The following is a 57,671-nucleotide window of genomic DNA, read 5'->3' as shown; positions in this document are numbered from 1 at the left end:
GATCTCGTCGACCACGACGCGGCACGCATCATCGAGACGTCCGACTGCCGCGGCATCATCGCCCTGTCCGAGGTGGACATGCTCCGCGCGGCCCAGCTGCGCACCCACTACGGCATACCGGGGCTGAAATACCCGACGGCCCTCCGGTTCCGCGACAAGGCCGCCATGAAGGAACACCTGCGCGCGGCCGGCCACCAGGTCCCCTCCCACCTCGTGGTCGACAGCGGCCTCGACCTGAAGAAGGCCGCCGACACCTTCGGCTACCCCTTCGTCCTCAAGCCCCGGATGGGCGGCGGATCGATCGGGGCCCAGATCGTGCGCGACGCCTCCCAGCTGCGCGAGGTGCTCGCCAAGGGGCTGCGCACCAACTTCTACACCCCCGCCCACCTGGAGGCGGAGGAGTTCGTCGAAGGCGACCTCTACCACGTGGACGGACTCGTCCTGGACGGTGCCGTGTGCCTGCTCACCGTCAGCCGCTACCGGTCGGACATCCTGGAGTTCTCCACGGTGGTCTCCACCCGGATGGTCGACCAGAACACCCCGCGCGCCCGGGAGATGAAAGTGTTCACCACCGGTGTGCTCGCCGGGCTCGGACTGCTGGAGCGGGGCACCCACAGCTACTTCCACTGCGAGGCGTTCGCCACACCGGGCGGGCCCGTGCTGTGCGAAGTCGCCGCACGGCCCGGCGGGCTGGGCATCGTCGACCAGGTGGACACCTACACCGGCCTCAGCACCTTCGAGCTGCTGCTGGCCGCCACCTTCGGCGACAAGGTCCCCGAACCCTTCGCCGACACCAGCGGCCCCCTGGTCGGATGGGTCGGTGTGCCCAAGGGCTGCGATCCCGAGGTGGTCCGCCGGGGCGTGCCCGCCGCCCACCTGGCAGGCGGGCGGATACACAACACCGCCGCGTCCGGGCAGCAGATCTCGTCCGTGGACCTCGACGGATTCGTGCTCATGCGCAGCCACGACGAGCAGGAACTCGACGCCCTGCTGGGCGCCGCGGTGGCCCGCGTGGCACAGGAGGCGCGCCGTGCCGCCTGAGAACCCCGCAACCCCGAGCGCCGACGCCGGCCGGAAGGACGCCGCATGACCCTCACATCGCACCAGGCGGAAACGGCCGCGCGACCGCGGGTCCGTGCCCTCGCCGCCTACTACGCCGCCGCGCTGGCCATCCGGGTCTCCGACGCGGGCATGCCGGTGGCCGTCGTACTGGTGACCCTCGACGGGCTCGGCCGCGGCGGTGCCGCCTTCGCGGGCCTGCTGGCGGCCTGCCTGACGTTTCCGCACATGCTGGGCCCGCTGTCGGCGCGGGCGGTCTCGCTGCTGCCCTCGGCCCGCAGCGGCCTGGTCACGGCGTTCGCCCTGTTCGCCGTGTCCTTCCTGGCCGCCGGAGTGTTCCTGCACCAGGGCAACCCGCTGCCGGCCGCGGCGGCCCTCCTGGTGACGGGGTTCTGCGGGCCGATCGCCACCGGAGCGCTCAGCAGCCATCTCGGCGCACTGCTGCCCGACGAACAGCGCGCCCAGCGGCGCGCGCAGTCCGCCGACTCGCTCACGTACGCCGTCAGCAACAGCGTCGGCAACTCGCTGGTCGGCGCGGTCGCGGCCCTGCTGTGGCCGCTGGCGACCGTGTTCGTGCTCGCGTCCCTGGCGGCACTCGCCTCGCTGCTCGTCTCCTTCATGCCCCTGGAGGAGACCGGACGCATCGCGCGGGGACAGGCGTCCATGAAGAACGTTCTGCTGGCCACGGTACGGATCCGGCAGCTGCGGGCCATCAGCATCATCACCTACGGCAACTTCATCGGCTACGCCGCCCTGGTCGTGCTGTCCACCAGCTTCGCCCGTGAACGCGGCCTGCCCGCTTCGACGGGCCCGCTGCTGCTCTCGGTCATGGGCGCGGGTTCCCTGCTCGTCGCCGGATGGTTCGTGGTGCGGCCGCTCGACTTCGACGTGGTCAGGACGGCGAAGTGGTGTGCCATGGGCGGCGGCGCCGCCATGGTCGTACCCGCCTTCGGCGACGTCTGGGTGACCGCGGCGGCCTTCCTGGTGGTCGGCGGATGCCAGGCACTGCTCAACACCGCGGCGCTCGCCGTGCGCCGGGAGGCCTCACCGCCCGAACTGCGCGAGTCGGTCTTCGTCACCATGGCCGGGATCAAGATCGGCATGGGCACGCTGGGCCTGGCCCTGGCCGGACTGCTCCCCTCCCACGCGATGAGCTACGGCTTCGTCGCCGCCGGGGTGCTCACCATCGTGGCGGGCGCCGTGCCCCGGAGCGCGAAGTGAACCTGATCCGCGTCAACGGAGCCGAACCCCAAAACGGCCTGGTCCCCGCCGACACCCTGGAAGGCATCGGCGCCCGGATCGTCAGCCAGCTCTTCACCGGCCTGTACGAATACGGCGCCGACGGCGAGATCCACCCGGCCATGCTCGACCGCCTGGACAGCGCGGACGACCGTCACTACACCGTCAGGCTCCAGCCCGGCTGGACCTTCACCGACGCCACCGCCGTCACCGCGCACAGCTACGTCGACGCGTGGAACTACGCGGCCCTGTCCACCAACCACCAGGGGCAGCGCAGCTTCTTCGCACCCGTCCAGGGCTACGAGGACGTGGCCGCGGACCCGCCACGGGCCACCACCCTGTCCGGACTGACCGTCCTGGACGACCTGACGTTCACCATCACCCTGCGCGCCCCGGACCGCGACTTCCCCCGCAGTCTGGGATGCCTGCCAGCCCGCCCCCTGCCCCGGGCCTTCTTCGAACGCGGCAGCCACGCCTTCGGACAGAGCCCCATCGGCAACGGCCGCTACATGCTGGCCGGCCCGGACGCCTGGCACCACGGCCAGCACCTCACCGCCGTGGCCAACCCGGACTACCGGGGCCCCTTCCGCCCCCGCAACGACGGCCTGGTCTTCGTCTTCTACGACAGCCTCGTCACCGCCCACGACGACCTGCGCTCCGGTCACCTCGACGTCCTCGACAGCATCCCGGACAGCCTGCTGAGCACCCGTCCGGGACACCGCGGCCGGCAGACCGTCACCACCCCCGTCGCCCTCAACTGCCATCTGGCCATCCCCTGCGCCCTGCCCGGCTTCACCGGGGAGGAGGGCAGGCTGCGCCGGGCCGCCCTGTCGCAGGCCATCGACCGCCCCCACCTGACCAGCCACGTGCTGCACGGCGCCCGTTCACCGGCCCGCGACTTCGTCGGCCCCGCGGTACCCGGCGGCGGGGTCGAACTCGCGGGAAGCGGCGTCCTGCGGTTCGACCCGGCCGCGGCCCGGGCGCTGTGGGCCGAGGCGGAACGCCACGCGCCCCTGCGGGAGACCTTCACCGTCGCGTACCACAGCAGCGGCGGATACGACCGGTGGGTCACGGCCCTGTGCCGCCAGGTGCGCGACGTGCTCGGGATCGACGTCGGAACCGAGGTCCATCCGACCTTCAAGAGCATCCGCGACCGGATCGCCCGCGGGGACATGCGGTCGGCCTTCCGCACCGGCTGGCGGGGCGACTATCCCTCACAGATCAACTTCCTGGATCCGCTGTTCACCGCCGGAGCCCCGGGCAACGAGGTCGGCTACGCCTCCGAACGCTTCGAGACCGCGCTCGGCAGGGCCAAAGCGGCCCGGAACCCCGGGGAGTTCACCTCCTGGGCCCGCCGGGCGCAGGAGATCCTGCTCGAGGACCTGCCGGTGATCCCCCTGTGGGACCACCGCCACACCGGCGGGCTCGGCGAGGGGGTCTCGGCCGCCTTCACCTGGAACGGCATGCCCGACTACCCCCACATCACCAAGCGGGCACCCCGCCCGTCCACGATCATGCAAAACGCATAAACGCGGGTGCGGAACAACCATTCCGTGACGCGACTGCCGGAGATTAGTGTCGGAATCGTTCCGCAGAACGTTGTGTCACTTCGATTCCAGAATCCTTCTCATTCGTACATCGGAGGTGCGGAATGAGTGCCGAAGCAGATATTCCGGAGTCCAGAACGGTGCATTCATCCGCTCTGGAGACCTATGAAACCGCCTCGCCGAGTCCCCGGTTCCGCGGTGCCGAACAGTCCGGTCCGGACAACGACGTCTGGGGTGCCGGCGATCCGGTGAAGCTGGGGCTGTAACCGGCAACAGGCAATACCTGAACTCTGCATCTACACACAAGGAGAGTAGACGTGACGATCGAAACCATGTCCCCGGCGGTAACCATGCGGGAGACCGCTGTTGCGCTCGTGGCCCGCGGAAACGTACCCGGGCCCTACGTGGACAGGGATGAAGTCGCCCGTATCGACCGCATGATCGCGCACCACCGGCTGAACATCGACGAGAGCATGAAGACCGCCAAGCGGCAGTACTCGGCGGAGCACTACGTCCGCACCACCGCCCTGCTGCCCAACGAGCTCGTCGCCGAGCTGCGCGGCGAGGCGAGGCGGCTCGCCGAACTCAACACCCGCCGCATCGACATCACCGTCCCGGTCACCGGGAACACCCCGCGCAAGCTGGGCAGCCTGCCCAACTCGCTCTTCCAGGAGCACAGCAAGCTGTTCACCGCGCTCTACAACTCCTCGGAGTTCCGCTCCGTGCTCTCGGACGCGGTGGGCAGCCCGGTCCTCGACGCGACCTTTGAGGACGAGAAGATCACCGGAACGCACCAGAACCGGGCGGGCGACACGCACGGCTGGCACTGGGGCGACCACGAGTTCGCCTTCATCTTCATCGCGGAGGCCCCGTCGATCGAGCACGGCGGCATGCTGCAGTCCGTGCCGCACACCATCTGGGACAAGGAGAACCCGGCCGTCCACGAGCACCTGGAGGCCGGAAACATCCGCACCTACTACCACGGCGCAGGCGAGTCGTACTTCTTCAAGACGGACACCAGCCTGCACCGGACCGTCCCGATCCAGAGCGAGGGCGTGGAGCGGATCATCATCAACCTGACCTTCGCCAGCGTCAAGGACTGGCTGGAGGAGAAGTCCTACGAGACCACTCAAGCCGTCTACACGGACTGAGAGACCAGAGATGACGAAGATCCTCTTCGCCGGGGAGAGCGACTGCGAGGAGAACCCGGGAGGGCACGATCTGCGGGCCACTCTGGTTCCCCAGGACGTCCGGCGCTACGTCGAGTGCGGGTTCGAGGTCGTCATCCAGCAGGGCCTGGGCGAGGGCATCGGCTACCTGGACCGCCACTACGAGCTGGAAGGCGCGCGGGTCGAACCGTACCCCTCCTGCTACGGCGGCAAGGACCTCGTGGTGAAGCTCAAGGGACCGTCCGCGGCCGAGATCGCGCAACTGTCCCACGGCACCACGCTGTTCTCCATGGGACACCTCTACTGCTTCCCCGAGCGGGAGCGGCTCCTGAGGCAGAAGGGCGTCCGCCTCATCGGGATGGAGACGGTGACCGACCAGCAGGAGCCCTCGGCGGCCTACCTGGCCGGCATCGCCGCCGGATCGGCGGTCGACCCGTCCGCGCTCGGTCCCCGGCCCGAGGTCGTGCTCGACCCGTCGGCATCGCAGGAGTACGTCAACGGACTGCTGCGGGGCCTGATGCGCTACGGACGCAAGCCCCTCAAGGTCCGCTGCGCCGACACCGCCGCCCCCGGCGACCCCACGACGGCCGCACCCGCGTCGGCTGTGCTGACCGTCGACCACACGGGAACCGCGATCGTCTCGCCCCGGGGCGACACGGCCCGGCTCGGCGAAGAGGATCTGCCCTTCGGCCGCGAAGGCCTGCTGGCAGAGGAACGCGACAAGCCCGTCCGCGCCATCGGCCAGATCCGCGAGGTCGGAATCGGAGGCACCAAATACGGCCTGGACCTGTACCGCTCCCGCAACGGCGGCCAGGACCCGGAGGTCCTGGTCCTCGGATACGGCAACTGCTCCATGGGAGCGTTTGAGCATCTGCGCGCCGAACGCGTCGACTTCACCGTCCTTGGTCGGCCGCAGACGGCACAGGAGGAACTGCCCGGCCGCCTGGCATCGGCCCGGCTGGTCGTCAACGGGGCCGAGACACCCGGGCAGAAGGAATTCATCCTCACCCGCCGCAACGCCGAACAGGACACCCCCGCCGGAGCCGTCGTCATCGACCTCATCGGCGGCTCCCCGGCGCTGCGCTCGCCCGTGGAGTCGTTCGAGTGGACGACCTTCCTGCCGGACATCCATTTCGAGAGGAACGGCCGGTTCTTCGCAGGGCTCTGGGGCTGGGACATGTACTACTCGATGCACGCAACGGCCCTGGAGTACAGCAGACGCATAGCCAAGGTGCTCGCTTCCGGTGAGTGCTACGCGAAATCCCTCGACGACTTCGCAGCCGACTATGCTTACGCCCTTCAGCTGGAGGGCAGTTCCGCGGAATGAGAGCGGCCGAAGGCCCGTAGGAATGCTTCCTGCCTTCCCCGCGGACGGGCACGACGAGGAGTCGAAGAGGAATGCAGGCACTGGACAGAACCCAGCTCGTGAAGGAATTCCAGGAGCTGGGCCTGCGGGACGGCATGACAGTCATCGTCCACGCGTCGTTGTCCTCGTTCGGACAGGTGGAGGGCGGCGCACCGGCCGTGGTGGCCGCACTGAGAGCGGCGCTGGGCCCGGAAGGCACCGTCGCGGTACCGGCGTTCACCCCGTCGGTGCGCGACCCCTTCCCCGAGGTGGCGGGCCCCGGTGACGAACTGGTGAGCCGGGGCCGCGACCAGGTACCCGCGTTCCACCCCGGCATGCCGACCGAAATGGGCGCGATTCCCAACGCCGTCCTGGCCGTCCCGGGCTGTCTGCGCAGCAGCCACCCGCAGGTGTCCGTCGCGGCCGTGGGACCACACGCGCGGCGGATCACGGCGCAGCAGAGCCTCGGCTACGCGGTGGGGGAGCGGTCCCCGTTCGGCACGCTCCGGGAACTCGGCGCCAGCATCCTGCTGCTCGGAGTGGGACACAACAGGAACTCGTTCCTCCACCACGCCGAGGGGATGGCCGCCGCCCACCGCCGCAAGCGCCGCCGCTTTCCGTATCTCCTGGGCGGAGAGCGGGTCTGGGTGGAGACCGGGGACGTCGGTGACGACAACGGCATGTTCTTCCCCACCGTCGGAGCCGAGTACGAGGACCTGCACCAGGACACCGGCCTGCGGACACGCACCATCGGAGAGGCCCCGTGCAGGCTGATGCCGAGCGTTGCGTTCGTGGACTTCGCGCACCGCCGCCTCGCCGAGCTGCTCGCGCAGTCACCGCGTCCCACGCCGGCACCGTCCGCGATCTGATCGCGGCAGTCATGCGATGAATACGCAAGGGAGTGACGGCGATCGTGAACATCGAGAACGAGCACGGGCTGCGGATCCTGCAGGTGGGGGCCGAGGAAGCGCTGGAGCGCGACTGGCACGAGGAGCGGCCGGACGCCGACGTGGTGCGCGTCACGGACCCCGATGTCACGGCAGCCGCCTCCCTGGAAGCGGCGGGCTTCGTCGTCAAGCCCCGGTGGATGACCTGGATCGCCCCCGCGTACGCGAGCGAGGACGAGTTCTTCCAGCGGATGTCCCGCCGCTCCCGCCGCAGCGCCCGCAACAGCGCCGGCATCCTTCTCGACAGGGGGATCGCGCCGGTGCTGCGTTCGCCGCTGACGGTGGCGGACCTGGACAGATTCCTCGGCATGTACGAGGCCCACGTGGCCACCCTGCGCAACGGAATCCCGTTCGCCCGCAGGATCCGGGACAGCCTGGTGGCGGAGCTGGACCGCTACTACCTGGTGGAGGCCCTCGACCGCGGCGGTGACGTGGTCGGCGCCTGCCTCTGCGAGACCGACGCCGAGGCATCCATCGTCCGTATCCGCTTCACCGCCCTGAGCTCCGGCGAACGCGACGGCAACCTCGCCCGCACGCTCTATCTCACCGCTTTCGGCGAAGCGCGCGAGAACGGGATCCGATGGGTCTCCCTGGGCAGCGACCCCAGCACCTACGGCCACCTCGTCCAGCCCGGACTCTTCGTCTTCAAGAGCCGGTTCGGGTTCTTCCCGGTCCCGATGGGGTTCCTGCGGCCGGATCTGACCGGCCACTACACGGCCAACGACGCGGAACGCGCACTGCGCCTGTCCACACTCTCCGACCCCAGCCTCTTCATCGGCTACGAGGGCCCGCCGCCGGAGCTGTCCGGTGCCGGACCCGGCCAGCTCGCCGAAGGCCCGGACGGGCACCCCGCCCCGCCCGTCGCCCTGCGCATGGAAGTGCTCACCCACGACGAGGACACCGACATCGCGCCGTACCACGCGAAGTACCTGACCCGGTCGACGCTCCGGGTGATCAGGCCGGACGGGGCCTCGCCGCTCCCGCGGTACGCCCGGTCCGTGGCGGTGTGAGTCCGGGCGCGGCCCGCGCCCGGCCACGTACGCACCAGGACGACGGCGCCACCCCGCTTCCCGGGGTGGCGCCGTCGCCCGTGCGGCCCTTCGTCAGGGCAGCACCACCACCTGAGCGGCGTGGGTCAGCCCCGCGCCGAACCCGACGAGCAGGGCCAGGCCGCCGCGGGCCACCGCCCCGGAGGACAGCAGGTGGTCCAGGGCCAGCGGGATCGAGGCGGCCGAGGTGTTCCCGGCCGTGACGACATCCTTGGCGACGACCGTGTGCGGCGCCAGGTCCAGGGACCTGGCGGCCGCGTCGATGATGCGGGCGTTGGCCTGGTGGGGGACGAACGCGGCGAGGTCGCCGGCCTCCACGCCCGCCTCCGCCAGGGCCTGCCGGGAGATCTCCGGCACGGTCCGGGTCGCCCAGCGGAACACCTCGGGCCCGGCCATCCGCAGATACGGCCAGGGAGCCTGGCCGTCCCGGACGTCCAGCCAGCTGTGGTCGTGGGCGATCATGTGGTGCTGCTCGCCGTCCGACCCCCAGACGGCCGGACCGATCCCCGGGGTCCGGGACGGGCCGACCACCACGGCCCCCGCGCCGTCGCCGAAGAGGAACGCGGCACCGCGGTCCGTCGGATCGACGATGTCACTCATCTTCTCGGAGCCGACCACCACGACATTGCGGGCGTCGCCGGAGCGGACCAGAGCGTCGGCCAGCCCCAGGGCGTAGGAGAAACCGGAACAGGCGGCGCTGATGTCCAGGCTGCCCGCGCCACGCGCCCCCAGCAGAGCGGCGACACGCGGCGCTGCGGCCGGTGCCTGCTGCAGGAAGGACATGGTCGCAACCAGCACCATGCCGACATCGGCCGGCTGGATGCCCGCCTGTGCCACGGCCTTGCGGGCCGCCTCCGCCGCCATCGTGACAACCGTTTCGTCCGGCCCCGCGAACCGCCGGGAGGCAATGCCGGAACGTCGGCGGATCCACTCGTCACTGGAGTCGATACGGGCACAGATCTCGTCGTTGCCCACCACGCGGGCGGGCCGGTACACGCCGGTCGCGAGGATGCGCGCCCCGGGCGGGCGCTCGGGCAGCCGCAGCCCGCCCATCACGCCTCCGCCCCGGCGGACGTCGCGGCGGGTACGCCCACGACGGGCAGGGCACCGTCTTCGTAGCGCCGCCTGCACGCCTGGCGCTGCACCTTTCCGCTGGATGTCTTCGGCACGGACCCGCGCCGCACGACGAGCACCTCGTCCGGGGTGATCCGGTTCCGCTCCCGTACGGCGTCGTGCACCCGACGGCATATCTCCCCGGCCCCCAGGGAGTTGAGCAGCCGGCCGTCGGCCTCGACGACCACCACGAGCCGCTCGCGCTCACCGTCCTCGCTGGAGAAGGCAGCCGCACAGTTCGGGTGCGCGCCCGGCACGGCCTGCTCCGCGGAGAGCTCGATGTCCTGCGGGTAGTGATTGCGCCCCTTGCGGATGATGACGTCCTTCACGCGCCCGGTGACGAACAGCTCGCCCTCACGCAGGAAACCGAGGTCCCCGGTGCGCAGATGCGGTGTGCCGGACAGTTCCGGGTCCGCGATCCGGGCCCGGAACGTCCCCTCGCTCGCCTCGCGGCGGCCGTGGTAACCGCCCGCCACACAGGGGCCGTCGACCCAGATCTCGCCGACCTGCCCGTCCACCAGGAGCCGGCGCGTGAGCGGATCCACGATCCGTACCCGGGTACGGCCGACCGTACCGCCGCTGCCCACCAGGGGGACGGCGTCGGCGGCACGGTCACCGACGGGCTGCGCGGTGCCGTTGCGCAGCGCCTCGGCGGACAGCCACAGCACGGAGGGCTCCCGGTCCTGGCGGGTGCCGGTCGCCTTCAGGGTGTTCTCCGCCAGACCGTAACCCGGGCACATGGCCCGCGGGTCGAAACCGTGCGGCGCGAAGGCGTCGGCGAACGAGCGGACGGTGGCCCAGCGCACCGGCTCGGCCCCGTTGGCGGCCACCCGCCAGCGGGAGAGATCACCGACGGCACCGGTCCTGCCCTCCGCGGCGGCCCGTACGCACAGCTCGTAGGCGAAGCTGGGCGCGGCGGCATGCGTGCCACCGAACCGGGCGAGCGCCTCCAGCCAGCGGGCAGGGCGGCGGATGAACGCCTCCGGGGCCATCAGGTACGAGGGGATGCCCGCCCACAGCGGCATGACCACCCCGAAAAGCATGCCCATGTCATGGAAGAGCGGCAGCCAGTTGACCACGGCGCCGTCCTGCCCGCACGGCCACAGCTCGTCGGTCTCGGCCACGTTCGCCACGAAGTTGGCATGGCTGACCATGACACCCTTGGGGTCGCCGGTGGACCCGGACGTGTACTGGAGCAGCGCGATGTCCTCGGAACCCGGCAGGGTCGGCCCGACGGCGTCCGGGTCGTAGCGCAGGGTGTCGGTGGCGAGCAGCGTCAGACCCTCCAGCTCCGGCATCCCCCCGAAGCGTTCGCGTAGCTCACACGCCACCTCCGCGGTGGTCAGCACGGTCGAGGTCCCGGCGTCGTCGGCGATCCTGCGGAGCCGCTCGACCTCCTCGCGGCGCCGTGGCACCTGGACCGGCGCACCGGCCACCCGCGCGTACATGCACCCCAGCAGGGTCCGGACGAACTCCAGACCGGAGGGGTACAGCAGCACGGCACTGCTCCCCGGCAGCCCCCTGGCCGCGAACGCCGCCGCCCGCATGCGGGCATCGCTGTGGAGACGGCCGTAGGTGAGCGTCTCGCCGGGCTCCTCGCCGTTGCGCAGAAAGACATAGGCGGTCTGGTCGGGCTGCCTCTCGCTGCGCAGCCGCAGGGCGTCCGCCAGGGTGTGCACGTCCACGGTCGAATACGGTCCTGTGATGGTCACGGGTCGGATCTCCTCATGCATGCGGGGAATTCGAGCGGGGGAGAGGCCGCCGGGGCCGCAGCCCTCAGCGCGCCATGGGCGCCGCGGCAAGCGTCTGCTCCACTGCCGCCAGGACATTCCTCGTCGCCACCGCGGCGGCCGGAACGACACCGGCCATGAGGAGATATCCGTGCACCAGGCCCGGAGCGGGCACATGGTGCACCGCGACACCGCCGTCGGCCATACGCACCGCCAGTTCGACACCTTCGTCGTGCAGCGGATCGAACTCGGCCGTGCCGATCACCGTGGGCGGCAGCCCGCGGTGATCGGCGTTCAGCAGGTCGATCGCCGGATCGGCACGGTGCGCCGGGTCCGGCACGTACTGGTCGTAGTACCAGCGCAGATCGTCGGCCTCCGAGAGATATCCCGAGCCGTACTCACGGACGGACTCCGACCGCAGATACGGATCGGCTGGCGGGTACACCAGCAGCTGCGCGGCGAAACCGACGCCGCCGGCATCGCGGTGGTGCATCGAGATCCCCAGGGCCAGGGCCCCGCCCGCACTGTCCCCGGCGATGACATGGCGGCGCCCGGGGAAGGCGCGGTCGGCCCACTCGGACGCGGCGATGCCGTCCCGCAGCGGACCGGGATGAGGATGCTCCGGCGCACGGCGGTAGTCGACCGAGACGACGACCGCGCCCAGCACGGAGGCGATCCGGCGGCAGACCGGATCGTGGGTGTCGACGTCCCCGACCGTCCAGCCGCCCCCGTGCAGGTACGTCACAAGACGCCCCCGGTCGGTGGGCGGCAGATACGTCCGGACGCCGAACTCCCCGTCGCCGCTGCCGATCAGCCGGTCCTCCGTGCCGATCTCCGTGTCCCGCGCGGCCTCGCCGCGCACATGGGCCACCTGCGCGGCGTAGCGCTCGCGCAACTGCGCCACGGGGAGCGTGCGCGCCGGTGGGGGTCGGCCGCCCGCCTGCCACGTGATCAGGGCGCGGACGAAACGGTCCATGGCCAAGAGGGCTCTCCTTGAGTCACACCAGCGGAGGATTCAGCGGTTTGAATCCGCGCAGCCGGCTGTACATGTGGTACGGGTACGGCGCGGTGACCGAACTGGCCTTGTCAAGCCGGGACAACTGCTCGGTCTCCAGCTGCCAGCCGATCGCGCCCAGGTTGTCCCGCAGCTGCCCCTCGTTGCGCGCACCGATGATGACTGTCGCCACTGTCGGCCGGGTCAACAGCCAGTTGAGCGCCACTTGGGGAACCGTCCGGCCCGTCTCGGCCGCGATGTCGTCGAGCACGTCGACCAGGTCGTAGAGCCGCTCGTCGTCGATGGGCGGCGCGGCCGCCGCCGTACGGTGCAGACGGCTCGCCTCGGGCAGCGGCTGGCCGCGGCGGACCTTCCCGGTCAGCCGTCCCCAGCCCAGAGGGCTCCACACCACCGCGCCGATGCCCTGGTCGTGGGCGAGCGGCATGAGCTCCCACTCGTAGTCACGCCCGGCGAGCGAGTAGTAGACCTGGTGCGCCACGTACTTGGCGAAGCCGTGCCGGTCGGCGGCGGCCAGCGACTTCATCAGCTGCCAGCCGGCGAAGTTCGAGGCCCCCACGTAACGGATCTTCCCGGAGCGCACCAGGTCGTCCAGGGCCGCGAGCGTCTCCTCGACCGGGGTTCCGGCGTCGAAGACGTGCAGCTGGAACAGGTCGATGTGGTCGACACGCAGCCGGCGCAGGGAACCCTCGACCGCCTTGATCAGCCGGGACCGCCCCGAGCCCATCTCGCCGGGATCGGATCCGGTGGGTGTGCCCGTCTTGGTGGACAGCAGCACCCGGTCCCGGCGCCCCGCGATCGCGGAGCCGAGCAACTCCTCCGACTTGCCTTCCGAATACACATCCGCGGTGTCGAACATCGTCACACCCGCGTCCAGACAGATGTCGACCATGCTCCGCGCCTGCTGTTCGCCGGTGTTGCCCCAGGCGCTGAACAGGCTGCCGCGGCCACCGAACGTGGCCGCGCCAAGGCTCAGGACCGGAACATGCAGGCCGGACGCTCCCAGCCGTCGGTACTCCATGACCCTCTCCTCTCCAGGGCTTGTGCGGTCACCAGTCGATGAGCGTCAGGGAGACGGAGAACCCGCCGCCCATGCCGAGCAGCAGAACCCGGTCCCCCCGGCGCAGCGCCCCGGAACGGGCCGCCTGGTCGAGGGTCAGCGGGACCGACGCGGAACCGACGTTGCCGAACTCGCTGACCGTGCGGTGCAGCGTCGCGCGCGGCAGGTCGAGCCTCGACCACAGGTCGTCGAGCATGACCCCGTTGGCCTGGTGCGGGACGACATGGGCGATGCCGTCCGGCAGCACCTCGCACTCGTGCAGGAACTCCTTCACGAGACCGGGCACCGTGTTGATGATGAAGTCCCGGACGGTGCGCCCCTCCATCGAGAAGTACTGCAGACCCGCGTCGTGTGCGGCCGGGTCATGCGGCTGCCGGCTGCCGCCCGCCGGAACGACGACGAGATCGGACATGTCGCTGTACATGTGGAACGCCGTCGTGCGGATCGTGCGGCCGGTGCCGGCCGGGCCGATGACCGCGGCACCGGCGCCGTCGCCGAACAGGATCACGGTCTTCCTGTCGGCCGGATCGAGGATCTGCGAGTACAGGTCGGCACCGATGACCAGCCCGTAGCCACCGGACCTGGCGATGATCCCGTGGGCCACGTCGAGGGCGAACGAGAAGCCCGCGCAGACCGCGTTCACGTCGAACGCCGAGACGCCCCGCGCGGCCCCGCCCAGGTTCTGGTGCACGAAGACCGCCGTCGCCGGCTGCTTGTGGTCCGGGGTCGAGGTCGCGACGACGATGGTGGACAGCTGGTCCGCGGTGATCCCCGCATCCTGCAGTGCCCGGCGCGCGGCACAGGTGGCGAGATCGGAGGTGGCCTGGCCCGGTCCGGCCCAGCGGCGCTCCCGGATGGCGGTCTTCCGTACGATCCAGGCGTCGTCGACCCCGGCGGGCGTTCCGACCTCGGTATTGGACACCACACGGTCCGGGACGTACGACCCGGTGCCGAGTATCGCGACAGGTGCTGAAGGCACAGGCATGGGCGGACTCATTCCGTGACGTCGGCGGGCAGGACGAAGTCCGTGGTGGCCTCGGGCCACTCCGGAACCGACTCGATCTCCAGCACCGCCGCGGTCAGCGAGTAGCCGCCGCCGGCGCTGACCAGGAGCACCAGGTCGCCTTCACGGACATGCTTCTTCTCCACGAGCCGCGCCACGCCCGCGAGCAGGTCGCCCGCGCCCAGGTGCCCGGTGTAGCGGCCCCAGTCCATCAGCGAGCGGTCGGCCGTGATGCCCAGGGGCTGGAGGAACTGAACGTCCATCAGGCCGTGGCCCATGTTGGGCATCAGGATCTTGGCGAAGTCGTCCAGCTTGTGCCCGGTCTTCTCGAGCACCGAGCGGACGATGTCCTGCAGCGCCACCTCGCAGCGCTGCAGCACCGACTCCTTGCCGACCTTGGCCAGGTACGACTTCTTGGGCTCGCGCAGGTCGTCGACCTTGGGCTGCGGGGCGGTGGTGAACGGGTGGTTGCCGCGGTGCAGCGGCTCCAGCGAGGCGTCGGTGTGCGACTCGATGGCGTGGATGCGGGCGAAGCCGCCTGCGGTGGACAGGACCATGGCCGTGGCGCCGTCACCGACGACGATGCCGTACGCGCCCCGCCACCGGTCCATGCCGGGCAGGCAGAACCGGTCCGACGTGGTGACCATGGCGCTCGTCCCGCGGCCGGCCTGGAGCTGGGACACCGCCAGGTCCAGCGCGACCATGCCGCCGTTCGACAGCTGCTGCACGTTCACCGCGAAGGCCCCGGTGACGCCCAGCTCCCGCTGGATGTACGGACCGGAGGTCCAGCAGTAGTCGCGGCCCTGGTGGTAGACCGACGCGTGCACGAGCAGGTCGAGCTGGCCGCCCACCATGTGCGCGGCGCGGTCGAGCGCGCGCCGCGCCGCGAAAGCCGCCATGTCGGGGACCGAGGTCTCGTCGGCGACGACCGGCAGACAGACCATTTTGTTGTCTTCGAAATCCTCAGCACCGTACTTGCCGTCGGCCACCGCTTCCCTGGCCGATTCGGCGGGCGGAATCCAGGCGGCTGCCGACGTGATGTAGACAGGAGCGTTCATTCTTCACTTCCTCCGAGTTCGATACCCGCGGATAAAATTCCTCCACCGGAATGAAATTCACGCTACCAGCGCCGACCCGATGGTCCGCTCATTAAATCCTCATGCCTTTTTCTTAATAGTGCACATCCCTGCCGCGGCGGCCGGACTCTTTGTCATCCGGTGAGTGACCGCTTTCGGATCACAGCGGGATGTTGCCCCGGTGCGCCGGTGAGGCCGGGACCGATTTGTTGCGCAGTGCGCGCAGCGCGCCCGCGATGTGCGTGCGGGTCGACGAAGGGGCGATGACCGCGTCGATGTAGCCGAGCTCGGCCGCCGGGTACGGCGTGCAGTAGCGCTCCCGGTACTCCCGTTCCAGCTCTGCCCGCACCGCCTCGACGTCGCCGCCCTCGGCCTGCACCTGTGCCAGCCGGCGGCGGTGCACGATGTTCGTCGCGCCCTGCGCCCCCATGATCGCGATCTCCGCGCTGGGCCAGGCCAGGTTGACGTCGGCGCCGAGGTGCTTGGAGCCCAGCACGTCGTATCCGGCGCCGTACGCCTTGCGTGTGATCACGGTGACCATGGGGACCGTGGCCTCCGCGTAGGCGTAGATCAGCTTCGCGCCGCGCCGGATGATGCCGCTCCATTCCTGGGCGGTGCCGGGCAGGAAGCCGGGCACGTCCACGAAGGTCAGGACCGGGACGTTGAACGCGTTGCAGGTCCGCACGAAGCGCGCCGCCTTCTCGGCCGCGTCGATGTCCAGGCAGCCGGCGAAGTGCAGCGGCTGGTTGGCGACGATGCCGACGCTGCGGCCCTCGACGCGGGCGAAGCCCACGATGATGTTCCGCGCGAACAGCTCCTGGACCTCCAGGAACTCGCCGTCGTCGACCACGCCCTCGATCGCCGCGTGCATGTCGTACGGCTCGGTCGGCGAGTCCGGGATCAGCGCGTTCAGCTTCTTCTCCAGGTCCAGCGGGGCGCGGTCGACCAGCGGCCTGCCCATCCAGTCCATGGCGTCGAAGACCGGAGCCTCGGAGGCGTTGTTGTCGGGCAGGTGCGACAGCAGCACCCGGACGTAGGAGATGGCGTCCTCCTCGTCGGCGCCCAGGTAGTGCACGTTCCCCGACTTCGTGCTGTGCGTCCGGCCGCCGCCCAGGTCCTCGAAGCCGACGTCCTCGCCGGTGACCGTCTTCACCACGTCCGGGCCCGTGATGAACATGTGCGAGGTCTTGTCGACCATGACCACGAAGTCGGTCAGCGCGGGGGAGTAGGAGGCGCCGCCCGCGCAGTACCCCATGATCAGCGAGATCTGCGGGATCTGGCCCGACGCCTGCACGTTGCGCTGGAAGATCTCCCCGTACATCGCCTGGGACTCCACACCCTCCTGGATGCGGGCGCCGCCCCCGTCGTTGATGCCGATGACCGGCCGCCCCGCCTTCATGGCCAGTTCCATGACCTTGAGGATCCGGCGGCCGTGCACCTTGCCGAGCGAGCCTCCCCGGTAGCTCGCGTCCTGGCTGAACACGAAGACGGTGCGGCCGTCGACCTGCCCGTACCCGGTGATCACGCCGTCGCCGTACTCACCGCCCGCGGCTGCGTCCGGCTCCGGGCGGGCGAATGCGTCGATCTCGACGAAGGAGCCCGGATCGAGAAGGAGATCTATGCGCTCCTGAGCGGTCAGCCGGCCCTTGGAATGCTGCTTCTCGGTCATACGGACCGAGCGTGCACCAATGGCTTCATGGCGTTTATGCAGGTCGTCGATCGCATCCCGTACAGTGCCCATTCTTCCCCCTCTGCCGGATCATCAGTCGTCCCCGGTCCTGACGGGGATTCGGATGATATATCTCAAGGCCGGAAGCGGGCTTGCGAAAATGAATTACCTATACGAGTACGTGAGGAAATCACAAGGCACTGTGCGTGATGCATTCAGGATATGAGCGGGCGGAATTCGAGGCGATGGCCCGATAGGCTCGCGACGGCCGCGTCCGCGTGTTCAACTGCCCACGGAGGACAGTTGAACGGTCAGCCCGGTTCCGGGACCGGCGCTCCCCGGGTCTCCGCCATGGCCTGTGCGAGCAGGCCGTCGACGAACGCGCGGAGCCCCTGCGCGAAGGTGTCCTGTCCGGCCAGCGCACCCCACTGGTCGGCGATGGCGGCCAGGTGCGGGAGCCGGGCCGGGCCGTCGGTGTTGCCGAAGTAGGCGTTGAGGCGGGCGGGGTCCTGCTCGTCCATCTCGCGGTGGCGTGAGTGCGTGCGCACGAGGATCTCGCCGACGGTGTAGTACCAGATGCTGCGGAAGACCCGGACGGACTGGTCCGGAGTGCACCCGGCGTCGACGACCCCGGCCAGGATCGTCTCGACCAGTGACAGCACCGAGTCGCCGAGCCGGGCGATGAACCCGTCGGTGGTGAGCACCTCCGCGGCCCAGGGCCACGCCGCCAGGCCGTCGTGGATCGCGACGGCGGCCGTGATGACCCGCTCCCGCGGCTCGTCTGGCAGTTCGGGGTGCGGGATCTGCTCCGCGTACTCGTGGATCAGCAGGAACAGCAGGTCGTCCTTGTCCCGCACATGCGAGTACAGCGTCGTGGCCCCGACACCGATCTCGGACGCGAGCCGACGGATCGTGAGCTTCTCCCAGCCGTACTCGTCGATGAGCCTGCGGGCCGCGGTCAGGATCTGCGTACGGGAGGTCACGGGAGGGCGGCCGACGGGCCGGCGCGGTGTGTTCGATCGAGGCATCGCCCCATCATGCCCCGCCCTGACACCCGGTGTACGACCTGCGAGGTCGACACCCGGGCGGCTGCGCTGCTAATTTCGGAACAAGTTCGGAAACTCTAATGACACGGCTGGAAGCAGAGGGGGCTGGGTGCGGTGGCAACGACGCAGACAGCGAGAGAGAAGACAACCGTCGTAAGGGGCGCACGGCCTGGGACCACCCTCGCCGCGGTGTCCGTCGTGCAGTTCATGGTGTCGCTGGACCTGTCGGTGGTGAACGTCGGACTCCCGGAGATCGGCAGCAGCCTCGGCTTCAGCGAGGTGGGCCTGACCTGGGTGATCCACGCCTACGCCCTCACCTTCGGCGGCCTGCTCCTGCTGGGCGGCAAGATCGCCGACCGGTACGGGCACAAGCGCGTGATGCTCTTCGGGCTCGGCTTATTCGGTATCGCCTCCCTGGTCGGCGGCCTCGCGCACAGCCCCGGCCAGCTGATCGCCTCCCGCGCCGCGCAGGGCATCGGCGCCGCCGCGCTCGCACCGGCCGCGCTGGCTCTGCTCGCCTCGACCTTCCGCGGCGGCAAGGAGCGCGTGAAGGCCTTCGGCATCTGGAGCGCGGTGAACGCCTCCGGCGGTGCCGTCGGCGTCCTGGCCGGCGGACTGCTCACCCAGTACGCGGGCTGGCAGTGGGTCATGTACATCAACCTGCCGATGGCCGCCGTCGCCCTGGCCCTGTCCTGGCGCGGCATCGCCAAGGACACCCCGTCCGCACGCCGCGGCAGCCCGGACGTGCTCGGCGCCGTGCTGGCCACGGCCGGCGCGGCCCTGCTCGTGTTCGGTGTCGTCCGCACCGACCAGCACCCGTGGACCTCGCCGACCACACTGATCACCCTGGCCGTCGCGGTCGCCCTGCTGGCCGGGTTCGTCCAGGTCGAGCGGACCACCACACGCGACCCGCTGATCCGCCTCGGACTGCTCGCCAACCGCTCGGTCGCGGGCGCCAACCTCTACACGCTGCTGTTCGGCGGCGCCATGGCCTCGGTCCTGTACTTCGTCTCCCTCTACCTCCAGCGGGTGCTCGGCGGCGACCCGGCCCGCACCGGAGCCCAGTTCCTGCCGTTCGCGCTGGGGGTCGTCGTCGGCTCCACCCTCGCCGTCAAGCTCGGCTACAAGTTCGCCCCCCGGAACATCCTGATCACCGGAGGCACCCTGGCCGCGATCGGATTCGCCTGGTTCGGACTGATCCGCGCCGACGGCTCGTTCCTGGTCGACGTCCTCGGCCCGTCCATCGTCGCCAGCGTCGGCATCGGCCTGTGCCTCGCACCGGCCGTCTCCATCGCCACCGGGGGAGTCGCGCCCCACGAGGCGGGCGCCGCGTCCGGCGTACTCAACAGCACCCGCCAGATCGGTGCCTCGCTGGGCCTCGCCGCCCTCAGCACCGTCGCCAACGACCGCACCGGCGACGCGGTCACGCCGGGCAGCCTCACCGACGGATACGCGCTCGGCATGCTGGCCGGCGCCGGAATCCTCGTCTGCGCGGTCCTCATCGCGGTCTTCGTCCTGCCCCGGCCGGCCCCCGCCGCCGAAGGAGCGCAGACACCGTGACGTGACGGTCCGCGATGCGCTGTCCAGTCCGCACAGTCCCATGAGCGCGGCCCCTGACGACCGGTCCTTCCAGAACCGGCCGTCAGGGGCCGCGTTCATGTGCCACCGCATACGGACGGAACGGGCTCGTGCGTCGGCAGCGGCAGGAAAGACGCCGTGTCATGCCGGCCACGAGCCCTCATCGAGAAGGAATCCAGGCTCCTCTATAGACGGCATCCAGAGTTCACCCAGTCGCGCTGCCCACAATGACGAGCTGTTCGATTAACTACTTAGGGGGCCTCCATGGGAATCGATGTCCTGGTGTCGGATGAGCTGCATCTGTCCCGCTTCGCGCTGGCGGCATTACTGGAGCGGCACGAGGACGTTCGAGTCGTCGGACCCGTGGAAAGCAACTTCGCCGCGCTGCAGTTCGCCGAGACGCGACGACCCGATGTGGCGGTCATCAGCTTCGAGGGCGAGGACGGCGACGCGATCACCGTCGCCGAGAAAATCGCGAACCTGGGCTGCCGGAGCATGCTGCTCGCCACCGCGGTGACCCGGTCCGCCGTCCGTCAGGCCTTCGCCGCCGGCATCGCCGGAATCGTGGAACGCAGCGTGTCACCACGCCAGTTCGTCGAGGCCATCCACCGTGTGCACCAAGGTGAGCGGGTCTTCGACGCGGAGCTGACGGTGGCGGCGCTCAGCAACAGCGACTGCCCGCTCAGCGCACGCGAGTTCTCCGTGCTCGAACACGTCGCCCGGGGTGACACGGTCCCCGAGATAGCGGCCCGGATGCACCTCTCGCAGGGCACGGTACGTAACTACCTCTCCTCCATGGTGGCAAAGCTGGGCGCGCGCAACCGGATAGACGCATTGCGCATCGCGCGGGACTCGCGCTGGATCTGAATGCGGTGCGGCCCGGCCCCCGCACCAGAGAAGGAAACCCAGTGCCGGGCCCGCTGACAACTCCTCCCTGATTCGCACCGGCCGCTCCGGCGGGAAGAGCAGTTCAACTGCCCGTCCATCAGCAGTTGAACGCCCGTCCCGCCCCGGACCGAACCGGCTGGTGAAGAATTCTGATGTGTGTTTCTAATGGGTGCTGCCTCCGCTGGGACACCCGGTGGCCGACCGGTGTCCGCGCAAGGGTTCACGAACCCCGGGAAAACGCATGCCGCGTTTCGGCGCTCCCCGTGCCGGATGCGCACCGCCCCGGTGAACCGATCCGGTTCACCGGCTCACACGTTCAGGATTGGGTTCGACATGGCTACCTCGGCAACCCCCGGAGAGGACAAGACACCCCGTACCGGCGAGACACCCGGGGGCTCGCCCCCGGGCGCCGGGCGGTGACCCATGGCGGCCACGGGAGCGGCCCTGCGCGTCCAGCTGCTCGGGCCCGTACGCGCCTGGCGTGACGGCGCGGAGGTGGCGCTGGGCCCGCCCAAACAGCGCGCCCTGCTGGGCCTGCTGGCGAGCCGGGCAGGCGACATCATGGGTGTCGAGAGCATCGTGGACGCGGTGTGGGGCAGCGACGTCCCGCAGACGGCCGTCAACGGTGTGCACACCTATGTGGCCGGGCTGCGCCGGGTGCTGGATCCCGGCCGTGCCGGGCGGGCGGCCGGTGCGGTGCTCACCTCCGAATCCGGCGGCTACTGCCTGCGGATCGACCCCGCGGACGTGGACGCCCTGCTCTTCACCCGGATCCTGGCCGAAGCGCGCAGAGCCCGCGGCGCGGGCGACACGGACATCACCCTGCGGCTGTACGAGCAGGCCCTGTCGTACTGGCACGGCGAGGCGCTGTCCGGGGTTCCCGGCCCCTTCGCCGCGAGGGAGCGCGACCGGCTGCGGGACCTCAGGCTCACGGCGGTCGAGGAACGGGCCGCCCACATGCTGGCGGCCGGACGGCACACCGAACTGGTCACCGAACTGCCCGGAACAGTGTCCGAGGAGCCGCTGCGCGAGAAGCTGCGCTGGCTGCTGATCCTCGCGCTCTACCGCAGCGGGCGCCGGGCCCACGCGCTGTGGATGTACGAGGAGATCCGGGACGTGCTGGTCCGCGAGCTCGGCATAGAGCCCGGCCCCGACCTGCGCGCGCTCCACGAGAAGATCCTGGCCGGGCACCCGGAACTGCTCGGGCCCGCCGCGGACACCGGCTCCCCGCTGCTCACCCACCGCGGCGGCCCGGTGCTCCGCACACCCCAGCCGGTCCAGCTCCCGTCACTCACGAGCGGGTTCGTGGGAAGGACCGAAGAACTCTCCCTGCTGGAAGAGGCGATGCGGGGCGAGAGCATCCGCGGCGGCCCGGCCACACCGGTCGTGGTCATCGACGGCGCGCCCGGCGTCGGCAAGACGGCGCTCGCGCTGCAGCTGGCACACCGCCTCGTCGACCGCTTCCCCGACGGCCAGTTGTACGTCGACCTGCACGGCGCCGGACCGGAGCGGGTGTCGGTGAGCGCCGCGGACGCCCTGGAGCAGCTGCTGGGCGGCCTGGGGGTCGACGGCGCCCGGCTGCCCTCGGACCCGGCCGCCCGGACGGCCCTCTACCGCAGCCTGCTGCACGGCCAGCGGATGCTCGTGGTGCTGGACGACGCGCAGAGCGCCGAGCAGGTGCGGCCGCTGATCCCCCGGGGCCCGTCCGGTGTCCTCGCCACGAGCCGGCAGCGGCTCGGCGGGCTCGCGGCCCGCGACGGCGCGAACCTGGTCACGATCGGCCCGCTGACCGTCAGGGAGGGGGCACGTCTGCTGGCCCTGCTCGGCGGGGGACGGCCCGACGGGCGCGATCCGGTCGCCGAGCGCCTGGTGGCGCTGTGCGGCGGGCTCCCGCTGCCGCTGCGCATCGTCGCCCAGTGGCTGGCGGCCAACCCCGGAACGCCGCTGAGCGCCGTGGTCGAGCAGTACACGGCCGTGAGCGGCCCGCTCGTTCCGGTCACGTCGGAGTAGGGGAGGGCGGCGGACGCCCTCCCCGCCCCGCTGTGACGTGACTGCGTCTGCCCCGCTCCGGCGTGACCGCGCCTCTCCCGCCTCCCAAGTGCCGTGACCCGGCTGCCTTCCCGTACCCGGAATGCCTCCCTCCGCGCGCCGGTGTGCCCAGGCGGGCCGCTCTGGACGAATCCCGCTCCAGCCTCGCTTGAGCCCGGCTAGTCAAAACAGGGTGGTCGGTTTATTTATGGGTATCGTCAAGCCGTGAACCCAGAACTGGAGATGCCTCAGGAGGCGCTCATGCTCGATGTGTTGACGGCGGTCCAGCCCGCATCACCAGCGCCTGGCGCCCCGCACCTGCCGGCCACGGAGCGGGTTCCCATCGCTTCCCTGGTCACGTCCGACTCGCCGCGGGTGGCGGGGGAGGACGCGGAGCACGTCGAGCTGCTGGCCGGAACGGAGAACCCGCTGCCGCCGGTCGTGGTCCACCGGCCGACCATGCGGCTCGTCGACGGCCTGCACCGCGTGCAGGCGGCCCTGCTGCGCGGCGAGGACTCGATCGAGGTCCGCTACGTGGACGGGACGGCCGAGGACGCCTTCGTCCTGGCCGTCCGGCTCAACGCGGAGCACGGCATGCCGCTGTCGCGCCGCGACCGGGCCGCCGCGGCCGAGCGCATCATCGGCAGCCATGCGCACTGGTCGGACCGGCGCATCGCCGAAGTGACAGGTCTCGCGCCGACCACGATCTCCGCGCTGCGCGGCCGTTCAACCGGCCAGCCCGGTCAGTTGAACGCGCGGACCGGGCGAGACGGCCGCTCCCGGCCGGTGAACAGTGCCGCGGGCCGCCGCCGCGCGGGCCAGATCATCGCGGAGCGCCCGAACGCCTCACTGCGGGAGATCGCCCAGGAGGCGGGCATCGCCCTGGCGACCGCCCGGGACGTGCGGCTGCGCATCCGCGACGGCAAGGACCCGGTGCCGCCCAAACTGCGGGAGGCGGCCCGGCAGGACGATGCGCCGTCCGGGCCCCAGGACCGCCTGAAGGCGGTGGCGGACGGCGTGGAGCGCGGTGCGCGCCCCCGTCTGGAACCAGCCCCGGTCTCGGACACCGAACGCTTCGTGAATCTGCGCAAAGACCCTTCGCTGCGTTTTTCCGAAGCGGGCCGGGCGCTGTTACAGCTCCTTTCGACCAACGCGCTCGACGAGGAGAGATGGAGGTGGCTGATGGGCGCGGTGCCGGAGCACCGGAACGCCGACATCGCCCGCGCCGCGAGACGCTGCGGGGAGCGGTGGCTCACCTTCGCGGAAGGGCTGGAGCACGGCGGTGGGGCCCGCAGGGGGCGTGCCATGTGAGTCAGGCCCGACCGGCCCTCCAGCCGGGACGTTGCACCGGAGATCGGCCCCACCGTACATTCGTGAATCCCCTCGGCGAGTCCGCCGGTGAATCGGCATTTCACCGGCGGACTCGTCTTTTTGCTGCGGCCGGGCCACCTGCGCGTCACTTTCCCCGGCCGTACGGACCTGACGGTCTGTTTTCCGGGTGCGGGGCCCCGCACCCGGGTGCACAGGGCCGCCCGCCGGTCGCGATACCGGCACCGGGGGCCGTGGTCCCGCCTGCTTCGCCTCCTTCCCCGGCCCACTGCAATAGAAAACCGCGAGCGCGGTTTGTAAACTAGATGCATCGGCAAACTGGTACGGAGCTACGGAGTGCCCTAGATGGTCAAACAGGAACGCGCCGTGCGGACCCGGAACGCGTTGATCGAGGCCGCGGCCGACGGTTTCAGCCACGAGGGCTACGGCCCCGCCTCGCTCCTGGCCATCAGTCGGCGCGCCGGTGTGACCAGCGGGGCGCTGCACTTCCACTTCCCGACCAAGTCGGCGCTCGCCTCCGCGGTCATGGGTGCCGCGGCGCAGAACCTGCGCGGGATCGTGGAGCGGTGCGAGAAGCAGACACCCCCGGGCGGCTCGCTGCAGATCCTGATCGACGCGGGCCACGAACTGAGCCGTCAGCTGGAGCAGGACGTGGTGCTCCGGGCCGGCTTCGACCTGGAGGGCGACCCCGGGTGCCCCAGGGGCATCGGCGAGGTGCGCCACCTCTGGTACCAGTGGGTCAGGGGGACGCTGGAGAGCGCGGACCTGGCGGGGGAGCTGCGCCAGGGGGTCTCCGCCGACCACGTGGCGAGCGCGGTGTTCGTGTACACGGTCGGGTTCCAGACCCTCGGCAGGCGGGACCGGACGTGGGTCTCGCACCGCGTGCTGACCCGCTTCTGGTCCCTGATGCTGCCGGGCATCGCCGCGGGCGGGCGGAGCCTGGCCGCCGCGGGATCCTGAGGCGTGATCCGGCACCCGTCACCGGCCGTTGCGGGTGCCGGGATTTAATGTGCCGTTCAAGCCAGCCGAACACACTGGTGCTGACATGGAGCTCTGGCCATCTTCCCTGGCTCATGAGGCGTTGACTGGTTCGTGTGGTTGCGGGGACGGGTGAAGTTTTGTTCTGGGTGACCTGAACTAAACCGGTGCACCCGTATTTTTTGTGGCACCCTTTCGGTCGACCCACCACTCTTGAACTGCCGGGAAGAAGGGGAACCCATGACCCTGCTCGTTCGTCAGCAAGAGCCCGCCGGTGCTCCCATGTGGCGAGCCCCCCAGGAACTGCCGCCGCTCACCACCACGGTGCCGCGGGAGTACGTGCACCGCGCCTCGCACGCCGAGGTCTTCCTCACCGGATGCCGTCGGCTCGCCGACGCCCGGTTCGCCCTCACGGGGCAGTGGCCGCGCGCCCATACGTTCTTCACCAACGAGGACGGCACACGGCACGATCCGATGCAGGCCGCGGAAACGATCCGGCAGGTCGGTCTTTATCTGGCGCACTCGGAGTTCGGGGTTCCGCTGGGGCACCAGTTCCTGCTGCGGGACATGGAGTACTCCGTGTACCGGGACAACCTGGGCATAGGGCAGGGCCCCAGCGAGCTGACCCTGGAGGCCGTCTGCACCGATGTGGCCTGGAGAGGCAGCCGCCTCGCCCAGTTCGCCATGAACATCACCATCGAGCGTGAGGGACGGCCCGCGGCCCGCGGCAGTGGCCACTTCACCTGCATCACCCCGACCGTCTACCGCCGCCTGCGCGGGGCGGAGCGCACCGGCGAGAAGGCTCCCGGGCGGCGGCCCCGGCCCGCGGAGGCCCGCCAGGTGGGCCGGTCCAGTTCCGCCGACGTCGTGCTGTCGGCGACCGACGACGCGGGCCTGTGGCTGCTCAACCCGGACCAGAGCCATCCCATCCTGTTCGAGCACGGAGGCGACCACGTCCCCGGCATGGTGCTGATCGAGGCGGCACGCCAGGCGGCCTGCGGGCTGCTCGGAGCCGAGGAGTTCCTGCCGGTCCGGGTCGCCACGGAATTCATCCAGTACGCCGAGTTCGGCTCGCCCTGCTGGATCCAGGCGGTCTCCGTGCCGTCCGAGGAACCGGGTCTGCACGGTGTGCTCATCACCGGCCGTCAGGACGGGAACGACGTCTTCACCACCCGGCTCGACGGCGACTGCCGCAGACGAGGCGAACGCGCCGGCCAGCTGGTCGGCACACATCAGGGGTGACTTCCGCCGACGCGCCGTCCCCGCACCACCCCGCCGCGGCAGCCGGCCGGGGCCCTTCAGGTCCTGGAGGTCACCGACGGCGCGCTGCCGGCGCCGAGCGTCGCGGTGAGGCCCGCGTCGACGGGCAGCACGACACCGGTGATCCAGCGCGAACGGGGTCCGGCGAGGAACAGGACGGCGTCACCGACGTCCCAGCCGGTGCCCTCCACGGCGAGCGGTGCCGCGAGCCTGCGCTGTTCGCGGGCATCGTCGTCCACGCCCTGGGAGTGGACCATCGGGGTGTAGACGTAGCCGGGGGCGATCGCGTTCACCCGGATCGCCTCGGGACCGTGGTGCGCGGCCATCGTCCTGGTCAGGCCGATGACCGCGGCCTTGGTCGTGGGGTAGGCCACCCCCGGGTGGCCGCCGGTCAGACCGACCGCCGAGGACATGTTGATGATCGAGCCGCCCCCGCCGAGACGCATACGGGGGATGGCGGCACGCGACATCAGCACCATCGAGCTGACGTTCAGACGCACACACCGGTCCCACGCATCGAGGTCCACATCGACCACGGTCCCCGGCGGACCGGCCACACCGACGTTGTTGACCAGGACATCGACCCGGCCGAAGGCGTCCCACGCCTGGCGCACCACATCGGCACAGGCGTCCGGATCGGTCACATCCGCGGTCACCGCGAGACAGGACCCGCCGCGCTCGGCGATGAGGTCCTCGGTCGCGGTCATGTTCTCCGGCGCGGAGTCGACCACGACCACATGCGCCCCGGCCTCGGCGAGCAGCGCCGCCGCCGCCCGGCCGTTGCCGATGCCGGGCGCGCGGGAGCCGCCGCCCGTGACGACCGCCACCTTGCCCCGGAGCCCGAAATCGACGCTCATGCCGCCCTGCCTCTCTGCGCGTGGTGGTCAGACCTGACGGGCCAGTCCGGCCCAGTACCGCTCGCGGACGGTGCGCTTGAGGACCTTGCCGTTGGCGCTGCGCGGCAGCGCCGTGACGAACTCCACCCGCTTGGGCGCGCGGATGCTGCCCAGTTCCCTCCTGCACAGCGCGATCAGCTCGGCGGCGTCGATCCGGGCACCGGGGTTGGGCTCGACCACCGCGGTGACCGCCTCCCCCCAGTCCTCGTGCGGAACACCGATGACGGCACAGTCCTGCACACCCGGGTGGTTCCAGATCACCTGCTCGATCTCGCTGGGATAGATGTTCAGCCCACCGGAGATGATCATGTCCTTCTTGCGGTCGGTGATGAAAAGGTAGCCGTCCGCGTCGAAGTGCCCGATGTCACCGGTGTGCAGCCATCCGTCGACGATCGTCTCGGCCGTCTTGTCCGGGTCCGCGTAGTAGCCCTTCATGACGAGGTCCCCCCGCACACAGATCTCCCCGGACCGCCCGGCGGGAACCGGCATTCCGCCGCCGTCCTGGATCTCGACGCCGACCAGCGGATACGGGCGGCCGCACGAGGAGAGCCGCGAGTCGGGAGCCAGCTCACCGCCGACGAAGTGCTCCTCGGGGCGCATGAAGCAGACTCCGGCGAACGCTTCGACCTGGCCGTAGCACTCCATCAGGACCGGGCCGAACAGCCCGATGGCACGCCGCAGTTTCCCGGCGGACATGGGAGCGGCGGCATAGAGCAGATAGCGCAGCGAGGACAGGTCCCGGTGCTCCAGGCCGGGCACCTCCATCAGCCGGTAGACGACCGTGGGCGCGAGGAACAGCTCGGTGACGCCGTGCTGTTCGATCGCGTCGAGGATCTCCTCCGGATCGGCCCGGGGCAGGAAGACCACCGTGCCGCCGCGGGCCGTGGCCGCCAGGCTGATCACCCCGGACGCGTGGCTGATGGGCAGCGCGGCGAGGTCCACGACCGGCTCGTCCGAGCGGTACTGGAACGACATCATCAGATGGGCCAGGCACGTCGACAGGGACCGGTGGGTGTTCATCACACCCTTCGGCGCCCCCGTCGTCCCGCCCGTGGAGGAGATGGCCACCACATCGTCCATCGCGTACCGCACGCCGGGCCGGGCCGAGGGCAGCCCGGCGGTCCACTCGGACAGCGAGGGCGCGCCGGCCGCCGGGCCGTCGACACACACGTACACGGTGACCTTCGGCAGCGACGGCGCGAGTTCGGCCACGGTCCGCGCCATGGAGCTGTGGAAGAACAGCACTTCGCAGTCGAAGGCGTCGATCACACGCCGCAGATCACCGGGGGGAGCGGCCGGGCTCAGCGGCACCCACGCCAGACCGGCCCGCCAGATGCCCAGGACGCCGATCCACGCTCGGGCGTCGTTGGGGGAGAGCACCCCGGCCTTCGTCTCACGCGCGAACCCCGACCGCAGCAGGGCATGCGCGATCCGGCACGAGAGCCGGCCCGCCTCGTCGAACGTCCACGCCTGTTCGCCGGACCGGTACGCGACCGAGTCAGGGCTGTGCCGCCAGCCCCGGTCGAAGAAGTCGGTGATCGCCATTACGCCCCCAGTACCGTGATCGCGGCGACCGCTTCCTCGCCGCTGTGGAACCCGCCGCCGTTCTCCGCTATCGCGATCCGCGCACCGGACACCTGGCGGGCTCCCGCCTCGCCCCGCAACTGCCCGACCAGCTCGTACACCTGGGCCAGACCGGTCGCCCCGAGCGGATGCCCCTTCGACTCCAGACCGCCCGACGGATTGACCGGCAGCCGGCCGCCCAGCGAGGTCTCGCCCCGCTCCGCGGCCTCGCCACCGGTACCGGGCGCGCACAGACCGAGGCACTCGGCCTGCTGGATCTCCCCGAACGCCGTGGCATCGTGCAGTTCGGCCACGTCGATGTCCTCGGGGCCCACGCCTGCCCGGTCGTAGGCACGCTCCGCCAGAAGCCTGCTGATGTGCTGGTCCCAGGCATCGGGGGAGTGGGTGACGCCCGTGCCGACCACACTCGCCAGGACCCGCACCGCGCGTCCGCGCGCGGCCAGCCGCCGCAGCCCGCGCTCCCCGCACACCACCACGGCGGCCGCCCCGTCGGTGATCGGCGCGCACATCGGCACGGTGAGCGGGAACGACAGCGCACGCGCCGAGAGGATCTCCTCGACGCTGAATTCCTTCCGGTGCTGCGCCTTTTCGTTGTGCACGGAATGCCGGTGATTCTTGGCGGCGACCGCGGCGATCTGCCGCTGCGTGGTCCCGAACCGGTTCATGTGCGCGCGGGCCATGGCCGCGTAGATGTCCATGAAAACACTGCGCCGGCCCGCATGACTGTTGTCCGTCTCACCGCCCAGCGCGGCCAGGGCCGCTTTCATCGCCGCCGGATCCGACACGTCGTAGGCGCCCTCGAAAACCGCCATCGCCCGGTCGCGGTCCGCGATGTTCATCTTCTCCGAACCGACCGCCAGCGCGATGTCCACGGAACCGGCACGCACCTGATCGGCCGCCAGATGCAATGCCGTGGCACCGGTGGCACAGGCATTCTCGACGTTGAACACGGGAATCCGCTCGAATCCCATGCCGCGCAGCGCGATCTGACCGCCGATCATGTACTGGCCCTGAAGCGCCCCCTGGGTGGTGTTGCCGAAGAAAGCCGCCTCCACGTGCCGCCGCTCCAGCCCCGCATCGGCCAGGGCCTCCCGAACCGCCTCGGCGGCCAGGTCCGGCACCCCGCGATCGGTGTGGCGGGCGAATTCGGTCATCCCCACCCCGGCGATCCAAACCTGCTCCGCCACGGACCAACTCCTCTTCCTTCGGGGCTGTTTCGATGGTGCCGGTGCGTGGAGGCGGCACGAACAGACGATGTCCCAGCCGCGGAACGGGCGTCAATATTCGTTTTTCACGAATCGAATCACGCGGCCCGCCGCCTGTATGACCTCCACCGGGCCACTCCTTGATACACACCGTCTTCCGCTGCGAACCTGGGCGAATGGCTGGCCTGATCGATTCCATTCTGCCCGCAGGCGTCCATTGCGTTCATTCCGTGACCCCGCGCTTCGACACCGCGCTGTCACCCGAGGAAGAGGCCCTGATCGCCACCGCGGTACCCAAACGGCGCGCCGAATTCATCACCGTCCGGGCCTGCGCCCGCGAGGCACTGGCCGCTCTCGGACAGCCGCCCGTTCCCCTGCTCCCCGACGAACGGGGAGCCCCGAGCTGGCCGCCCGGGGTCGTCGGCAGCATGACCCACTGCCGCGGCTACGGCGCCGCCGCGGTGGCGCACGCCCGCCGGATCACCGCGCTCGGCATCGACGCCGAGGAGAACGCCCCGCTGACCGAGGGGGTACTCGCCTACATCGCGCGGCCCGAGGAACGGGCCGCGCTGGCCCGGCTGCCCGTCACCGCTACGGCCGCCTGGGACCGCATGCTGTTCAGCGCCAAGGAATCGGTCTACAAGGCCTGGTATCCGCTCACCCGCCGCTATCTGGACTTCCACGAGGCCACGGTCTCCTTCGCCCTCGACGGCACCTTCACCGCCCGCCTCCTGGTCCCCGCCCCGCCCGCACTGGCACGCCTGCACGGCCGCTGGGCCGCCGACCACGGCCACGTGGTGACGGCCGTGGCCGTGCCGGGCGGACGGACGACGGACCGTCAGGGACAGCCCACCACCTGGGCGGCGTAGGACAGACCCGCGCCGAAGCCGAGCAGGAGGACGGGAGCACCGCTGGGGACCTCACCGCGCTCCACGAGCTTGGACAGGGCCAGGGGCACACTGGCGGCCGAGGTGTTGCCGGAGTCGACGACATCGCGCGCCACCAGTGCACCGGCCGCGCCGAGCTGTCTGGTGACGGCCTCGATGATCCGCAGATTGGCCTGGTGCGTGACGACGGCGGCCAGCTCGGACGGGGCGATCCCGGCACGCTCGCAGGCCTCACGGGCCACCGGGGCCAGCGACGTCACCGCCCAGCGGTAGACGACGTGCCCGTCCTGCCGGAACAGCGCGGGCGGTCCGGCCGGACCCGTGGTCCCCAGAGTGATGGCCGAGCCGCGCTGCGGCTGCGAACCCCACACCACCGGACCGATGCCGCCGGGCCGCGCCGCGTCGACGGCGGTGACGACCGCGGCTCCGGCCCCATCACCGAAGATGACGCAACTGGACCGGTCCTGCCAGTCGAGGAAGTCGCTCATCTTGTCCACGCCGACGACCAGCGCGGTCCGGCTGCTGCCGCCGCGCACCGCCAGATCGGCGCTGGCGAGCGCGTAACTGAAGCCCGCACAGGCGGCGTTGAGGTCGAAGACGCCCGCGCCGGGGATCTCCAGGTGACGGGCAACCCGGGCGGCGATGCTGGGCATCCGGTCCACCGCGGTGCAGGTCGCGACGATCACCAGATCGATGTCGGCGGCATCCGCACCGGCCCGCGCGACGGCCTTGGCAGCGGCGCTGGCCGCCATGTCGGCGACACTCTCGTCCGCGTCGGCGATGTGCCGGGTGGCGATGCCGACCCGGGACCTGATCCACTCGTCGGAGGTGTCGACCATGACCGCCAGATCGTCATTGGTGAGCACACGCGTCGGCTGGTGATGGGCGAGGGAGACGATCCGGCTGCCGGTCAGGGGGACGGTCACGGTTCCTCCAGAAGGTCGCGTTCCAAAAGGCGATGGGCCGGGGCCGGCCGGTCAGACCGCACCCCGCTGCGCATGGGGGAGGGCGCCCAGCGAGGCCAGGTCCCCGGCTACCTCCGCCAGCACGTCGGCCACCGCCGAGTGCAGGAAGAAGTGCTCACCGGGAAGGACCACCAGCCGCGAGGCGGCACTCGTCTGACGCAGCCACCGGTGCAGCTGCCCGCTCGCCACCAACGGGTCGGCGTCCCCGCCGAACACCGTCAGCGGCACGGCCAGCGGAGGCTGCGCGTGGTACCGGTAGGTCTCCAGCAGCGAGAAGTCGGCGCGCAGCGCGGGCAGCACCAGCTTCATCAGCGCGGGGTCCTCCAGCAGCTCGGACGGCGTGCCGCCGAGGAAACGCAGCTCCTCCAGCACCTCGGCGTCAGGCGCCGCGTGGATCGGCCGCCGCCCGCGCGGCAGATCGGGGGCATCCGAGCCGGAGACGAACAGATGCGCCGGCTGCGGCAGGCCCCGCGCGCGCAGGGCCCTGGTCAGTTCGAACGCGATCAGCGCGCCCATACTGTGGCCGAACAGCGCGTACGGCCGGTCCAGATGCCCCGCCAGGGCGTCGGCCAGCATCTCGGTCATCAGCGGCATCCCGCCGACCGGGGTCTCGCCCCAGCGGGTGCCGCGGCCCGGCAGCTCCAGCGGATGCACCCGGACATGGGCGGGGGCCAGGCCGGGCCAGGCCCGGTAGGCCGAGGCGCCGCCGCCCGCGTAGGGAAGACAGAAGAGGCGGATTGCGGCCTCGTCCTGCGGCTCTGCCTGGGCAAACCATGGGTTGCGCATGGTGTGCTGCTCCTTCGTCTCACTGCGGTTCGCCGCGGCACGGGCGCCGCCGGGCCGGTCAGTCGGTCAGTTTCAGGGCTCCCGACGGGCAGCTGCGCACCGCCTCCCGGGCGGCGTCGGACGCCTTCTGCCCGCGCACACCGGCCCGCAGCAGCACGACGGTCCCGTCGTGCTGGGACTGGTCGAAGAGATCGGGCGCGGTCAGCGCGCACATGCCCGCGCCGACGCAGCGCCGGGTGTCAGCCTGGATCTGCAAGGTCCTACCCCTGTGCCGTAGTTGGTGAGGGACGTCAGACGGCCATGCCGCCGTCGATCTGGAACACCGAGCCGGTGATGTACGAGGCCCGGTCCGAGAGCAGGAAGGACACCAGGTCGGCGACCTCCTGCGGGGTGCCGAACCGCCCCAGCGCGATCCGCTCCCGGAAGCGCTCGCGCACCTCGGCCGGCAGGGCCGCCACCGGATCGGTCCCGACGAACCCCGGCACGACCACGTTGGCGCGGATCCCGTACCGGCCGACCTCACGGGCCAGGGACTTGGTGAACCCGATGATCCCGGCCTTGGAGGCGGCGTAGTTGGTCTGTCCGGCGTTGCCGTACAGACCGGCGACGGAGGACATCGTCACGATCGCGCCGCGGCGGCGTTCGACCATCCGGTTGATGACGGTCCGGCAGACGTAGTACGTCCCGTCGAGGTTGACCCGCTGGACCTCGGCCCAGTCGTCGTCCTCCATCGCCGCCAGCGGGCCGTCGCGCAGCACGGCGGCCGAACTGACCACCGCGTCGACCGGCCCGAGGACGCCCTCGGCCCCGTCGAAGAACTCCTCCACCGCGACGCTGTCGCCGACATCGGTCCGGCGGATGTACGCCTTTCGGCCCAGCGCGCCGACCTCCTTCTCCAGGCTCGACGCGGCGGCCGTGTCGGAGGCGTAGCACACCGCCACGTCGAAGCCGTCCCCGGCGAGCCGCAGCGCGACGGCGCGGCCGATCCCGCGCGTGCCGCCCGTCACCAGGGCCACCCCGGCCCGGCCGGTCCCGCTCATACCGTGCCTCCCTGGTCCTCGTGCTCGCCCTCCGCGGCCAGCAGCCGGCGCAGTTCCTCCTCCACCTCGTCGTCGGACAGCTCCGCCAGCAGCTCCAGATCCGCCCCGGGCACCGGCTCGTCCCGGCTGAGCACCTCGATCGTGCCGCCGGACCGGCCCGCATCCGGGCCCGCCTCCAGCAGGCCCGCGGTGTGCGCGACGGTCGGGTTCTCGAAGAAGGCCCGCAGGTCAAGCTCCGTGCCGAGGCGGTTCTTGAGCCGGGTGCCGATCTGTACCGCGCCCAGCGAGTGACCGCCCAGAGCGAAGAAGTCGTCGTCCACACCGACCCGGTCCAGGCCGAGAACCTCCTGCCACACCTCGGCGATCTCCTGCTCGCGAGGGGTGCGGGCAGCGACGTACGGGGTGTCCAGCTCGGGCCGCGGATGGCTGCCGCCGGGCAGGGCGAGCTGCTCCATCTCCTGTTCGAGCAGCTCGGGGGTGAGGGAGCGGGCCAGCTCGCGCAGGGAGGCGAAGTCACGGTGCGAGACGACGAGCTGGGCGGGCAGGCGGGAGGTGGCCAGCAGCCGGGCGAAGACGTCCCGGCCCTGCTGCTCGGTGATGCCCTCGGCGAGGGTCCGCAGGACGCCGCCCGCCGCGTCGCCCGGACCGCTGCCGCCGTCCCCGTCCTCGCCGGGCGGCACCATGGCGCGCATGATCTGCTCGCGCAGCCCGTCCGGGTCGTTGATCCGCTTGATGGTGAAGTCACCGATCCGGGCCAGCAGCAGACCGTCCGGCGCCAGCAGCTCGATGTCGCAGGTGCTGGTCTCGCCCGCGGAGTCCGTGGCCCCCTTCACCTCGACATAGGCGTGCACCGTGCCGGTCAGGCCGTGGAAGACCCGCAGACTGCGGTAGCTGAACGGCAGATAGTACGTGTCGGGCGCGTGGACCCGGGCGGTGCCGCCGGCCGCGTCGAGCAGCGCCGGGTGCATCAGGTAGTGGTCGAGGTCGCCGAGGTACTCGTCGTCCAGCCGCAGCGTGGCCATCACCCGCTCGGGACCGACCAGGATCTCCCGCATGCACTCCCAGCGCGGCCCGAAGGAGAACTCGATCGGCCCGCCCTTCTCGAACCGGTCCAGCCGCAGCCCGAGCCTGATCGACTCGTCGGTGTCGAGAACCTCTGTCACCTCGCAGCGGGCCCGGAGCTCGGCGAGGTCCCGCACGGTCCTCGGCGCGGGCTCGTGGAAGGCGACGGTGCCCCGCGCGTGATCGGTCCAGGTCACCGCCCCGGACGCGCTGCCGCGGCTCTGCACGGCGAAGTGCCACCGCCCCTCGCGTTCCTCGATGGTGGTGAACACCTCACGGCTCTGCCCGTCGGCGACGACGACCGGGACCATGTACTGCACATCACCGATCTCGATGTCCCGCCCGGCTGCCTGCTCGGCGACGGCGGCCCGGACCAGTTCGAGGTAGGCGGTGCCCGGGACCAGTCCGTGTTCCTGGATGCGGTGGTCGGCGACGATCCAGCTCTCCTCCGTGCTGAACACCGTCGCGTACGTACGGGAGGCCGCGGTGGAGCGCACCAGCCGCCGCAGCAGCGGGTGGCCGGTCAGCTCGGTGCCGGAGTCCAGGCCGAACCGGGAGTCCAGACCGGCCGCCATGCCGACGTCCCGCCAGGTGTCCCAGCCGACGGAGGTCACGGGCAGCCCGCTGTCGCGGCGCTTGTACTGCGCCCACGCGTCGAGGAAGGCGTTGGCGGCGGCGTAGTCGCTCTGGCCGGGGCCGCCGAGGACAGCGGTCACGGACGAGCACAGCAGCATGAAGTCCAGGTCGTCCGCGGAGCAGACCGCGTCGAGGACGAGCAGCCCATGGGTCTTGGCCGCGAGGACCGGGTCGGCGTCGGCCGGCGACTTGGTGACGATCATGCCCTGGGACGGCAGACCCGCGGCGTGCACGACACCGTGGAGAGGCCCCGCCGCCGCCCGCAGCTCGTCGACGGCGCACCGCGTCTGCTTCTCGTCGGTGACGTCCGCCCGCAGCACCATGACACGGGCGCCGAGGGATTCGAGCCGCCGCAGCCGCTGGATACGGGCACTGGTGGCGTCGGTGCCGTCGTGGGCGGCGAGATGGGCGTCCCAGTCGGCGGGCGCGGGGAACCCGGAGCGGCCCAGCAGACCGAGGACCGGCCGGTCCGCGGTGGCCGCGATCTGCTCGGCGAGCGCCAGACCGACACCGCCGAGGCCGCCGGTGATGAGGTACACGCCGCCGTCGCGCAGCCCGGTCTGCTCCGCGCCCTGGCCGGAGGCCGGGGCGACCCAGTCCACCCGGTCGAAACCACGCACCCACACATGCCGCCCGCGCACGGCCAGTTCGGTCTCGGTACCGGTGGAGACGAGGGCGCCGAGCACGGTGCGGACGGCTGCCTCGCCCGGGGCGTCCAGGCCGGTGCCGGTGAGGTCCAGGACCCGGCAGACGGTGCCGGAGGTCTCCTGCGGGATCACCGTGGCCGCGCCGAGCAGCAGGGAGTGCTCGGGCAGCAGCGGCTCGTCGCCGGTGACGTCGTACACACCGCGGCAGAGCACATCGACGGTGACCGGGACGGACGGCCGCTCGGAACCCAGGGCCTGGGCGAGCGCGAGCAGACTGTCGAACCCGGTGCGCCGCGCGGCGTCGAGCCGGTCCGCGGTGAGCGCCGCGGTCTCCGCGGGCCCACCGGCCGTGCTCCACAGATGGACGAAGCGGAGGCGCTGCCCGTCCCCGGCCGCGAAGGGGGGCGCGGCCAGGGAACGGGCGAGCGCGGACAGGTGGTCACGGTCGGCGGGGTCCAGGGTCCAGGAGCCCTCGCCGGTCTGTTCCAGGGCGGTGCCCGCGCTCACCCGTACGACGCGGTCGCCCGCCGCCGCCAGGTGTGCGGCGAGGGCGTCGCCGAGGGGGAGCCCGGCACCGAGCACGACCCACGTGTCGCCGGTGCCGGTGGTCGTGGGCGCGTCGGGCAGCGCGAGCCGCTGCCACCCGGGGGTGTAGAACCAGCCGTCCCCCAAGGCGGCGGCGGGCGGCCCGGTGCGGGGGCGCCCGGCGGGCTCGACCCAGTAGCGGCGCCGCTGGAAGGGGTAGCCGGGCAGTTGTACCGGGCGGTGCCGGTCAGGCCCCTGGAGTGCCCGCCAGTCGACCTGGACACCGGCGCTCCACGCCGCGCCCAGACCGGTCAGCAGGTGGGCGTCGTCCGCGATGTGCTCGCCGGGGTGGCGCAGGGAGCCGGCCACCGTCCGTCCGGCCGACCAACTGCGGTGGGAGCGGGCGAAGTTGGTGAGATTCTGGCCGGGGCCGACCTCCAGCAGGACAAGCCCGGGGTCGGCGAGCAGCACATCGAGGGCGTCGCGGAACCGCACCGGACGGCGCAGATGCCTGCCCCAGTACTCGGGGCTGGTCGCCTCCTCGTCGGTGATCCAGGTGCCGGTCACGTTCGACAGGAACGGGATCGCCGGGGCCGTCAGCGTGACAGCGCGGACCTCCTCGACGAACGGGGCGACAGCGCCGTCCATGCCGGGGGAGTGGAAGGCGTGCGAGGTGTGCAGACGGCGGCAGCCCACGCCCTCGGCGGTGAGCCGCTGCTGGAGGGCGTCGACCGCCTGCGCGGAGCCGGAGACCACGGTGAGTTCCGTGGAGTTGACGGCGGCGAGGGCCAGACCGTCGCCGAGCCGGGCTGCGGTCTCCTCCTCGGAGAGGAAGACGCTGAGCATGGCGCCGGAGGGCATCTCCTGCACCAGCCGGCCACGCGCGGCCACCAGCCGGGCGGCGTCCTCCAGCGAGAACACCCCCGCCAGGCAGGCGGCGACGTACTCGCCGATGCTGTGGCCGACCATGGCGCGCGGTGTGACACCCCACGACTGCCACAGCCGGGCCAGCGCGAACTCCACGCAGAACAGGGCGGGCTGGGCGAGCCGGGTCTGGCGCAGCCGGTCGGCGGCCTCCGGGCCGTCCGCACCGAGGACCAGAGCCCGCAGGTCCTCGCCCAGATGCGGGGCGAACAGCTCCGCGCACCGGTCGAACTCCGCGGCGAAGACCCCCTCCCGCGCATACAGGCCACGGGCCATCCCCGGGTACTGGGCACCCTGCCCGGGAAAGAGGAACGCGACCGGGGCGCCCCCGGGCGCGGCGGCACCGGCCGCCCGGTCCCGCGCCAGGCGGCGCAGCGCGGTGACGGCCTCACCGGCGGTACGGGCGACGACGGCGCCCCGGTGGGCGAACGGGGTCCGGCGGTGGGCCAGGGTGTGGGCGAGGGCGTCCAGGGGGACACTGCCGTCGCCCTCCAGCCGGTCTGCCAGGAGCGCGGCCGCCTCGGCGAGCGCGGGCCCGGACTTGGCGGACAGCGGCAGCAGCCGGGCCGGGGCCTCCTCCGGGGCGGCGGCGGGCTCGTCCGGCCGCTCGGCGGGGGCTTCCTCCAGCACGACGTGCACGTTCGTGCCGCCGATACCGAAGGAGCTGACCCCGGCCCGGCGCGGCAGGTCCGCACGCGGCCAGGGGCGCAGTTCGGTGTTCACGTAGAACGGGCTGCTCTCCAGCTCCAGCCCGGGGTTGGGGCGCTCGCAGTGCAGGGTCGGCGGAATCGCCTCGTTCCTGAGGGCGAGGGCCGCCTTGATGAGGCCGGTGACACCGGCGGCGGCGTCGAGGTGGCCGACGTTGCTCTTCACCGAGCCGATCGCGCAGTAGCCCCGCTCGTCGGTGCCCGCGCGGTGGGCGCGGGTGAGCGCCGCGATCTCGATGGGGTCGCCCAGCGGGGTACCGGTGCCGTGGGTCTCCACGTAGCCGACGGTCTCGGGCGCGATGTCGGCCAGGGCCAGCGCCTCGGCGACCACCTCGGCCTGCCCGTCGACGCTCGGCGCGGTGTAGCCCGCCTTCAGAGAGCCGTCGTTGTTGACCGCGGTGGCCAGGACGACCGCGTCGACGCGGTCGCCGTCGGCCCGCGCGTCGGCGAGGCGGCGCAGCACCACGACACCGACCCCGTTTCCGGGGACCGTGCCCTGGGCGTCCGCGTCGAAGGCGCGGCAGGTGCCTTCGGGGGAGAGGATGCCGCCGGGCTCGTACTGGTAGCCGCCCCGCAGCGGGGAGCTCACCGACACGCCGCCGGCCAGGGCGATGTCGCACTCGCCGCTGATGAGGCTCTGGCAGGCCAGGTGCACCGCGGTCAGCGAGGTGGAACAGGCCGTCTGCACGGTGACCGCGGGCCCCTTCAGCCCCAGCTTGTACGCGGCACGCGTGGCCAGGAAGTCCTTGTCCGAGGCGAGCATCACCTGGTACATGCCGGACGCGTCCAGGACCTGCTGGTTGTTCATGAGATTGAACAGCAGGTACGTGTTGAGACCCGCGCCCGCGAAGACCCCGATCCGGCTGCCGGACCCGGCCGGGTCGACCCCGGCAGACTCCAGGGCGTGCCAGGCGCATTCGAGGAAGACCCGGTGCTGGGGGTCGAGGATCTCGGCCTCGCGCGGGCTGTATCCGAAGAAGCCCTCGTCGAACAGGTCCGCCCCCTCCAGGACGCCCTTGGCCGCCACATAGCCGTCGCGGGCGACCGCCCCGGGATCGGCACCGGACGCGGCGAGCTCCTCCTCGGAGAGGACGGAGATCCCCTCCCGCCCCTGCGCGAGGCTGGCCCAGAAGGCGTCCACGTCGCCCGCGCCCGGGAAGCGGCCCGCCATGCCGACGATGGCGACGCGATCGAGGTCCTGGTCGTGTTCCGGCTCCTGGGCCCGGCCCGGTCCGTGGTGTGGCTGTGACACGTGGATCACCTGTCTCCGCGAGAGGAAGCCCGGCGTTCGGCCGCCTGTTGCCGCCGGTTACGGGACTGACGTCGGTTCTGTGCGCGCTGCCTGGCGCCGCGCGTGGCGGCCCCGGGCTCGCTGCGGGAGCCGCCGAGGAAGGCGGCGAGGGACTCGATGGTGGGGTGCTGGAAGAGCTCGACCATGGTCAGCTCGTGACCCGGCGAGGCGGCCAGAGCGGTCCGGAACTCGGCCATGAGCAGCGAATGCCCGCCCAGGTCGAAGAAGTTGTCACGCATCCCCACCCGTTCGACACCCAGCAGGCCGCACCACATCCCGGCGAGCTCCTGCTGCAGCCCGTCCTCCGGGGCGACGAACCGGGCCTGCGGGCCTATGCCGCCGGGCCGCGGCTCGGGCAGCGCCTTGCGGTCGGTCTTGCCGCTCGGGGTCAGCGGCAGGGCGTCCAGAACGGTGAAGAACGCCGGAACCATGTACTCCGGCAGCTGCTCGCGCAGATGGCCGGCCAGATCCCCCGGCACGGGCGCGACAGCCCCCGCCGCGGTGACGTACGCGGCCAGGCGCACGTCACCGGGAGCGAACTCGTGGGCGACCACGACGGCCTCACGCACGGTGGCGTGCCGGGCCAGCACGGCCTCGATCTCCCCGAGTTCGAGACGCTGGCCCCGGAGCTTGACCTGGTGGTCGAGGCGGCCGAGGAACTCCAGCGCACCGTCGCAGCGGTGCCGGGCCAGGTCACCGGTGCGGTAGATCCGGGCCCCGGGCACGAACGGGTCGTCCGTGAACCGCTCGGCGGTCAGCTCCGGGCGGTTGACGTACCCGCGGGCCAGCCCGCGGCCGCCGATGCACAGCTCCCCGGGAACCCCGGCAGGCACCGGCCTGCCACGGCGGTCCAGCACGTACATACGCGTATTGGCGATCGGCCGGCCGATGGGCACCGGCCGGGGATCCCCGCCCTGCGGACGGCAGCGCCAGAACGTGACGTCGATGGCGGCCTCGGTAGGCCCGTACAGATTGTGCAGCTCGGCCCGGTGCAGCTCCAGGAACCGGTCCTGAAGAGCGCGGGGCAGCTCCTCACCGCTGCAGAAGACCCGGCGCAGACCGGCCGACTTCCCGGGCGGCTCGGTGAGGAACAACTGCAGCATGGACGGCACGAAATGGACCGTGGTGATCTCCTCGGCGGCGATCGTCCCCGCGAGATACCCGCTGTCACGGTGCCCGCCGGGCCGGGCCACGACGAGCGCCGCACCGGTCATCAGCGGCCAGAAGAACTCCCACACCGACACGTCGAAGGAGAACGGCGTCTTCTGCAGCACCCGGTCGGTGGCGTCCAGCCCATACGCGTCCTGCATCCACAAAAGCCGGTTGCGCAGGGCCGCGTGGACGTTCATCACCCCCTTCGGCCGGCCCGTCGACCCCGAGGTGAAGATGACATACGCCAGGTCCTCGCCGTCCACGGCGACGCCCGGATCGTGCGCGGAGTGCGCGGCCAGCTCGCCGGCCAGGTCCTCCAGCCGCAGCACCGGGCAGCCGGGCGCGGGCAGCTCGCCGGCCAGGGAGCCGTGGGTGAGCACCACGGCCGGCCGGGCGTCCTCGGCGATAGCGGCCAGCCGGGCGGCCGGCAGCCCGGTGTCCAGCGGGACGTACGCCCCGCCGGCCTTGAGAACGGCCAGCAGCGCCACGACGAGATCGAGGGAGCGCTCCATGGCGACGCCGACCAGGACGTCCCGGCCCACTCCGCGCTCACGCAGCAGATGGGCCAGGCGGTTGGCCCGCCCGTTCAGCTCCGCGTACGTCAGCCGGGCACCCTCGAACCGGACGGCCTCACCGTCCGGGGTACGGCGCACCTGCTCCTCGACGATCTCGTGCACCAGCCCGCCGGACCACTCACGGCCGGTGGCGTTCCACTCCTCCACGATGCGGTGGTGCTCCGCCGGGCCGAGGAGGTCCAGCTCACCGACCGGCGTCCCCGGACGGGCCACGACCTGCTCGGCCAGACGCCGGAAATGACCGGCGAGACGGACCACCGTGTCCTCGTCGAACAGGTCGCGGTCGTACTCGAACCAGCCGGTGACACCGCCGTCGGTGTCGAACGCCTGGAGCTCCAGATCGAACCGGGCACCCTCGCTGCGGACCGGGAGCCGGGTGAGACGGGCCCCCGCCATGGCGAGCGTGGGCACCGGCTCACGCCCGTAACTGAAACTGACCTGGAACACCGGCGGACGACTCAGGTCACGCGCGGTGCCGAGACCGGCGACGATCAGCTCGAAGGGGACGTCCTGATGGGCGTACGCGCCCAGACAGGCATCGCGGACCCGGACGAGGACCGACTCGAAATCCGGCTCGCCGGACAGATCGGCCCTGATCGGCAGGGTGTTGACGAAATACCCGATCAGCGGCTCGACCTCGGCCTGCCCGCGCAGCGCGGTGGGCACCCCGACCACGAGGTCGTCCTGGCCCGAGTAGCGGTGCAGCAGGATGCCGAAGACGGCGAGCAGCGCCATGTACGGGGTCGCACCGTGCCGGCCCGCCAGCGCCGACAGCTCACCGATCAGCGCGGGCGGCAGACCGACCGGAACGGAACCGCCGTTGAACCCCTGGACGGCCGGACGCGGCCGGTCGGTGGGCAGGTCGAGCACACCGGGCGCGCCCGCGAGATGACCACGCCAGTACGCCAGGCCCTGCTCCCAGCCGCCACGCTCCAGCTGCTGGTGCTGCCAGGCCGCGAAGTCCCCGTACTGAAGGGGGAGCTCGGCCAGCGGAGAGGGCCGCCCTGCGGCGAACGCCTCGTACAGCTCGGACAGTTCGTTCAGGAAGACCGCGAGGGACCAGCGGTCGGAGACCAGGTGGTGCATCGCGATCACGAGCACCGACCGCTCGGGGCCGGTACGCAGCAGCCGCACCCGCACCAGCGGTCCGGTGTCGATGTCGAAGGGCTCGGCGAGGGCGGCGGCGATCCACTCCTGCCGCTCGGCGTCCCCGTGCTCCGGGCCGCTCAGATCGGCCTCCGGCACGTCGATGTCCAGCTGGGGACGGACGACCTGGACGGGCGCACCGTCACGGGACTCGAACGTGGTGCGCAGCGCCTCGTGACGGCGCACCACCTCCGCGACGGCCGCCCGCAGCAGCCCGGTGTCCAGCGGGCCCTCGACCCGGACGGCACCGGGCACGATGTAGCCGGGGTTGCGCGGCCGGAGCTGTTCGAGGAACCAGGTGCCGCGCTGCAGGACCGCCAGCGGGAAGGTGTCCTCCTGGCCGAGCTGGGCGAACAGGGTCTCGAACCGGGCCCGCTCCTCAGGAGCCAGGGCGGCCAGCCGCTGGGCGAGATCGTCGCTCACGAGCCCTCCCGCGATCCGGCCGGCCCGGCCAGCTGGTCGAGCAGGGCCTGGGCCGCGTCGGCGGCCCGGGGAACCCGCTGGATCGCAGAGGGCGTCCCGGAACCGTCGTACGCGGTGCCCGCCGAGGACACGCCGTCGGTCGCGGCGAGCTCCTTGACGATGCCCCTGGCGACACTCGTGATGGTCGCGCCGCCAAGGAAGTCGGTGATCCGCAGAGTGATGCCGATCCTGCTCTGGATCTCGTTGCGCAGTTCCACGGCCATCAGCGAGTCCAGACCGAAGCCGGTCAGCGGATCGTTCACCCCGACATCGGTGGACGCGGAGCCGAGGACGTCCTTGACGCTGAGCACGAACCGCTCGCAGAGGGTCTCCAGCCGCTCGGACTCGCCCAGCTCCAGCAACTCGGCCGCCGTCGGGATACGGGAGGCACGGCGCCGGCCGCGCGTGGAGCGCCGGGACGAGGAACGGGCGGAGCGCCCGCTGGTGCGGCCCGCGCTCTGCTCGGCGGGCACCTCGTCGGCGGACGCCGCCGTCCCGTCCCAGGGGCGCGGGGACTGCCAGCAGCGGACCGGGTCGAACGGATAGGCGGGCACGGCCACCCGGACCCGGGCGTAGTCACGGTCGAAGCCCGCCCAGTCGACCGGGGCTCCGGCCGCGTACAGCTCGGCGAGCGTGGGCAGCAGCACCTCCCAGTCGTCCTGCTGGGGACGCAGGCTGGGCAGCAGCAGGTCGTCGTGGCCCGAAGGCAGCGCGTCGCTGATCACACCCAGCAGGGTCGGCGCCGGACCCACCTCGACGAAGGTGTGGTGGCCCATGGAACGCAGCGTGTCCAGCCCGTCGGTGAACCGGACCGTGCCGCGCACGTGGCGGCACCAGTAGTCGGGGCCGGGCACCTGGTCCCAGGGCCACAGCTCACCGGTGACGTTGGAGACCAGAGGGATGCGCGGCGCACTGAACGTGATCTTCTCCGCGGCGCGCCGCAGCGGCTCCAGAACCGGATCCATCAGCGGAGAGTGCCCCGCGGAGGCGATGTGCAGCCGCTTGGCCCTGACCCCGCGCGCGGCGAACGCGGCACACACGGCCTCGACGGCTTCCACCTCGCCGGAGATCGCGATGTTCGCGGGGCCGTTGACCGCGGCGATGGCGATCTGGCCGGGGTGCGCGGCGAGTTCGGCGGCCACCTCCTCCTCGGACGCGAAGACCGCGGCCATCGTCCCGGGCAGCGAGAACTCCTGGATGACCCGGGCACGTTCCACCGCGAAGGCCAGCCCGTCCGCCAGGGACATCGCGCCCGCCACACACGCCGCGACACACTCGCCGAAACTGTGGCCCATGACCGCCGCGGGCGTGATGCCCCAGGAACGCCACAGTTCGGCCATGGCGTACTCCACGACGAAGGTCGCCGGCTGGGCATAGGCGGTTTCCTGGATGCGCTGGTCGCCGGGGTCGTCCGGGAACAGGACCGACAGCAGCGGACGGTCCAGCAGCGGACGCAGGATCCCGGCGCACTCGTCGACCGCGCGCCGGAACGTCGGCTGCGTCTCGTACAGGCCACGGGCCATGTCCGGACGCTGGGCCCCCTGGCCGGTGAAGAGGAACACCACCTCGGAGGCATCCGCCTCGCCCTGGACGAGACCGGGCCCGCCCTCACCGCGGGCGAAGGCGGCCAGCTGCTCGGCGACCTCCTCGCGGGTCGTGCCGATCACGGCGAGCCGGTGGCGGAAGTGGGAGCGCCCGGTGCCCGCCGCGTGAGCCACGTCCGCCAGGGAGCCCTCACCGCCGGCCAGCCGCTCGGCGTAACGCCCGGCGAGCGCGGCCAGCGCGCTCTCGCTGCGGGCGGACAGCGGCAGGACGGAGGCGGGCCTGCGGGTGTCCTCGGCGGGCGGCGCCGCCGGCGGCGGGGCCTGCTCCAGGATCAGGTGCACATTGGTGCCGCTCAGCCCGAAGCTGCTCACCGCGGCGGTCCGGGGCCCCTCGCCGCCCGGCCACGGGGTCAGGGCGGTGGGCACCTCGAAGGTGGTGTTGTCGAAGGAGATGTTGGAGTTCAGCCTGGAGAAGTGCAGGTTCGGCGGGATCTCGCCGCGGTCCAGGCACATCGCGGCCTTGATGAGACCGGCGATCCCGGCCGCTGCCTCCAGATGACCGATGTTGGTCTTCACCGCGCCGAGATAGAGCGGCGCACCGTGGTCGCGGCCGTACACATCGGCCAGCGCCTCGGCCTCGATGGGGTCACCCAGACGGGTGCCGGTGCCGTGCGTCTCGATGTAGCCGACCCGGTCGGCCGTCACCCCCGCGGAGTCCAGGGCACGCCGGAACACATCGCGCTGCGCGGCACCGTTGGGAGCGGTGATCCCGGCGCTGCGCCCGTCCTGGTTGACCGCGCCGCCGCGTACGACGGCCAGGACACGGTCCTGGTCGCGCAACGCGTCGGAGAGCCGCTTGAGAACGACGACGCCCCCGCCCTCGCCGCGCACGTAGCCGTCGGCGTCGTCGGAGAACGACTTGGCGCGGCCCTGCCGGGAGACCGAGCCGAACTGCGACTGGGAGATCATCAGCATCGGCGACAGCACGACGTTGACGCCACCGGCCAGGGCCATGTCGCACTCGCCGAGCCGCAGGCTCTGGCAGGCCTGGTGCACCGCGAGCAGCGAGGCGGAACAGGCCGAGTCCACGGTCAGGTTCGGCCCCCGCAGGTCCAGGAGGTAGGCGATGCGGGCCGGTATGAACGACATCGCCGCACCGGAACTGGTGTAGGCGCTGATGTCGTCGGGGTGGCGCAGCTGCGCGGTGATGTAGTCCCAGGAGGCCGCGCCCATGAACACCCCGGTACGGCTGCCGGCCAGCGACGACGGTGCCTGGCCCGCGTTCTCCAGCGCCTCCCAGCACACCTGGAGGCTGAGCCGCTGGGCCGGGTCCATCGCCACGGCCTCGCGGTGGGAGATGCCGAAGAAGTCGTGGTCGAAGTGGTCCAGGCCGTCGAGGAACGCGCCGGAACGGGTGTAGACCTTCCCCGGCTTGCCGGCCTCCTCGTCGTAGAACGCCTGGTGGTCCCACCGCCCGTCCGGTATCTCGCTCACGGCGTCGGTGCCGTCGGCCAGCATCCGCCAGTAGGAGGCGGTGTCGGTGACCTTCCCGGGGAAGCGGCAGCCGGTGCCCACGATGGCGATGGGCTCGGAGCGGGCCCGTTCGTAGGCGTCGACCTTGCGCTGCAGCCGCTCCATCGTCAGGTAGGCGCGCTTGAGCGTGTCGGCCGCTGTCAGGTTCGGTCCCGGTGACGTCATCGCTGGGCCCCCTCGTCGATCTGGGTGGTCTTGGCCATCAGGAGTGCTTCGAGTTCCGCGGCGGACATCGCGTCGAGGTCCGGCAGGTCCGCTTCCCCGGGGGCGCCCGCCTCCCGCACCGCCGCGGCGGGTTCGGTGCCGGGCCCGGTGTCCGGCCCGTCGCCGGGTTCGAGGCCGATCCCCATCCGGTCGGCCAGGTACGGCACCAGGGCCTCCAGGGTGGGGAAGCGCCAGGTGATGGTGGAGGGCAGCTGCACGCGCAGCGACGACTCCAGGGACTTGCGCAGCTCCAGGGAGAGCAGCGAGTCGAAGCCCATACCGGCGAGCGGGGCGCTGGTGTCGATCCGGGCGGGCTCCGTCCCGACGAGGCGGGCGGCGACGGTCCGGCAGTGCTCGGTCAGCACGGCGGTGCGGCGGCGGCCGGGCTCGACCGCGAGCATCCGCCGGCGGATCTCGTCCCCCGGCCCGGCGGCGCCGCCGGTGTCCTGGCCGGGCCCGTCGGCCAGAGTGCGCAGCAGGCCGCCGCCGTGGTGCCCGGCGAGCCGGTCACGGTCCAGCGGCAGGACGCAGACCTGGGCGGCGGAGCTGCCCAGCATCCGGTCGAGGGCGGCGATGCCCTGCTCGGGGTCGATGCTCCTGATGCCGCGGGCGGCCAGCGCGCCGCCCCGCTCGGGGCGGGCGGCGAGACCGATCCGCGCCCACGGGCCCCAGTCGATGCTCAGCGCGGGCAGACCGCGCGAGCGCCGGTGGTGCGCCAGGGCGTCGAGGAAGGCACTCGCCGCGGCGTAGTTGCCCTGGCTGGCCGAGCCGAGGACGGCGGCGGCCGACGAGTACAGGACGAAGAAGTCCAGTTCACGTCCCAGGGTGGCCTGGTGGAGGTGCCAGGCAGCGGCCGACTTCGGGCCCGCGACGGCCCGGAACCGGTCCCCGTCCAGCCCGGTCAGCAGTCCGTCGTCGAGGACGCCCGCGGCGTGCACGACACCGGCCAGCGGCGGCAGCGAGCCGTCGATACGGGCCAGCAGCTCCGCCACGGCGGCGGGATCGGAGACATCGGCGCGGGCGAGGGTGACCTCGGCCCGCTCCCGCAGCCCGGCGAGGACCCGCTCGGCGTCCGGGCCGGGGGCGCTGCGCCCGGCCAGGACCAGATGGCGGGCGCCCTGCCTGACGAGATACCGGGCCGTCTCCAGACCGAGCGCACCGAGACCACCGGTGATCAGATAGGTGCCGAAGGGGCGTACGGGGGCGGCACCCGGGGCGGTCGTGACGGTCTCGTCGGCCCCCGGCACCAGCACGATCTTGCCGGTGTGGCGGGCCTTGGCCATCGCGGTGAAGGCGGCGGGGGCGTCGGCGAAGGAGTGGGTGGTGACCGGCAGGGCGGTGAACTCTCCGTCCGCGAAGCCCTGGACGACATCGGCGAACAGCCCGGCGACCCGCTCCGGCTCCTCCCGGATGGTGTGCTCCAGATCCACCGCGAGGAAGGAGCGGTTGCCCTTGAAGAACTCCATGCCGATGTGGCTGTTGTCGTAGATGTCGCGCTTGCCGATCTCCACGAACCGGCCGCCGGGCGCGACCAGTCCCAGGGACCGCACCAGGGCCTCGCCGGAGGCCGAGTTCAGGACCACGTCGACACCGCGGCCACCGGTGAGCCTGCCGATCTCGTCGGCGAAGTCCAGGGTGCGGGAGTCCATGACGTGCTCCACCCCCAGGCCCCGCAGCAGTGCGCGCTTGTCCGGGGTGCCGGCGGTGGCGTAGACGCGGGCGCCGCGCCGCCGGGCGACCTGGAGCGCGGCGAGGCCGACACCACCGGTCGCGGAGTGGATGAGCACGCTCTCGCCCGCGCCCAGCCGGGCCAGGTGCTCCAGACCGTGGACGGCGGTGAGGAACGCGATCGGTACGGCGGCGGCCTGCACGTCGTCGAGGGACGACGGTGCCGGGGCCACCAGACGCGCGTCGAGGGTGAGGAACGCGGTCATCCCGCCGGGCCCCGCGGTGACGACCCGGTCACCGGCCCGGTGCCCGGTGACGCCCTCGCCCACGGCGGTGATCCGGCCGGCGCACTCGGCGCCGAGCGGCACGACTCCTTCGGCACCCGGATAGGAGTCGAGGGCCTTCAGGACGTCGCTGAAGTTCAGGCCCGCGGCGGCGACCTCGATCTCGACCTGCCCGGGGCCGGGCGGGGTCCGGTGCCACCAGGTGGGGCGGAGGCTGGTGAGGCTGCCGGGCCGGGCGGCCAGCAGACGGTGGTTGCCGTCCCTCGCGGCGTCGAAGGGCCAGGCGGGGCCCTGGTCCTGGGCGGGCCCAGGGACCGGTGTCCAGGACTGGAGCGACGGCGTCAGCCGCGTACCACCGCGCAGGGCGACCTGGTCGTCCTCCCCGGAGCGCAGCACCTCCGCCACGAGCAGCGCGCCCTCCTCCGCGGGCCGGGCCGGGTCCAGGTCGACGACGGTGGTGCGCAGTTCGGTGTGTTCGAGGCCGATCACCCGGGCCAGACCCCACAGCGGGGCCTGCCCGACGGCGAGCGCGTCGCCCTCGGCGGCGCGCTGGGCGCCCCGGGTGAGCAGGACCAGGCGCGGCGCGGGGTCCTGCCCCGCGCGGACCAGCTCCTGCACCAGGTGGAGCACCGGCAGGCAGACGGCGTCGTACGCGGCCGCCGCCCGCTCCTCGTCGGCGTCCTCGGCGAGCATGACGTCCAGGGCTCCGGCGTGCACGATCCCGTCCGGGCGGACACCCGCGGTGGCCAGGTCGGCCAGCAGCGCGGCGATGTCCTCGCGGCGGCCCGGATCGAGCTCGTAGCGGTTCGTCCCCACCTTCCGGTAGGTCTCCGCCGCGGTGACGGTCAGGCATCCGGCGCCGCGCGAGCGCAGTGCCTCGCCCAGGGAGGCGGCGGTGGAGCCGGAATCGGCGAACAGCAGCCAGGTGCCCGGCGGCCGGGACGCCGTGGGGGAGGCGTCGGGGGCCAGGCGCCAGCCGATGTCGAGGAGGCACTCGCCGACCGGGTCGGCCCCGGCATCACGCTCCAGGCGCCGCAGTGTGATGCCGGTGACCTCGCCGACGGCGGTGCCTCCGTCGTCGTACAGGACGACCCGGGCACCGGTGATCGTGTCGGCACCGGGCTCGGCCGCGGTGACCGAGGCGTGCGCCCAGCGCGGTTCGGCATGCTCGGTGAACAGGGCGAAGCCGTTCACCGCGACCGGCACGTACGTGGCGGCCAGCGGTGTCTCCTGCGCGTCCAGGGCGGCGCTGAGGACCTGCAGGGCGCTGTCGAGCAGGGCGGGATGCACGGGGTGGCGGCCGCGGTCGGAGGTCAGGGCGCCGCGCTCGCGCAGCCGGGCCACGGCCTCGGCCCGGCCCCGCCACAGCTCCTCGACGCCCTGGAACGCGGGCCCGTACACCATTCCGGCACGGCCCAGCGCGGCGTAGTGGTCCGCGGCCGGGGCCGCGGTGGTGCAGCGCGCCCGCACGGCGGCCAGCGGCTCGGTGGCGGTGCCCGCGACGGCCCGGCGCAGCCCCGCCCGCGCGGCCTCGGCCCACTGCGCACCGCCGTCGGCGCGGGTGAACAGCCGCACCGTGCCGGTGTCGGCCGTGCCGGGCAGCAGGGCGAGCTGCAGTGTGGTGTCGTCGGCCTGCTCGGGCACCACGGTGAGCCGGGTGAACGCGACATCCTCCAGGGCGGCGTCGCCGCCGAGGTGCGCGCGGGCCGCGGCGAGTGCGGCGTCGAGGACCAGCGCGGCGGGCAGCACGGGGCTCCCGCCGACCTGATGGTCCGCCAGGTAGGGGAACTCCGCGAGACCGACCGGCGCCGACCAGTGGACGGCGTGCGGCGGCAGCGCCGACACGGTGCGCTCGCGCAGCACCGGGTGGCCGCGGTGCGCCGGGCGGTGCCCGGGGCGCCGCTCGTACCAGCTGCGGGTGCGCTGCCAGGGGTAGCCGGGCAGGTCGGTCATGGGCCCCGCCGGGCCGTGGACGCGGGTGAAGTCGATCTGGTGGCCCGCGGTGTAGAGGCGGCCGAGCCCGCCGAGCAGCCCGGCGCGGCCCGGCTGCTCGCGGCGGAGCGAGGAGACCGCGACCCCGTCGTCGTACGACGCGAGGCGTTCGGTGACGGCGTCGGTGAGCATCGGGTGCGGGGACACCTCGACGAACACGTTGTGCCCGGTGTCGGCGAGGACGGTGACGGCCGTGTCGAACAGGACCGGCCGGGTGAGGTTGGACGCCCAGTACGCGGCGTCGAGCTGGTCGCCGGGGACGGTCTCGCCGGTGCCGGTGGAGATCATCGGGGTGGTGGTGGGGCGGGGCCGCAGGGAGGCGAGCGCCTGCCGCAGCCCGGAGGCGACGGGTTCCATCAGCGGGCAGTGCGAGGCGAACTCGACGGACTCCAGGACCTTGCAGTAGAGGCCCTCGTCCGCGAGGGACTTGGCGAACTTCTCCACGGTGGTGCTGTCGCCGGAGAAGACGGTGGAGGTCGGGCTGTTGGCGGCCGCGATCCACACCTGCCCCGGGGCGCGCTCGGCCAGCAGGGAGCGGGCCGTCTCCAGGGAGACGCCCGCGACGGCCATCCGGCCCTTGCCGGTGGCGGCGTGCAGGGCCGTGCCGCGGTGCAGGGCGATCAGCAGGGCGTCCTCCAGCGAGATCGCGCCCGCGACCTGCGCTGCGGCGATCTCACCGACGCTGTGCCCGACGACGGCGGCGGGTTCGATGCCCCAGGACCGCCACAGGGCGGCCAGGGCGATCTGGACGGCGGCGAGGGCCGGCTGGCCGACGGCGGTGTCGAGCAGCCGGGAGCGGGCGGGGTCGGCCGTCAGCTGGTCGAGCAGCGACCAGTCGGTGTGCCGCCGCAGCAGGGTGTCGGCCCGTTCCAGGACGGCGTTGAAGGCATGCTCCCCGGCGAGGTCACCGGTGAGCAGATCGGCGGCCAGCGGCCACCAGCGCGGCCCCTGCCCGGAGAAGACGAACACGGGCCTGGTCCGCAGCCCCGCCCGGCGGACCCCGTGGCTGAGGCCGGTGGCGTCCTCACCGCGGCCGAACGAGGCGAGCGCGCCGCGCAGTTCGCCCGCATCGGTGCCGGTGACGGCCAGCCGGTGCTCGTGGTGGGTGCGGCGGACGGCGGCGGCATGGGCCAGGGCGCGCACCGGGGCGGTGCCGGTGAGCTTGTCCCCGTAACGGGCGGCGAGCTCGCGCAGGGCCTGCTCGTCGCGGGCGGAGACGGTCAGCAGCACCGCGTTCCCGGTGGCGTCCTCGGACGGAGGGTCGGCCCGCGGCGGTTCCTCCACCACGAGGTGGGCGTTGGTGCCGCCGAACCCGAAGGAACTGACGCCCGCGAGGGCCGGGGCGTCGGCGGCGGGCCAGGGACCGAGGCGGTCGGCGACCCGGAGGGGCAGCTCGCCGAAGGGGATGTGCGGGTTGGGCGTGCGGTAGTGCAGGGTCGGCACCACCGTGCGGTGCCGGACCATGAGGGCGGTCTTGATCAGGCCGCCGATGCCCGCCGCGGCCTCCATGTGGCCGAGGTTGGACTTCACCGAGCCGACCAGGCACGGCGCTGCCGGGTCGCGCCCGTCGCCGAGGACCGCGCCGAGGGCCTTGGCCTCGATGGGGTCGCCGAGGATGGTGCCGGTGCCGTGCGCCTCGACGTAGCCGATGTCGGCGGCGCGCACCCCGGCCCTGGCGTGGGCGGCGCGCACCACTGCCTCCTGGGCCTTCGGGCTGGGCGCCATCAGCCCGTTGCTCGCGCCGTCCTGGTTGACGGCGCCGCCGCGGATCACGGCGTGCACGGGGTCGCCGTCGGCCAGGGCCCGGCGAAGCGGCTTGAGGACCACCACACCGGCGCCCTCGGACCGGACGTAGCCGTTGGCGCTCGCGTCGAACGGCTTGCAGCGGCCGTCGGCGGACATCACTCCGGCCTTGCTGAAGTTGATCGCGAACGCGGGGGAGAGCACCAGGTTCACCCCGCCGGCCAGCGCCAGGTCGCAGTCGCCCCGGGACAGGCTCGCGCACGCCTGGAGCACCGACACGAGCGAGGAGGAGCAGGCGGAGTCGACGGCCATGCTCGGGCCGCGCAGGTCGAGCAGGTACGAGATGCGGTTCGCGGCGATGCTCAGCGCGCTGCCGGTGCCGGTGTAGGCGTCGATGGCGTCGAGGTCGCTCAGCTGGCCGGTGGCGTAGTCGAAGGTGGAGATGCCGATGAACACCCCGGTCTGGGTGCCGGACAGGGCGTTGGTGGGCACGCCCGCGTTCTCCAGGGCCTCGAAGGAGACCTCCGCGAGCAGCCGCTGCTGCGGGTCCATGCGGGCGGCTTCCTGCTGCGAGATGCCGAAGAACCCCGCGTCGAAGCGGTCGGCGCCCTCGACGAACCCGCCCCAGCGGCTGTTGGTGCGGCCGGGGGCCGAAGGGTCGTCGTCGGTGAACTCCTCGGTGCTCCACCGCTCGGCGGGTACCTCGGTCACCGCGTCGTGGCCTTCTGTCAGCAGTTTCCAGAAGCTGTCGGGGCCGTCGACGCCGCCGGGGAAGCGGCAGCCGATGCCGATGATGGCGACCGGCTCGTCGGCGCCGGAGCCGTCCGGGGCGGGGGAAGCGGCGGACGGCGCGGGGGCGGTGAGGGTGGTGGGGGGCTCCTCGGCCGCGGTGGGGGACGCGGGCTCGCCCGCCAGGTGCCGGGCGAGCCGGGCGGCGGTCGGGTACTCCCAGACGATGCCGGGCTCCAGCTTCCGGCCGAGACGGCTCTCCAGGTCGCCGACCATCGCGACCAGTTCGACGGAGCGCAGCCCGTACCCGGCGAACGGAAGCTCCGGGTCGACGGCGGCGGTCTGCCGCCCGGTCGCGGCGGCCAGCGCCTCGCGCAGCCACCGCTCGATCTCGGCGGAGCCCGGCGCCGGGCTCCCGGCCGGTGCGCTCTGGTGCGCGGCGGGCGTGGCCCCGGCCTCGTCCGCCCGCCACAGGGCGAGCGGCACGAAGGTGCCGGAGAGGACGGAGTCGAGGCAGGACGCGCGCTGGAGCTTGCCGCTGGAGGTCTTCGGCACCGTCCCGGGACGGGCCAGGGCGATGAGGTGGGGCTGGAGCCCGTGCTCGCGCAGGACCTCGGCGCGGATCGCCTCGATGACCCGGGCGCGGTCCTCGGGGGAGCGGCTGCCGCGGTACTCCTGGACGACGACGAGCCGTTCCTCACCGTCGATCTCGCGGGCACCGGCCACCCCGCAGCCCTCGCGCAGGCCCGGGTCGACGCTTTCCATGGTGCGCTCGATGTCCTGCGGGTAGTGGTTGCGTCCCGCGACGATGACGACGTCCTTGATGCGGCCGGTGACGTAGAGCTCGTCGCCGTCGGTGAACCCGAGGTCGCCGGTGCGCAGGAACGGCCCCTCCCCGGTGCCGAGGCGGGCCTGGAAGACCTCCTCGGTGGCCTGCGGACGGCGCCAGTAGCCGTGCGCGACGCTCGGACCTGCCACCCAGATCTCGCCGACCCGGCCGTGCGGCAGCGCGGCCCGGGTCTGCGGGTCCACCACGACGACCTTCTGGTCGTTCAGGGAGACGCCGCAGCCGGGCAGGTTGCGGACGGTCTCGCCGGGGGCGGCGTCCTCGGCCATCCCGTCCAGGAGCGATTCGGCCCGCAGGTCGCGGTGGACGGGCTCGGCGGCCGGGTTCCCGGTGGAGACCACCAGGGTCGCCTCGGCCAGGCCGTAGGACGGGGCGTGGGTGGTGGGCCGGAATCCGCACTCGGCGAAGGCGGCGGAGAACCGTTCCATGGTCTTCCGGCGCACCGGCTCCGCGCCGTTGAGCGCGACCTGCCAGGTGCTCAGGTCCAGGGTCCGCCGGTCCTGTTCGGTGACCTTGGCGACCGCGAGGTCGTAGGCGAAGTTCGGGGCGGGGCTCGCGGTGGCACCGGTGTCGGAGATCGCGCGCAGCCAGCGCAGCGGCCGCTTGAGGAACGAGTACGGCGACATGAAGGTGACCGGGTAGCCGCCGTACGCGGGGGTGAGCAGGCCCATGATGAGGCCCAGGTCATGGAAGGGCGGCAGCCAGCTCACCATGTGCTGGCGGGGGTCGTTGCCGAAGAACTGCCGGTTCATCTCCGAGATGTTGTGGATCAGGTTGCCGTGGCTGACCATCACGCCCTTGGGGCTGTTGGTGGAGCCGGAGGTGTACTGGAGGAAGGCGAGGCTGTCCCGGTCCGTGCCGGGCTCACGCCAGCTGCCGGCGGCGGTGGTGTCGACGCGGTCGACGGGGATCCAGGCGATCTCGCCCAGCGCGGGGGCGTGCTCGGTGAAGCGGTCGACCAGGGCGATCGTCTCGGCCGGGGCGAGGACCAGCGCGGGCTCGGCGTCCTCGACGACGGCCGTCAGCCGCGGCAGCGTGCGCATCGGGAACGCGGGGTCCGGCGGGTAGACCGGCACGGCGACGATGTCGGCGTACAGGCAGGCGAAGAACGAGGTCACGTAGTCCAGACCGGCCGGACACATGATCAGGGCGCGCTCCCCGGCGGGGAATCGTTCCTGCAGCACCGCGGCGATCGAGCGGGCCCGCAGGTCCAGCTCGGCGTTGCCGAGGGCGAGCGGCTCGCCCTCGCCGTCCACGAGGAACCGGAAGATCTGCTCCTGCGAGTGCTCGCCGAAGACCGTACGGAAATGCTCTACAAGCGATCGTGCGTCCCGGCCCGGCATCCGACCGTCCTCTCAATTCTCGAAACCTTGCGTGAACTCTTACGAGGGAGTGCTCGGACCACGCGCTGTGCGCCGCGGAATCATTCCGCATTCCGACGCCGGGGCCCGATGGTGCAACGCCGTGACAGCTTTCAGAAAGCCGCCCGTACTCCGTGGCTCATGACTGCTCGGGGGAGAGGCCGCTCAGCGGCCGGGAGGATCCCTGCGAGGTGATCCGAAGAGGCGATGGCGAGGGAAGCCCGTCCGGTATTCCGGTCAGCAATCTCCTGAGGTGATCCCGCCATGCGCTCGTCAGCATCCAACAGGCCCGGCCGGTCCGTCAAGAAATGAATCGGCAAAGGAATCCGGGCGGCTCAGGAAGGGGCACGGCCAGCTCATTCCTGAAGCCCTGGGCATTTTGGAAGAAGGGATTGTCAGGCGTTTTCCGGTGCCGTGCGGAAGCGGTTGATGGCCGTCTCGTGACGGGCCCGCAGTTCCGGATCACCGATACCGAGGCCCTCCCCGGGCGCCAGGCACAGCACACCGACCTTGCCCTGGTGCCGGTTGTGGTGGACGTCGTGAACGGCCTGGGCGGTCTCCCCGAGCGGCACCACCCTGGAGAGCGTGGGGTGGATGTGGCCCTTGGCGATCAGCCGGTTGGCCTCCCACGCCTCACGGTAGTTCGCGAAGTGGGTACCGATGATCCGCTTGAGGTTCATCCACAGATACCGGTTGTCGAAGGTGTGCTCGTAGCCCGAGGTGGACGCACAGGTCACGACGGTCCCGCCGCGACGGGCCACGTACACACTCGCGCCGAACGTCTCGCGGCCGGGGTGCTCGAAGACGATGTCCGGGTCGTCGCCGCCGGTCAGCTCCCTGATCCGGCTGCCGAACCGCCGCCACTCCCGCGTGTCCTGGGTGTGCTCGTCCTTCCAGAACCGGTAGCCCTCGGCGCTCCGGTCGATCACCAGCTCCGCGCCCATCCGCCGGCACGCCTCGGCCTTCTGCGGGCTGGACACCACGCACACCGGAATCGCTCCGCCGTTGAGCGCCAGCTGGGTGGCGTACGAGCCGAGCCCGCCGGAGGCGCCCCAGATCAGCACCGTGTCGCCCTGCTTCATCCGGGCACCGCCGGGGGAGACCAGCTGCCGGTACGCGGTGGAGTTCACCAGCCCCGAGGCCGCCGCCTCCTCCCAGCTGAGGTGACGGGGCTTCGGCATCAGCTGGTTGGCCTTGACCAGCGCCAGCTCCGCCAGCCCGCCGAAATTCGTCTCGAACCCCCAGATCCGCTGCTCCGGGTCGAGCATGGTGTCCGCGTGCCCGTCGGGATGGTCCAGCTCCACGGAGAGGCAGTGCGCGACCACCTGGTCCCCGGGCCGCCAGCCCGTCACCCCCTCGCCGCAGCGCAGCACCACACCCGAGAGGTCCGAGCCCAGCACGTGGTACGGCAGGTCGTGCCGGGCGGCCCGCGCGGAGGTCTTCCCGTAGCGGGAGAGGAAACCGAACGTCGGCAGCGGCTCGAAGATCGACGACCACACCGTGTTGTGGTTGATCCCGCTCGCCATCACCGCCACCAGCACCTCGCCCGCGGCAGGTTCGGGAGTGGCCACCTCGTCCAGGTGCAGCGAGTTGCGCGGGTCCTTGTCCCGGCTCGCCATCCCGTCGAACATCGACGCCTCGTCGGCGTGCAGCACCACCCCCCGGTAGAACTCCGGCACCGGCAGCCGGCCCACCTCGTCGAGTTCGTCCGCGAGGATCGCGTCGAGGATCTTCTGCATGGTCTCCGGACCTCTTTCCGGCTCGGTATGCGAAAAACAGGACGCGACGGATTCAGGTTTCCCGAAGGACAAGGAAACAGAGGGATTCGCCGTCGCCGGGATACGGGTTCTGCGGTTGCTCTGCGGAGATCTTCGAAAGGCGAGCGCCGGATGAATGCTGACACCGGCACACGGCCGAGTCCAGTGGCCGATATTCGCGCACCTCCCTGTTCAACTGGCCAGTCCCTTCAGTTGAACAGACGGCATGACGGCGCGATCACATCGGGACCACCTATTCCGCAGAGACCGGAAAGCAGCATTCCGCGGCCTGGGGAAAACGGGTGACAGAGTGTTCAACTGAACGATCCGGGCAGTTGAACACCCTTGCGCCCGAACCGGATCGGGCCCTCACCCCCCGTCGGTCACAAGTTCGTAGGGGTATCCCTGACGCCGCATGGGGGATTCCCCTGATGCCGGCTGATATACGCCTGCCTACGGTGAGCCAAGTGGACTGAACAGGGCTTCTTCGTGTCGCCTTATAACGACCGTCTGCGCAAGAAAAAAGTTGTACACCCGGATTTCTGCACCTGGGTGTCGAGACGAGGAGGAAGCTGTGACCGACAGCAGTGTCAGGGATTACGAGGGAGCGAACGTGCGCACCACGACCACAGGGTGGACAGCCGGACGCGTCACCGCCGTCGTGGTCGGTGCGCTCCTGTCCCTCGTCGCGCTCACGCTCATCGGCGGCGGCGCCGCGGCCGCCTACTACGGCTCCCAGGACGACGGCTACATCGACCTGGGCACCAGCGAGTTCGCGCACCGCACCGACACCTACGCCATGACCACCGAAAGCTGGCGCGCCGACGAGCAGCTGGGCGGCCTGTACGACGACCTCCGGATCACCTTCAAGCCGGACAACGCCTCCGACCCGGTCTTCGTCGGAATCGCGGACGCCGGACGGATGAACCAGTACCTGGGCGGCGTCCAGCACGTGACCATCCACGACTCCAGCGCCAAGGGCGACACCCAGAGCAAGCACGAGGGCGGCACCCCGAAGACGCCGCCCGCCCAGGCCGACGTATGGGTCGCCAAGGCCGGCGGACAGGGCGCCCAGACGCTGAACTGGACCGTGAAGCCGGGCGAGGTCGCGGCGGTCGCCATGAAGGCCGACGGCTCGCGCGGCCTCGCCGGCCACGTCACCGTGGAGGCGAGGGTCGGCGCCCTGGCCGGCATCGGCTACGGACTGCTCGCCGCCGGGCTGATCGTGCTGGCCGGCTCGCTGTTCCTGATCGTGAAGCCGGTCCGCCGGGCGAGGGCACGCACCGCCTGACCCCAGGACGGGACGGCAAGCGGCGCAGGCACGGGAACTCCCGGGCGGGGCCGGGGGCCCGGTGGGCCCCCGCCCGACGTACACCCCGCCAACGGAGCGGTAT

36 protein-coding genes (1 of these 36 running past the window's edge) are annotated in these 57,671 nt (G+C 71.8%); 16 read left to right on the top strand and 20 right to left on the bottom strand.

What is annotated here, in order from left to right:
• The 8 genes from ACFVWY_RS26750 to ACFVWY_RS26715 all read left to right on the top strand — a co-directional run.
• Positions 1–1,041, top strand: the 3' portion of a protein-coding gene (locus ACFVWY_RS26750; RefSeq protein WP_389876925.1) for an acetyl-CoA carboxylase biotin carboxylase subunit family protein. The gene continues 174 nt to the left of window position 1, outside the view; the window shows 1,041 of its 1,215 coding nt (coding positions 175–1,215); its start codon lies off the left edge, out of view; its stop codon occupies positions 1,039–1,041.
• Positions 1,042–1,086: 45 nt separating this feature from the next.
• Positions 1,087–2,280 carry a hypothetical protein gene (locus ACFVWY_RS26745; protein WP_389876923.1) on the top strand — a complete coding sequence of 398 codons (1,194 nt, stop codon included), beginning with the start codon at positions 1,087–1,089 and terminating at the stop codon, positions 2,278–2,280.
• Positions 2,277–3,827 carry an ABC transporter substrate-binding protein gene (locus tag ACFVWY_RS26740; protein ID WP_389876922.1) on the top strand — a complete coding sequence of 517 codons (1,551 nt, stop codon included), beginning with the start codon at positions 2,277–2,279 and terminating at the stop codon, positions 3,825–3,827. Before ACFVWY_RS26745 ends, ACFVWY_RS26740 begins: the two co-directional genes overlap by 4 nt.
• Before the next feature lie 122 nt (positions 3,828–3,949).
• The gene (locus ACFVWY_RS26735; protein ID WP_389876920.1) at positions 3,950–4,111 is read left to right on the top strand and encodes a hypothetical protein; all 162 of its coding nucleotides are present in this window, start codon (positions 3,950–3,952) and stop codon (positions 4,109–4,111) included.
• A gap of 51 nt (positions 4,112–4,162) precedes the next feature.
• Positions 4,163–4,996, top strand: a complete 834-nt coding sequence (locus ACFVWY_RS26730; protein ID WP_389876919.1) for an ArpA protein — start codon at positions 4,163–4,165, stop codon at positions 4,994–4,996.
• A 10-nt stretch (positions 4,997–5,006) separates the two neighbouring features.
• Positions 5,007–6,341, top strand: a complete 1,335-nt coding sequence (locus ACFVWY_RS26725) for a hypothetical protein (RefSeq protein WP_389876917.1) — start codon at positions 5,007–5,009, stop codon at positions 6,339–6,341.
• Positions 6,342–6,412: 71 nt separating this feature from the next.
• Positions 6,413–7,228: an aminoglycoside N(3)-acetyltransferase gene (locus ACFVWY_RS26720; RefSeq protein WP_389876916.1), complete on the top strand. Its 816-nt coding sequence runs from the start codon at positions 6,413–6,415 to the stop codon at positions 7,226–7,228.
• Between the two features lie 44 nt (positions 7,229–7,272).
• The gene (locus tag ACFVWY_RS26715) at positions 7,273–8,316 is read left to right on the top strand and encodes a hypothetical protein (protein ID WP_389876914.1); all 1,044 of its coding nucleotides are present in this window, start codon (positions 7,273–7,275) and stop codon (positions 8,314–8,316) included.
• Positions 8,317–8,409: 93 nt separating this feature from the next.
• On the opposite strand, the gene ACFVWY_RS26710 is transcribed toward ACFVWY_RS26715, so the two are convergent.
• The 8 genes from ACFVWY_RS26710 to ACFVWY_RS26675 all read right to left on the bottom strand — a co-directional run bounded on the left by ACFVWY_RS26710 (position 8,410) and on the right by ACFVWY_RS26675 (position 18,046).
• The gene (locus tag ACFVWY_RS26710; RefSeq protein WP_389876912.1) at positions 8,410–9,408 is read right to left on the bottom strand and encodes a beta-ketoacyl-ACP synthase III; all 999 of its coding nucleotides are present in this window, start codon (positions 9,406–9,408) and stop codon (positions 8,410–8,412) included.
• Positions 9,408–11,180: a fatty acyl-AMP ligase gene (locus tag ACFVWY_RS26705; RefSeq protein WP_389876911.1), complete on the bottom strand. Its 1,773-nt coding sequence runs from the start codon at positions 11,178–11,180 to the stop codon at positions 9,408–9,410. Before ACFVWY_RS26705 ends, ACFVWY_RS26710 begins: the two co-directional genes overlap by 1 nt.
• A 64-nt stretch (positions 11,181–11,244) precedes the next feature.
• Positions 11,245–12,174: an alpha/beta hydrolase gene (locus ACFVWY_RS26700; RefSeq protein WP_389877022.1), complete on the bottom strand. Its 930-nt coding sequence runs from the start codon at positions 12,172–12,174 to the stop codon at positions 11,245–11,247.
• 22 nt (positions 12,175–12,196) lie between these two features.
• Positions 12,197–13,231 carry an aldo/keto reductase gene (locus ACFVWY_RS26695; RefSeq protein WP_389876910.1) on the bottom strand — a complete coding sequence of 345 codons (1,035 nt, stop codon included), beginning with the start codon at positions 13,229–13,231 and terminating at the stop codon, positions 12,197–12,199.
• A 28-nt stretch (positions 13,232–13,259) separates the two neighbouring features.
• Positions 13,260–14,255, bottom strand: coding sequence for a 3-oxoacyl-ACP synthase III family protein (locus ACFVWY_RS26690; protein ID WP_389876909.1), 996 nt, complete (start codon positions 14,253–14,255; stop codon positions 13,260–13,262).
• Between the two features lie 8 nt (positions 14,256–14,263).
• Positions 14,264–15,331, bottom strand: coding sequence for a ketoacyl-ACP synthase III family protein (locus ACFVWY_RS26685; protein WP_389876907.1), 1,068 nt, complete (start codon positions 15,329–15,331; stop codon positions 14,264–14,266).
• 178 nt (positions 15,332–15,509) lie between these two features.
• Complete coding sequence (locus ACFVWY_RS26680; protein WP_389876906.1) at positions 15,510–17,090, bottom strand: acyl-CoA carboxylase subunit beta; 1,581 nt, start codon at positions 17,088–17,090, stop codon at positions 15,510–15,512.
• Positions 17,091–17,329: 239 nt separating this feature from the next.
• Positions 17,330–18,046: a TetR/AcrR family transcriptional regulator gene (locus tag ACFVWY_RS26675; RefSeq protein ID WP_389876904.1), complete on the bottom strand. Its 717-nt coding sequence runs from the start codon at positions 18,044–18,046 to the stop codon at positions 17,330–17,332.
• Positions 18,047–18,253: 207 nt separating this feature from the next.
• Between ACFVWY_RS26675 and ACFVWY_RS26670 the strand changes: the two genes are divergently transcribed.
• The 6 genes from ACFVWY_RS26670 to ACFVWY_RS26645 all read left to right on the top strand — a co-directional run bounded on the left by ACFVWY_RS26670 (position 18,254) and on the right by ACFVWY_RS26645 (position 26,107).
• Entirely contained in the window at positions 18,254–19,624 is a 1,371-nt protein-coding gene (locus ACFVWY_RS26670; protein ID WP_389876903.1) for an MFS transporter, read from the top strand.
• A gap of 282 nt (positions 19,625–19,906) precedes the next feature.
• The gene (locus ACFVWY_RS26665) at positions 19,907–20,509 is read left to right on the top strand and encodes a response regulator transcription factor (RefSeq protein ID WP_389876902.1); all 603 of its coding nucleotides are present in this window, start codon (positions 19,907–19,909) and stop codon (positions 20,507–20,509) included.
• Between the two features lie 444 nt (positions 20,510–20,953).
• Positions 20,954–22,540 carry a BTAD domain-containing putative transcriptional regulator gene (locus tag ACFVWY_RS26660; RefSeq protein WP_389876901.1) on the top strand — a complete coding sequence of 529 codons (1,587 nt, stop codon included), beginning with the start codon at positions 20,954–20,956 and terminating at the stop codon, positions 22,538–22,540.
• A gap of 243 nt (positions 22,541–22,783) precedes the next feature.
• Complete coding sequence (locus ACFVWY_RS26655) at positions 22,784–23,869, top strand: ParB/RepB/Spo0J family partition protein (protein ID WP_389876899.1); 1,086 nt, start codon at positions 22,784–22,786, stop codon at positions 23,867–23,869.
• 363 nt (positions 23,870–24,232) lie between these two features.
• Complete coding sequence (locus ACFVWY_RS26650; protein WP_389876897.1) at positions 24,233–24,847, top strand: ScbR family autoregulator-binding transcription factor; 615 nt, start codon at positions 24,233–24,235, stop codon at positions 24,845–24,847.
• 258 nt (positions 24,848–25,105) lie between these two features.
• Entirely contained in the window at positions 25,106–26,107 is a 1,002-nt protein-coding gene (locus ACFVWY_RS26645; protein WP_389876896.1) for a ScbA/BarX family gamma-butyrolactone biosynthesis protein, read from the top strand.
• 56 nt (positions 26,108–26,163) lie between these two features.
• On the opposite strand, the gene ACFVWY_RS26640 is transcribed toward ACFVWY_RS26645, so the two are convergent.
• The 3 genes from ACFVWY_RS26640 to ACFVWY_RS26630 are packed head-to-tail and all read right to left on the bottom strand — an operon-like array spanning position 26,164 to position 29,792.
• The gene (locus ACFVWY_RS26640; RefSeq protein ID WP_389876894.1) at positions 26,164–26,982 is read right to left on the bottom strand and encodes an SDR family NAD(P)-dependent oxidoreductase; all 819 of its coding nucleotides are present in this window, start codon (positions 26,980–26,982) and stop codon (positions 26,164–26,166) included.
• A 27-nt stretch (positions 26,983–27,009) separates the two neighbouring features.
• A complete protein-coding gene (locus tag ACFVWY_RS26635; RefSeq protein WP_389876893.1) occupies positions 27,010–28,566 on the bottom strand; it encodes a class I adenylate-forming enzyme family protein in 1,557 nt (518 codons plus the stop codon).
• Positions 28,566–29,792 carry a thiolase family protein gene (locus ACFVWY_RS26630; RefSeq protein WP_389876892.1) on the bottom strand — a complete coding sequence of 409 codons (1,227 nt, stop codon included), beginning with the start codon at positions 29,790–29,792 and terminating at the stop codon, positions 28,566–28,568. The genes ACFVWY_RS26635 and ACFVWY_RS26630 overlap by 1 nt, the downstream gene beginning before the upstream one ends.
• Before the next feature lie 248 nt (positions 29,793–30,040).
• Here ACFVWY_RS26630 and ACFVWY_RS26625 point away from each other — a divergent pair, with 248 nt between their 5' ends.
• On the top strand, positions 30,041–30,679 hold the full coding sequence (locus ACFVWY_RS26625) for a 4'-phosphopantetheinyl transferase (RefSeq protein ID WP_389876891.1): 639 nt from the start codon (positions 30,041–30,043) through the stop codon (positions 30,677–30,679).
• On the opposite strand, the gene ACFVWY_RS26620 is transcribed toward ACFVWY_RS26625, so the two are convergent.
• The 9 genes from ACFVWY_RS26620 to ccrA form a co-directional block, all read right to left on the bottom strand.
• On the bottom strand, positions 30,649–31,611 hold the full coding sequence (locus ACFVWY_RS26620) for a beta-ketoacyl-ACP synthase 3 (protein WP_389877021.1): 963 nt from the start codon (positions 31,609–31,611) through the stop codon (positions 30,649–30,651). The two genes, ACFVWY_RS26625 and ACFVWY_RS26620, sit on opposite strands and share 31 nt — an antisense overlap.
• A gap of 63 nt (positions 31,612–31,674) precedes the next feature.
• Positions 31,675–32,448 carry a thioesterase II family protein gene (locus ACFVWY_RS26615; protein WP_389876890.1) on the bottom strand — a complete coding sequence of 258 codons (774 nt, stop codon included), beginning with the start codon at positions 32,446–32,448 and terminating at the stop codon, positions 31,675–31,677.
• Between the two features lie 58 nt (positions 32,449–32,506).
• Entirely contained in the window at positions 32,507–32,704 is a 198-nt protein-coding gene (locus ACFVWY_RS26610) for a ferredoxin (protein WP_389876889.1), read from the bottom strand.
• Between the two features lie 34 nt (positions 32,705–32,738).
• Positions 32,739–33,488: a 3-oxoacyl-ACP reductase FabG gene (fabG, locus tag ACFVWY_RS26605; RefSeq protein WP_389876888.1), complete on the bottom strand. Its 750-nt coding sequence runs from the start codon at positions 33,486–33,488 to the stop codon at positions 32,739–32,741.
• On the bottom strand, positions 33,485–39,241 hold the full coding sequence (locus ACFVWY_RS26600) for an SDR family oxidoreductase (protein WP_389876886.1): 5,757 nt from the start codon (positions 39,239–39,241) through the stop codon (positions 33,485–33,487). Before ACFVWY_RS26600 ends, fabG begins: the two co-directional genes overlap by 4 nt.
• A gap of 5 nt (positions 39,242–39,246) precedes the next feature.
• A complete protein-coding gene (locus ACFVWY_RS26595; RefSeq protein WP_389876884.1) occupies positions 39,247–42,576 on the bottom strand; it encodes an amino acid adenylation domain-containing protein in 3,330 nt (1,109 codons plus the stop codon).
• Positions 42,573–45,857 (bottom strand): type I polyketide synthase, encoded by a 3,285-nt coding sequence (locus tag ACFVWY_RS26590; protein WP_389876883.1) that lies wholly within the window; start codon positions 45,855–45,857, stop codon positions 42,573–42,575. The genes ACFVWY_RS26595 and ACFVWY_RS26590 overlap by 4 nt, the downstream gene beginning before the upstream one ends.
• A complete protein-coding gene (locus ACFVWY_RS26585; RefSeq protein ID WP_389876881.1) occupies positions 45,854–54,502 on the bottom strand; it encodes an SDR family NAD(P)-dependent oxidoreductase in 8,649 nt (2,882 codons plus the stop codon). Before ACFVWY_RS26585 ends, ACFVWY_RS26590 begins: the two co-directional genes overlap by 4 nt.
• A 413-nt stretch (positions 54,503–54,915) precedes the next feature.
• Positions 54,916–56,259 (bottom strand): crotonyl-CoA carboxylase/reductase, encoded by a 1,344-nt coding sequence (gene ccrA / locus ACFVWY_RS26580; RefSeq protein ID WP_389876879.1) that lies wholly within the window; start codon positions 56,257–56,259, stop codon positions 54,916–54,918.
• A gap of 592 nt (positions 56,260–56,851) precedes the next feature.
• Here ccrA and ACFVWY_RS26575 point away from each other — a divergent pair.
• Positions 56,852–57,568, top strand: a complete 717-nt coding sequence (locus ACFVWY_RS26575) for a hypothetical protein (protein ID WP_389876877.1) — start codon at positions 56,852–56,854, stop codon at positions 57,566–57,568.
• Positions 57,569–57,671: the final 103 nt, after the last annotated feature.

It is taken from the genome of Streptomyces sp. NPDC058195 (assembly GCF_042883525.1).
Taxonomy (GTDB): Bacteria; Actinomycetota; Actinomycetes; order Streptomycetales; family Streptomycetaceae; genus Streptomyces.
The sequence above is the reverse complement of the archived record's forward strand: the minus strand, read 5'-3'. Positions and strand labels throughout refer to the sequence as shown.

Coding starts and splice junctions, on each gene's coding strand:
- ACFVWY_RS26720 (WP_389876916.1), top strand. CDS start 6,413: ATGCAGGCACTGGACAGAACCCAGCTCGTGAAGGAATTCCAGGAGCTG.
- ACFVWY_RS26650 (WP_389876897.1), top strand. CDS start 24,233: ATGGTCAAACAGGAACGCGCCGTGCGGACCCGGAACGCGTTGATCGAG.
- ACFVWY_RS26680 (WP_389876906.1), bottom strand. CDS start 17,090: ATGGGCACTGTACGGGATGCGATCGACGACCTGCATAAACGCCATGAA.
- ACFVWY_RS26745 (WP_389876923.1), top strand. CDS start 1,087: ATGACCCTCACATCGCACCAGGCGGAAACGGCCGCGCGACCGCGGGTC.
- ACFVWY_RS26590 (WP_389876883.1), bottom strand. CDS start 45,857: ATGACGTCACCGGGACCGAACCTGACAGCGGCCGACACGCTCAAGCGC.
- fabG (WP_389876888.1), bottom strand. CDS start 33,488: ATGAGCGGGACCGGCCGGGCCGGGGTGGCCCTGGTGACGGGCGGCACG.
- ACFVWY_RS26585 (WP_389876881.1), bottom strand. CDS start 54,502: ATGCCGGGCCGGGACGCACGATCGCTTGTAGAGCATTTCCGTACGGTC.
- ACFVWY_RS26690 (WP_389876909.1), bottom strand. CDS start 14,255: ATGCCTGTGCCTTCAGCACCTGTCGCGATACTCGGCACCGGGTCGTAC.
- ACFVWY_RS26710 (WP_389876912.1), bottom strand. CDS start 9,408: ATGGGCGGGCTGCGGCTGCCCGAGCGCCCGCCCGGGGCGCGCATCCTC.
- ACFVWY_RS26640 (WP_389876894.1), bottom strand. CDS start 26,982: ATGAGCGTCGATTTCGGGCTCCGGGGCAAGGTGGCGGTCGTCACGGGC.
- ACFVWY_RS26685 (WP_389876907.1), bottom strand. CDS start 15,331: ATGAACGCTCCTGTCTACATCACGTCGGCAGCCGCCTGGATTCCGCCC.
- ACFVWY_RS26735 (WP_389876920.1), top strand. CDS start 3,950: ATGAGTGCCGAAGCAGATATTCCGGAGTCCAGAACGGTGCATTCATCC.
- ACFVWY_RS26660 (WP_389876901.1), top strand. CDS start 20,954: ATGGCGGCCACGGGAGCGGCCCTGCGCGTCCAGCTGCTCGGGCCCGTA.
- ACFVWY_RS26615 (WP_389876890.1), bottom strand. CDS start 32,448: ATGCGCAACCCATGGTTTGCCCAGGCAGAGCCGCAGGACGAGGCCGCA.
- ACFVWY_RS26675 (WP_389876904.1), bottom strand. CDS start 18,046: ATGCCTCGATCGAACACACCGCGCCGGCCCGTCGGCCGCCCTCCCGTG.
- ACFVWY_RS26725 (WP_389876917.1), top strand. CDS start 5,007: ATGACGAAGATCCTCTTCGCCGGGGAGAGCGACTGCGAGGAGAACCCG.
- ACFVWY_RS26665 (WP_389876902.1), top strand. CDS start 19,907: ATGGGAATCGATGTCCTGGTGTCGGATGAGCTGCATCTGTCCCGCTTC.
- ccrA (WP_389876879.1), bottom strand. CDS start 56,259: ATGCAGAAGATCCTCGACGCGATCCTCGCGGACGAACTCGACGAGGTG.
- ACFVWY_RS26695 (WP_389876910.1), bottom strand. CDS start 13,231: ATGGAGTACCGACGGCTGGGAGCGTCCGGCCTGCATGTTCCGGTCCTG.
- ACFVWY_RS26635 (WP_389876893.1), bottom strand. CDS start 28,566: ATGGCGATCACCGACTTCTTCGACCGGGGCTGGCGGCACAGCCCTGAC.
- ACFVWY_RS26645 (WP_389876896.1), top strand. CDS start 25,106: ATGACCCTGCTCGTTCGTCAGCAAGAGCCCGCCGGTGCTCCCATGTGG.
- ACFVWY_RS26700 (WP_389877022.1), bottom strand. CDS start 12,174: ATGGACCGTTTCGTCCGCGCCCTGATCACGTGGCAGGCGGGCGGCCGA.